We start from the raw sequence: 56,831 nt of genomic DNA, 5'->3' as shown, positions 1-56,831 counted from the left end.
CCCGGCTGGGGCGTGCCCGCGGTGAGCACCGGCGGCCAGGCCGCGGCGCAGGCCTGCGTGCAGGCGGAGACGCCGCCCTTGTCCTTGGTGAACAGGTAGACCGTCCGGCCGTCCACACCGGCCAGCACGGTGCCGAGCGAGGTGGACGCCGCGTCGAGACGCGCGGGACCGGTCGGGGTGGCCTGGACGGGAGAGGTCGGCGTCGCCGGGACTCCGGTGCTCGGCGCGACCGTCCCCGAGGGATACTCGGAGGGCTCCGCCGGGGTCGGCTCTTCGACCCGGTCGTTGGCGACACGGTTCGCCTCGGTGTCACCGGCACCGCCGCATCCGGCGGCCAGCAGGCTGAGCGCGACCGCGCCGGCATACAGCAGTTTCCTCATGTTCGGCCTCCTCGGAAGTGGGCGAGTCGGCTCCAAGGACACACGCGGCGCCAGGGCTGCCGCCGTCGGACGCCAAGATCGGGGACAGGGCTTTGCCGTTCCGTGGGTTCCTCCTCACCGATCTCCCGCCCCTTCGGGGCGGAGGACGGACGTCCGCGGATGAACCGCCGCGTCCCGGGAAGACGACCTGAAGCCGTACAGCCGCGCCGCGTCCACGGGAGGCCCTGGGAGGGCCGGCGGAGGGCGCGCCGACACGCGGAACGATCACGAGGAGGTACGCGGGCGTCCGCCCCGGGCGGTGCGAAGCTGAACCCGCGGCGGCCCGTGGGCGCGGCCGGCAGGCCGGCGACGGGGATGCCGATGACGCCCCCCGCCGGGGACACCCTGTCGCCGATGCCGCTGAAGACAAGGAGTATCCGCATGACCGAGGACACGCGACCGCCCGCCGTCGAGCCGTCCGAGGTCGGACGCCCGATCGGCCGTGCGGGAGCGTGGCCGTCCTCTCCGGACCCGGCGGGCCTGGTCTCACCGGACCCCACGGCGCCGGCCTCGCCGGAACCCAACGGGATGATCTCGCCGGACCCCACGGGTCTGGAGGCGTGGATAAGGCAGGTCCTCGGCCTGGCCGGGGCCCGGGCCTCGGCCTTCACCCTTCCGCTGCCCCGGCCCACCGCCCCCGCCGACGCCGCCCCGGCCGAAGGCGCTCAGCCCGGCACCGCGCCTGCCGACACCGCCCATGCCGACACCGCCAGGGCCGGGAACCCGGCCGCCGGGCCGGACGCGGACGGCACCGGCGGCGCCTGACACGGCGGCGCATGGACACGGCGGCGCATGGACACGGCGGCGCATGGACACGGCGGCGCATGGACACGGCGGCGCATGGACACGGCGGCGCATGGACACGGCGGCGCATGGACACGGCGGCACGGGGGTCCCGGCGAGCCGCGCCGTGCGCCTGCGCGCGGCTCCGCGAACCGTCCTCCGGGAAACGGGTCCGGCGGGTCAGGCGGCCTGGTGGCGCACCTGCTCGGCGAGGCGTTCGAGGCTCTCGTCGAGTGCCCGCTCGATCGCCTCGGCGGGCGGCGTGTGCCCCTCGTCGAAGAACGACAGATGCACCGTGACGTCACTGCTGTCGTCATCGATGCCGGCCACCTGCAGCCAGCCGGCGTACCGGTCGACGTCCCGGGTGCCCCACTCCATGCGCAGCTGGTCCCGCTCGGCCCGCAGCAGCGCGCGCTCGTCCTCCCCCGTCTGGTCCTCGTGGACGGTGACCGCGGGCGGCTCCTCCTCGCGCACGTGCAGGTCGCGCGGCATCCACAGGTCGAGACCGCCGACGTCGCTCGCCTGCCGGAAGACCTGGTCGGCCGGGGCGGGCATCCTGCGGGAACGCTCGAATTCGCTCATGGTCGGTCATTCCTCCCTGTCTAGCGCGTAACCGGCCCCTACCCCGGACGGGCCCGTCCATCCGGCCCCGGGGAACGCGGGAGAAGGCGGCGGCGTAGGGTCCGGTGCATGACCGATCATTACGATGTCGTGGTCCTCGGCGCGGGACCCGGCGGCTACACCGCCGCGGTCCGCTCGGCCCAGCTCGGGCTCAGCACGGCGGTCGTCGAGGAGCGCTACTGGGGTGGTGTCTGCCTCAACGTCGGGTGCATCCCTTCCAAGGCGCTGCTGCGCAACGCCGAGCTCGCCCACATCCTCACGAACGAGACCAAGACGTTCGGCATCCAGGCGGACGGCCCGATCACGATCGACTACGGCGCGGCCTTCCGCCGCAGCCGGCAGGTCGCGGACGGGCGGGTCAAGGGCGTCCACTACCTGATGAAGAAGAACGGCATCACCGAGTACGACGGCCGGGGCGCCTTCACCGGCCCCGACGCGATGGAGGTGCGCGGCGCGGACGGCTCGGTGCGGACGATCACCTTCGACCACTGCATCGTCGCGGCCGGGGCGACGACCCGCCTGCTGCCCGGGACGTCCCTGTCCGAGCGCGTGGTGACGTACGAGGAGCAGATCCTCAGCGAGACGCTGCCGGAGAGCGTCGTCATCGCGGGTGCCGGGGCGATCGGCGTCGAGTTCGCGTACGTGCTGCACAACTACGGCGTGAAGGTGACGATCGTCGAGTTCCTCGACCGGATGGTCCCGCTGGAGGACCAGGAGGTGTCCGCCGAGCTCGCGCGGCGCTACCGGCGGCTCGGCATCGAGGTGCTGACCTCCACCCGGGTCGAGTCGATCGACGACACCGGCGAGAAGGTGAAGGTCACGGTCTCCCGGAACGGCGAGACGTCCGTGCTGGAGGCCGACAAGGTCATGCAGGCCATCGGCTTCCAGCCGCGCGTCGAGGGATACGGCCTGGAGAAGACGGGCGTGCGGCTGACCGAGCGCGGCGCGATCGCCGTGGACGGCAGGTGCCGCACCAGCGTCCCGCACATCTTCGCCATCGGCGACGTCACGGCCAAGCTCATGCTGGCGCACGCCGCCGAGTCGATGGGGATCGTGGCCGCCGAGACGATCGCCGGCGCCGAGACCATGGAACTCGACTACGTGATGATCCCCCGCGCGACCTACTGCCAGCCGCAGATCGCGAGCTTCGGCTACACGGAGGCGCAGGCGCGTGAGCAGGGCTTCGACGTGAAGGTCGTCAAGTTCCCGTTCACGGCGAACGGCAAGGCCCACGGCCTCGCCGACCCGGCCGGGTTCGTCAAGGTGCTCAGCGACGCGAAGTACGGCGAGCTCCTCGGCGCCCACCTCATCGGGCCCGACGTCACCGAGCTGCTGCCGGAGCTGACGCTGGCCCGGCAGTGGGACCTGACCGTGCACGAGGTGGCGCGCAACGTCCACGCCCACCCCACCCTCGGCGAGGCGGTGAAGGAGGCGATCCACGGACTGGCCGGCCACATGATCAATATGTGAGCAGTGGGCTTCAGGATCCATGGAAGACGACGTCGACGGCGAGCGCGGCCATGGCGGCCTGGTCGGCTCCACTGAAGCCGGCGCGGTTGAAGTGGAAGATGAGGTGGTGGGCGAGGACGGCGCGCAGGCCGCGTTCCAGTTGGCCGTTGCGGTTGAGGTGGGCAAGGGACTGGCCGCCCGTCTCGAATGCGCTCACCCATGCCTGCTGGCTGGATAGCGGCCCGTCGCTCGCGGGGTCACACAGACCGTGGGCGTCGGTTGCCATGAGGATGCCCATCGCGTCGTGGAGTTCTCGGGCACGGTCGCGGTCGGTGGGGATGGTGGTTCTGTGCGGTCGTAAATCGGCGACTTTGGCCCACACGTCGCCTTGCTCGAACCAGTCGAGCCCGGCGGCACGCATCAGGGTGCTACCCAACAAGACCGACGTCTCCCGCTGTCCGAGCGGCCGGTCGGCTTCCAACCAGTGCAGGAGGTGGCGGCTGTCGGCATGGAAGAGGGCGCAGGCTGCGTCCATGCCCGCGGGTCCGCCGAAGGCGACAGGTTCGAACTCGCAGACGGTCGAGGTCCAGCGCATCGACTCGCCGGCGTCGGCCAGGGCGTGGAGGACGGCGTCGGCCTCGGCATGGCCGGCGGGTAGCCAGCGGAACCGCCATTGCTGTTTGCGGATGAACCACCAGGCGGAGATGAGTCCACGATCCTCGGCGTCCCGCAGGATGGGTCCGATGCGTGAGACGGCGAGGCGTTGAGCCTCGCTGCGGTCGGCGAAGGCGACGTTGGTCTGCCGCCAGCGGTTGGGCTGCACGGGGTGGACCTCCAGTGGGTTAGCGAAGCAGCAGGCAGGCATCCCACGCGCTGGTGGGCGCGTCGCAGGCGAGGGCGTGGAGAGCGAGCCCGTAGCCTGCGTGCCCGGTCAGGAACCCGGGCGGAGCGCCTGGCACGGCGGGGGCGTCCAGGAGCGACTCGGCGACGCGAGACAGCGGCAGGTCGTGAGGTGCCAATGCGTCGGCTGCGAAGGCGGTGACGGTCATGACCAGTCCCGCCGAGCCGTGGCACAGGCTGCGGTCGATGATCCGCTGGAGCTGGTGGGGGTCGTTGAGGCATCCGGTCATCGCGGATTCGGCAGTGCGGAGGCGGGCGGGGTCGCCGGTCGCGAGGGCGGCGAGCTGCTGGGCGCGGGCGATACCGGGAGTGCCGTAACACCAGGAAGGACGCAGCGGCCCGGGTTGGGCGGTCCGCCCCCACTGGACCTCGGCGAGAGTAACGGTTTCAGGCCACCACGGGTGGCCGTGGTGGCTCTGCTGCCAGAAGTCCAGCCAGTCGCAGATGCGGCCGATCGCGTCCATCTGGCCAGGCACGACCAGGCCGCGCTGGGCGGTGAGCGACAGCAACGCCAGCGGCCCGCTGATGCCGTGCGCCATCCCGTTGTTGCCGTGCCCGCCCGGCGGGGTCTGCGTCGTGCGGCCGGGCGACGACATCGACCACCAGCCGGGTAGAGCGCCCACCGGTTCGGTGAGTCGGACGAGGTAGGCCAGCACCTGCTTGAGCAGGTCGCCGTCCGGGTCGTGTCTGCGTAGATGAGCGCCGAGTCCGGTGAGTCCGCTGATCAGGTCGAACTCGGCGAGCGCGGGCCGGTCCCCCCGCCTGAGGCGCTGGGATGCGGCGTCGAGCCGGTTTCGGGTGACGGCGGCGACGCCCTCGTCCAGGGCCTGTTGCGCGGGCCGGTAGCCGGGCTGGCGTGCGGGGTGGAGGGCGAACGCGAGCGCGGGAGCCCCATGGAAGAGACAGGCGCCGGCGCCGACGGTGACATCGTCGCGGGTCGCTGCAGCCAGCCAATTATGCGCGGCCCGCCACTCGGCGATTCCGGCGGTGGCCCGCTCGATGTGCAAGAGCGCGATCCCGGCAGCGCCACCGCCGAGTGACTGGCCCGGTGCCGCGACCGGGTGAGGTGTCGTGAGGTGGCGGGCTACGGCCTCGGCGTGCAGGCGGGCGCGCTGGCGGATGTCCATGGTCGGCGTCCTCGTGTGATCAGGCTTTTCGGGTGAGCAGTGTTTGGGCGATGGCGCGGGCCAGTCGCATACAGGTCCGCTCGGATTCCGCGTCAATTCCGATCATGCGGGCATGGTGCAGATGGAGCAGGTCGGCGAGTGCGCTGTCGATGTCCAGGACGTGGAATCGGTAGGCGGCAAGCGCGTTGCGGCGGCGCTCGACCAGCACGGCCGGTCCCTGGTAGTGGCGGGCTTGGGTGAGGACGGTCCGGTCCAGGGCGGGCGCGCCGCCGGGGCTGACGTGGTCGATCAGCCAGCCCTTGGCGTCAGCGCCGAGGAAGCCGGTGGCCAGATCGAGGTAGCTGGCGGCCGTCGCGGCTTGGGGGTTGCTGCCGGACTGCAGGTGGGCGAGGGCAAGCGCGGAGTCGGCGGCGAATACCGTCTCGGCCGTGCGCAGCGCCGCGTCGTGGCCGAACCTGCCGGTTTCGGGCCGGTAGGTGGCCAGGACGAGGTCCCGCAGCAGCCCGTGGTCGTGCAGGCGGGCGGCCCACTCGGCGAGGGCGCGGGCGGCGTTGCCGTACTGGTCGGGGTGGTGGAGGCGGAGCCGGACCCGCAAGTGAGGTTCGGGCTCGTGATAGCGCAGGTACCACCAGTCGTCGGGGGGTCCGCTGGTCCAGCCGGACAGGAGGGTGGGCAGGTGGGTGGTGAGGAGGTCGTTCTGGCGGCCGGGGTGGACGAACAGCTGGACGTACAGCCAGGGTGAGGCGCCGGGCAGGTGCCCCGGGCCGGTGGCGGTGCGGCGCCGCCCGATGGGCCGCGCCGGGGCCGTGGGAGCGGTGGCGGCCTTGGCCAGAGCGAGCACGATCTCGTGCGGGCGGCCGCCGATCCAGCCGGCGTCGATGTCCGCCTCGGTCAGCGTCACCGTCCCCGCCCGGTTGAGCTGGCCGCGCAGGATGACCAGGTGCTCCGGTTCGGTGAGGTCGAGGCCGAGCACGACGTCGTCGTCACCAACCAGGATGCGGTCGGGGACGCGCCGCAGAGTCCGCTGCACATCGAACGCGCTGATCCACTCGCTGTTCGGCGCGGTAAGCGACGGTAACTGGTCGGCGGTGATGATCCAGCGGGCGGGGCTGAGGATGATGCGGCCGTGGCGCAGGCGGGGCAGGAAGGGGAAGCCTTCGGCGGGTTGGCCCCAGAGGAACGGTCGGCACGGCATCGTGTGGCCGGTGCTGATCTCGCAGAGCAGCCGTGCCATCGGCTGGGTGCCGAACCGCAGGTCGACGGCATTGAGCATGACGGGCTCGATGATCTGCCCGGTCGTGGTTGACAGGAGGTAGAGACGGTGGGCATCAGCCGTTACGGCCAGGTCCTTGAGGCGGAACGCGGCCTGCTGCGGGGTGTAGTGCTCAGCGAGCGGCAGCAGCGGGAACACCGCGGGGGTGCGGGCGAGGTTGCCGGCGCGGGCTCGCAGTGGCGGGCAGGACAGCTGGACGGTGACCGCGTCGGGGACGCTGGTCGGCAGATTCCGGTATGCCTTGATGATCCGGTCCCGGTCGGAGGGCTCCAGAAGGTACAGGAACCGGCCGACAGTCGTTGCGGCGTGCCGGGAGGCGCTGGCCACGGTCAGGGTGAAGTCGCCGGAGTCGAGGGCGGCCGGGGTAGCGGCGGACAGGCTGAACCGCAGTTCGGTGTGGGGCGCGAGGTCGCCAGGCGTGCTCCAGGACAGGTCGTTGATGAGCCGGTCGTCCAGGACCACCTCGCTACATCCCTCCAGCGCGGCCGTCTGGGCGAGGCGGGCGAGGGTGGCGTCGCGGCGGGACAGCCGCTGCGGCATCGGTGTGATTGATCCGCGGTAGTCGGCGGGGTAGCCGATCCCCCGGTCGGGGTCGACCATCTCGCGGACGGCAACGACAGCGCCGGGCCCGTACCGCTCGAGAAACGCTGCGCGGTAGGCCTGCCAGACGGGCCGCTGCGGGCCGACCCGCGACAGCAGCGACGCGGCCTGCTCAGCCACGCGCACCACGGCGGGCGGCAGCGCCACCGAGCAGTCCAGCCGCACATCCACTGCCGGCCGCTCCCCAGCTCCGGTGGGCACGGCGGCGTCGAGGTCCTGGAGGCGAGTGAGGACGTGGTGATGCGGGTCGGTGACCGTCATCGGCGGCCGTAGGGCGGTGACCAGGACGCCGAGCTTCACCAGTCCGGTCAGCATGTCCTCAATGGCCTCTGCCGGAACATCCGGGTATGCCGCGCTCATGCGCGCCAGCAACCGCGAGAACCTGATCGGGGTCGACGTCTCGGCCAAGACCCGCGAGATCGGCGGGGAGAGGGTGAGGGCAACGTCGGCGAATCGGCCCTCCTCGGCGGGCTGGCAGGGCATGATCCATTCCGCACCCCGCCGGAACCCCAGGTTGTTCGCCTGGACCAGGGTACGGCGCAGGATGTCCGGCCGCGCCTCCAAGCGGGTGATCAGGTCGGCCAGCCAGGTCGCGTCGGCGCGCTCGGCGATCACGTGCTGGCCGCCCCACCGCACGAACGCGTGGTCGGCCAGGTCGACGGGGGCGATCCCGGCGAAGTGGCCGAAGGGGGTCGGTCGGGTCGTCCAGCGCAGCAGGTACCGGACGAGTGCCTCGACCGCGCGGTGGACCTGCCGCGGCCGGGCCGGGGGGAGGCCGTCATGCAGGTGGGTGAGGGTGCGGGCCAGGTCGGGGCTGGCGACCGTGACGGCGCGGGCGACGCCTTCCAGCGGCCACACCTGGCGCAGCCAGACCAGCAGCGCGGCAGTGTCGTCGCCGGTCAGGTCGGGCAAGGGCGGCAGGATCAGACTGTCGGGGTAGGCGGCAACCCGGATGAGCGCCGCGTCAACGGCATCGAATGATGATGACGCCATGTCGGTCCAGCCTCCGAGGGGACGAGAGGGGGCGCTCCCGACCCCCTGAGAGGGGTCGGGAGCGCTGGAACGGGGTCAGCAGTTGGCGATGCCCGCGCTGCCCGGGGTGGAACCGCAGGTGTCGCTGGTGCAGTCCTCGGTGTCCGCCCTGGTGATCGCGGGTCCGGTGGCCACGAGACGGACGTTGAGGTGGAAGTCCTCCTGCATCACAAATCCTTTCGTTGGGAAGTGGTGGTGCTACCTGGCCGTCGGCCAGGAGATCACGAGACGCGAATGCCGTTTGTCCAGCACGTAACCATCCGGCAGGTCGGCGTCTGATGTGCCTGCGGGATAGACCCGCAGACAGGGGGCGGGCCGTCCGGCGGCGTCCCAGGCCGTGATCTGTCCGGCAAGGAACGCGGCCACCTGTTCAGCGTCGGGCCCGTGGGCATAAGTGACGAACTCGCGCACACCGTCCCGGCCATCGACCGGAACCGGCATGCCTCGGTATGCCAGGGTGTTCCCGTTGACGCAGGCGGGGCTGCCGTATGGCCAGGACAGCCGGACGACATCGGTGTCGATCGCCGTCTGGTCGGCGACCAGGAGACAGAAGCCGGGCACGGTCGCGGCCAGCCACACGTCCTGGTCATCACTCGGCTGCGCCTCACCGATCGTGACGCCCGAGCGGGCCTGGACGCGCGGTAGGTCCAGGACCCCGGTCAGATCCCCGACCCCGTCGATGCCCTTCCCCTCGCCCAGCCACAGGTTGGCCGACGGGTCCTCGCGCAGCGGGATGCTGAGGCCCGGCCGTGCACCCGCGCCGCGCAGCGGCACGAACCCGCACATCAGGTGGCCGCTGCTGACCAGCGCCGGGCCGTCGCGGTGCAGCACCCACGAGCGGGTCAAACCGAGGGTGCGGAGCGGGATGACCAGCCGACCGTTGTCGGCGAGTTGGGTCCACAGCGCTGGGGAGATGTCGGGCACCCCGACGGTCACGATGATGACATCGAAGGTTCGCCGGCCCGGGTCGATCTCGAACTCGGCGTCCGCGCACATCACCTCGACATCGCCGTACCCGGCCTCAGCCAGGCAGCGCCGGGCCCGGTCGGTGACCGTCTCGTCGATGTCGACGGTGGTCACTGATCCTGTCGGGCCGACCAGTTCCCGGATGAGGGCGGCGTTGTAGCCGCCCGAGCCCACTTCAAGAACCCGATCACCGGGCTTCAGGGCCGCCTGGCCGAGCATCATCGCCTGGAGCCACGCCGCTGACACCGAGCTGAGGTGCAGGCCGTCCTCGCCGCGTACGGTGATGATCGAACCGTCGCCGTAGGCACCCTCCAGCGGGACGTCCCCGGTGAACAGATGGCGGGGGACCGTCCGCAGTGCCCGCTCAATCTCGGGCGGCAGTACCAGCCCCAGCGCCTGGTGCCGGACCGCGATCCGTTCGACCATCGCGTTTCGGAGTTCATCGGCGCTCATCGTGTCCAAAGGTCTGCCTTCTCTCTTGTGGGGCTGGTGATCGGCCCCAAATGGTGACGGCCTGGCGGCTGGAAGGCGTCCCACTCGGCGGCGGTGAACCTCAGCGCAGGGCCGTCAGGGTCCTTGCTGTCGCGTACGGCGATGTCGCCGCCGTCCAGCAGGCCTACCTCCACGCAGGCGCCGTTGTTTGAGCTGTACGGGCTTTTCACCCACACAACACCTGCTAAGCCAGGCGTGATCATCGGGCTCCTTCCGTAACGGTGACAGGAACTTCGCGGCCCCCTCACGGAGGCGACCCCCTCGGGTGGGTCGCTCCTCCCTCGCCCTGAGGAGGGCCACCCCGGCGGCGCAGGAGATGGGGTGCCCGCCCTCCACGCGGCTGGAGGGCGGCTCGACCACGCCGCCGGGTGCTTCATCAGGAGGTGGTCTTCTGTCCTTCGGCGCCGCGGGACCGGCCCGGGGCGTTCCGTGCCGGTACGCCGCTGGGCCGGTGCTCATCAGGGGGTGGGCTGCGGACAGGTCACCGTCTCTCCTTCGCTGTGGTGGAAAGGAACCCGGACGGGGCGTTCCGAGCCGTTCCCGTCCGGGGTGTGACCCCGGCGGCGCACCGCCCTCCACCGGCTGGAGGGCGGCTCGACCGCGCCGCCGGGTGCTCTTAGGGGGTGGCGGGCTCCTTGCCGGCGTACCGCCACCCGGCGTCGAGGAGCTCCGCGCAGCGCCGGGCGAACCAGGCGTCGGGCGAGGTCCCGGTCAGGCGCGTGCCCGACCGGCTCATCTCCTGGTCGGCAGCCGTCCAGATTTCGGTGGCCTCCAGCCGCCCGAGGGTGACGCGCCACTCCTGCGGTGCGCCCTCAAGATCCTCACGAACGAACAGGTGAACGGCGGGCGGCGCGGGCGCCCGCAGTCCCAGCTTGGTCAGCGCGACGGCGAACAGCATCATCATCGCGGCAGGCAGAACCCGTAGGCGGGGGCGCCGAGATCGGCCCACCGCTCGGCGGTGGCCTTCACGACCTCGTCCAGCTCGGCGACGGGCTTGACGACCTCCCGCCCGCGCCTGCGCCCCTGGTCGTCCGGCCGCAGGTCCCGCCAGTGGAACTCGCCGTCGGTGTACCAGACGTACACGTCGTCGAGGACCAGGACGCCCGCGTCCGGCTTGTAGTCGTTAATCGTGACCCGGGCGCGCGGCATGGCGTGGTGTCTGGTCAGGGCGTCGCGCAGGTGCCCCAGTACGTCGGCGGCCCCGCGGGTGCGGGTGGGCGGTGAGGGTGCGAGCGTCTGCATGGGAGTCGTCTCCGAGGCGAATATCCGGCGGTAAGCACCCATTCCCGATTGTGACTGTGCGCGTTGGGACGAGTGCGAAAAGTGGGCTGCTGTGCAATAGTCGCCACAGAACGCGGGGGAGCCAAGGTGATCACTGTGGCCAAAGCAAATGGCCACAGCAGGCCACACCATGGGGAGCACACATGCCCGACCCGATCCCGCCCGCCTGTGGGCCGTGGGAGACGCTGGGAGCTGTCTTACGCATATGGCGGACGAATGCGGGCCTGGGCCTGCGCCCCGCCGCCACCCAGGCGTTCCTCGACCACTCCCACCTGGCGAAATGGGAGCGCGGGGAACGCCGCCCACCCGGGGAGGCCGTCGCCGCGCTCGACGCCATCTACGGCGCTGACGGCGTGCTGAGGAGCCTGCACGCGATGGCCGAGGCCGCCGACGCCCAGCCACAGCGGTCTGGACTACCGCGCCTGGAGGTGGATGCTGATGACATGCACATGGAACGTCGGCAGATCCTGCGGTCCTTCGCAGTGATCGCGGCTGCGGGAGCCGTCCCGATCGACGCCGTCGAACGGGTCCGCCTCGCCATGAACGAAACCACGGGCAGCGACCGCGTCGGCGACTGGGAGGAAACCGCGTGGGAGTACGGGCACATTCTGTGGCGCGACCCCCCGGCCGACGTTCTGCCTGACCTGGTCCTGGACGCCTACGCGCTGCACAGGGTCATGCGGGGCGGCCCCCCGGGCGACGCCGCAGCGTGGGCACGGGCGTACGCGCGCATGGCGTACCTCACCGCTCAGTGCCTGGGCTTCATGGAGGAGACGCGCGAGGCCCGCCACTGGTGGCGCGCAGCCCGCCGTGCGGCGCAGCAGGCCGCCGACCCCGAGGCGGAAGCAGCCGTCCTCGGCTTCGAGGCCGGGCAGGCCCAATACTCCAACCGGCCCGCCAAGGTCGTGATAGAGCGGGCCCGCTCGGCGATCACCGTCGCCGCCGGGCGGCCCTGCGCCGGCGCCGCCGAGGCGCACAGCGTCCTGGCCCAGGCGGCGGCCCTGGCCGGTGACGAACCGGCCGCGCTGAACGCGCTGCACGCGCTGGAGGAGCTGCACGACCGGCTCCCGGCGTTCACCACCGACGACACCACCACAGCCTTCGGATGGCCGCCCGCGCGGCTGCTGCACACCCGGTCGCTGGTGCTGTCCAGGACAGCGCCAGCGCCCGTGGCCGAGGCCGCCATCAACGAGGCCGTCGCCTCCTACCCCGCCTGGAGACAACGGCAGATCACCCAGGTGGAGATGCACCGGTCGGTGGTCGCCCTGCGCACCCACGGCGACGTGACCGGGGGCATCAGCCACGCGGCCACCGCACTCGACCACCTGGACACGCGCCACCACACCATGTTCGTCCGCAGGGCCGCCCAGTGGGTCCTGACGGCCGTGCCCGCCGTCGCGGCGGGCAGCACCCCCGTGGCCGACTACCGTGAAAGGCTGTCCCTTCCGCCCGCCCGCCGCCCCCAGGAGGCCTGACATGGGTGACGTCGAATTCGTCCGCTACCACGGCGAGGAAGCCGCCAAGGCGCTGTCCGACGAGTACGCCGGCGCCTACAGCGTCATCTACTCCGAGCCGCCCTACCACGGGGGACCGCTGTTCTCCCGCGACCGCTTCCTCGAGCGGACCCGCGCCCAGGTGGAACAAGCCGGGTTCGAGCTGCTGGCCGCGCTCGACGCCGGCACCGGGGCACTGGCGGGGTTCAGCTTCGGTCTGACGTTCGGCGAAGACCGCTGGTGGGGCGGGGAGGTGTCGGAAGCACCCGCTGAGGTCAAGGCGGTGCCGGACGTCGCGGTGATCGAGCTGGTACTGCTGCCGGCCTATCGGGGGCACGGGCACGGCAAGCGGCTGCTGGCGGAGTTCGTCGCGCCGCGCCCCGAGCCGTACGCGACACTGCTGTCTCACCCGGACGCTCCGGCGCACGCGATGTACGAGCACTGGGGGTGGCAGGTGGTGGGGACCTGCCGCCCCGCACCCGACGCCCCCGTCATGGACGTGATGGTGCTCGATCGCCGCTGACGTACGACGAAGGGGCCCGCCGGATATGTAGGCCCCCTTTCGCGGTGTTCCTCGCGCCGGTCGAGCGCTAATGCACCCCTGTGCATGTCACGCGTATGGAGCAGGCCCAGCGCGTACATCTCCTCGCCGCTCTTGGTGGGACCTCCGCCCCCCTACTCCTCCGTGACCCCGGGCCCCGGCGCGCGGCGGGTGTCCGGCCTCCCGGGGACGCCTGGCGCGTGACGCTTTCCCCCGTCGCCGCACGGTCGCTACCCTGATCGGAAGGCCGAAGCGCGACGACGCGGGTGGGGACGTCCCCAGGGGCGACCCCGTACGGCCCGCGCGTGGCGCGGCGGCCCGGTACGGGCGGACGACGCGAGGGCGGCCCGATGGCGAGGGACGACGCGAACGGCACGGGCACCCCGCTGCCGCCGGGCCATGCCGACGCGCCGGCCCTGCTGGCCGTCATGCGTGAGCTGGTCTTCCCGCCGTACCTGATCGAACGGTCCTCCGTCGTGCCGCAGCACGTGACCCGGCGCGAGAACGACGCGGAGCACTCCTTCGCCCTGGGCCTGGCCGCCGTCTGCCTCGCGCCGCTGGTCGACCCGGCGCTGGACCTCGGCAGGATCGCCAGGTACGCGCTGGTCCACGACCTGCCGGAGGTCCACGCGGGGGACGTCTCCGTCTACGCCGGCCCGGCGGAACGGGAGAAGAAGGCCGTACGCGAGGAGGAGGCGCGGGAGATCATCGCCCGCGACTTCGGCGGGACGTTCCCCTGGCTCGTCGAGGACCTCGACGGTTACCGGGCGCAGCGCGACGCGGAGAGCAGGTTCGTCTACGCGCTGGACAAGCTGCTCCCCCACGTCAACGTGCTCCTCGCCGACCATCACCCGCTGCGGCCGACCTGGGCGGCGTACCGGCGCACCGAGATCACGGCCAGGCGGAAGATCGCGGCGAGCTGCCCGGCACTGCTGCCTCTCTTCGAGGAGCTGTGCCGGGAGTTCGCCCGGCGGCCCCACCTCTTCTCCGGCGGGGAGTCACTTCAGGGGTCGTCACCTCCCGCCGCGGGAGATGACGATGGTCGCCAGGGCGAGCAGGACCGCCCCGGTGACGGCGGACAGCATCCGCAGGTGCAACGGGAACGACGGCCCGAGCACGGCGGGCAGGGCGACGAGGAAGGCGCCGGCCGCGTTCGCGGACACCCGGAGGAAGAGCCGCGACCGCGACCGGTGCACGACCACGGGAAAGCCCACCTTCGTCGTCAGTGAGCCCGGCGCCTGCTCCGCCTGCCCGTCCGCCGCCAGCCTGATCGTCACCCGCGCGAGCGCGTCGAAGGCGAGCGCCTCGGGCTGGAGCCAGAACTCCACCGTGTCGTAGCGGAGCGACAGGTCGTACGACCAGTCGGAGGAGATCTTGAGGTAGGTGCCGTCGGTCGCGCAGGCGAGCTGCCGCATCGGCTCGCAGTAGCCGTCCGCGTAGAACGTGACCCGCACCTTCACCGAGTCGCTGTCGCTGAGGCTCAGCCGGCCCGCCGCGTCGAGCCCGGCCCTCCTGTCGTCGCCCAGCACGGGTTCCTCCACCCGTACGAAGTAGGAGGACCTGAAGGTGGGATGCTGCGCCAGCCGCCGGGCCACGCCGAGCCACAGGTGCGGGTCGTCGGCACGGGTCCGCGGCGGCGGGAGCGGGTCGGGGAACCGGGCGGTGGCCGGGTAGAAGCGGGCGCCGTTGACCGCTTCGAGCCCGGCGACGAACGACGCGCCCCTTTCCCTGATCTCCGCCTCGGTGAGGGGGAAGTCGTCCAGGTTCGCGTAGTCGTCAACCCGCAGGCGGAACACGAACATGTCGGCGACCCGGACGGCGGCGACGATCACGGCGAGGCGCACCGGCACCACGAACGGCGGCGGCGCCGGGGACCGCGACACCGGACCCTGCGCCGTCGGGGACTGCGCCGCCGGGAACAGGGGCGCCGGGGCCTGGGCGTCGGCCACGAAACCGAGCAGGCACCGCCGCCCGACGACCGAGCGGTCCGCGACCGCCCGCTGGAGGGCCCGCGCGACGTAACCGGCCTTGTACCGGAACTGGATGACCGCCCCTCGGGGCAGGGCCAGCGCCGTCAGGACGTCCTCGGCGTATCTCCGCCGCAGGTCGGACGAGAGCAGGAGCACCGAGGGCCGGGCGTCCGCTGGGCCCGCCGCCCTCGTCCGGAGGAGACCCGGGGCCCTCATCGCCGGGCCTCCGATCGCCCGTCGAGCGGATGGCCGTCGAGCAGGTGGTCGTCGAGCGCGAGGAACCGGGGCCACACCCGGTCCTTCGGCAGTTCGTCGAGGCCGAGCCTCGTCGTGGGCTCGTACCGCAGGCCCCGGTCGGCCAGCGCCCGGTGCTCGCCGAGGACGATCGGCTCCGGCACGCTCCTCGACTGGTCTCCGGTGAGATCGACGACGAGCCGCCGGGGGTCGTGGGACGGGCCGATCTCGACCCAGCAGTGGTGGCTCACGTCCTCGTCGTCGCGGCGGCCGACCCGCAGGCGGCCGTAGCAGTACGCGGGTTCGAGCAGCAGGCCGGCCCGCAACTCGCGGGCGAGCCAGACCGACGTCACGCCGCACTGCCCGCGCGGGTCTCCGTCGCCCGCCCGCTCCTCCTGGTAGCGCGGGTGGACCGTCCGGTCCGACCAGCAGGCCTCCAGCATCCGCCGGTAGCCGAGGAGCCGGGCCCGCCACTCGGGCGAGGCGAGGTCCGCCTGCCGGGGTCTCACGTGCTCACCGCCCGAGTGCGTGCGCCGCGGCACCGTGATCAGGCCGTCGAGCGCCCGGACGGTCCGCTTCGCCGCCGTGGTGACGCCGAGGATCATGAGGACGTTGCGCGGCGTGTCCAGAAGCTGCGGCACCGACCTCCCCGGCATCCGCCGCGTCTGGAAGAGCCCCGTCTCGTCGTACCGGTACGCCACGGGAGACAGCGCGACGGGGACGAACCCCGACGCCAGGAACGCGGCGCCGTCGAAGCCGAGCATCGGGTTGCAGGCGGTGACGACGTAGTCGCCGGCGTCCGCGAGCCTTATCTCCCTGACGGCGCGGGCGACGGTCAGGCTCATGAGGTTGGCCGGGATCCCGGCCAGTCCGTGCATCCTCGTCAGGACCAGCACCCGGCCGGGCTCCACCCGCAGCCCGTGCCCCGCCAGCGCCTCCATGACGTACTGCCGGTCGCACCGCGAGAAGGCCACGTACGTGAGCGGCATCGTCGCGCCCGGCAGGAACAGCCCGAACTGGAGGAGGGTGTCGGCCCGCTCGCTGTGCAGGTAGTGCAGGCGGGACTGGACGAGATGACCGACGCTGGGCCTGACCTTCCCGAAGCGCAGCCGGGTCCGGTACCCGTCGGTGAACGAGAGACTCAGGTCGCGGCGCACCTTCTCGACGTTCAGCAGGACGGAGGCGTGCGCCTGGTGCGCCGCGTCCTGCGCCGACTGCTCCACCTGCGCCGCCCGTACGACGGCCGGCAGCCGGATCTCCTCGTAGACCTTGTCCGGCGACCATCCGACGATCGCCGTTCTGCTCAGCCGCGGCAGGTGCAACCTCACCTGGATCTCCAGGGCCCGGAGATCCACCCCTGTCGTCTCGGCGTCGGCGCGGATGCGCGCCCGCATCACCTCCATGAAAGACTCGACATCCCGATCACGAAGCCCCTCTCCCCACGAAATCTCGCTTCGCGCTTTCTCCCTTCGCGGCGTACACGTGGTCTTGGGCACGTTTTCTCCCGCAATCCGCGAGAAGTTCTGTCAAGGACGCCGTCAAGGATAGAACCCGAATGGCCCCCTGTCAGGGCCGCGACCGATTCGGCATCACCTTTTAACGCACTCGCCGCAATTGCCGGGAACCGGTGCCGTGAATTCGTCATGGGACGATTTCCCGATAGGGCGGCCCGCCGCCCGGAGCAGCGACCGAGGGCCGCCGCCCGCGCCCGGGTTGTGTCGGTTCGAGTGCGTACGATCGGTGCCGGTCCGCCGGACGGTGGGCCGCACCGACAGAAGGGGGCCGCCGGTGAGCGGGGCGGGGTTCCAGACGCGCAGGATCGGGCTCCTCGTCACCGGCAACCTGCTCGGCGGCATCGGGGTCGCGGGTGGATTCGCGGTCGGCGGACTGCTGGTCGAACGGCTGGGCGGCACCTCGTTCGCGGGGCTCGGTCAGGGCGCGAGCGTGCTCGGCTCGGCGGTCGCGGCGGTCCCGCTGGCCGCTCTGGCGGCCAGGTACGGACGGCGCAGGTCACTCGCGGTGGGATACGCGCTGGCGATGGCCGGCGCCGTGCTGATCATCACCGCGGCGGTGGTCGCGCAGGTCCTCGTCCTGCTGGCCGGGCTCGCCCTCTTCGGCGTCGCCCAGGCGGTGAACCTGCAGACCCGGTACGCCGCGGCGGACGGCGCGCCCGCCGCCACCAGGGCGCGGCTGATGTCGCTGGTGATCTGGGCGACCACGATCGGCTCGGTGGCGGGGCCCAACCTGAGCGAGCCGGGCGAGCGCACCGGCCGCCTGCTGGGCCTGCCCGCCCTGACCGGGCCGTACCTGTTCGCGGTCCTGTCCTTCGCGCTGGCGGCCGTGGCCGCGCTGTTCCTGCCGCGCGCGGCCCGCGCCCCCGTCCCGGCGGCCGGCACAGCGGCCGGCACAGCGACCGGCACAGCGGCCAGCACCGCGCCGGCCGGAGCGGGTGATCCCACGGACGCGGACGGTGCATCCCCCGGCGCGTCTCCCGGCGGATCCCCGGGCACGTCTCCCGGCGCTTCTCCCGGTGCTTCTCCGGGCACGTCTCCGGGCGGGGCGCGCGCCGCGCTGGGCTGGGCCCTGCGGCATCCGGCGGCCCGGCTCGGCGTGGTGCTGATCGCGGTGGCGCACGCGGTGATGGTCATGGTCATGGTCATGACCCCGCTGCACATGCAGCACCACGGCATGTCGCTGCGGCTGGTGGGCGTGGTGATCTCCCTGCACGTGCTGGGGATGTACGCGCTCAGCCCGCTCTTCGGATGGCTGGCCGACCGGTTCGGCCCGGTCCGCGTCGCCCTCGCCGGTCTCGCGATGCTGGCGGTGTCCGTGGTCCTCGGTTTCTCGGCCGCCGCCCTGCAGGCCGGGAGCGTGCTCACCGCGACCGCGCTCACCGTGCTCGGCCTGGGCTGGTCGGCGTCGATGCTCTCCGCGTCGGTCCTGCTGGCGAACGCCGCACCGGACCGGTTGCGGATCCCGTTGCAGGGCGCCACCGACGCCGGCATGAGCTACGCGGGGGCGGTGGCGGCCGCGCTGGCGGGCCCGATCCTCGCCGCCGGTGGGTTCCAGGCGGTCAACATCGCCGCCGCGGTCATCATGCTGCCGGCCGTGGCCGCCGCGGCGGCCGTCCTGCGGGCCCGCCGAGAGGGAGGGCACGGCGAGGGAGGACTCGGGGTGACCGGCCCACGGGACGCCGCGCCCGCCGCCGAGCGGGGCTGAACGAATCACGGCCGTGCCCGGCGCCGGCCCCCGCCGACCGCCGCCGACCGCGGCCGAGCGGAGCTGAACGAATCACGGCCGTGCCCGCCGCCGGCCCCCCGCCGACCGCGGCCGAGCGGGGCTGAACGAATCATGGCCGTGACCGGCGCCGGACACCGCTGATCGGCGCTGATCGGCGCCGGCCCCGGGGACGGCGCCGGACGGGCGGGCGCCGGGCTTGACTAAACGATCACAGCGCTCGATCGTCGGAGCCTGGTGACACTGAAAGCACCCCTCCCCGCATACCGGAGTACTACATGCGAAGAGCCCTGGCCGTTCCGCTCGCCGCGCTCGTGGCCGCGCCCCTGCTCGCCGCCGCGGCCCCCGCCCAGAGCTCTCCGCCGCCGCCCGCCCCACCGGTGCGGGGCGACGCCGTCACGGTCACGGTCAACGCGAACGCCGGGCTCGGCGCCGTCCACGAGGCGGCGTACGGCGCCAACGCCGCCATCTGGGACGCGCACATGAACGACCCGGAGGTGGCGCGGCTGTACCGGCGGGCGGGCATCGCCGCGGTGCGCTACCCGGGCGGCTCGTACGGCGACCTCTATCACTGGAAGACCCACACGGCGCCGGGCGGGACCGTGGCGCCCGGCACGGACTTCGACGCGTTCATGCGCACGGTCAGGGCCGCCGGCGCCCAGCCGGTGGTGATCGCCAACTACGGGACCGGGACCCCGGAGGAGGCGGCCGGCTGGGTCCGGTACGCCAACGTCACCAAGAAGTACGGCGTGAAGTACTGGGAGATCGGCAACGAGCTCTACGGCAACGGCCACTACGGCGCCACCTGGGAGTCCGACGACCACCCGGACAAGAGCCCCGCCGCGTACGCCCGCAACGCGCTCGACTACGTCCGCGCGATGAAGGCCGTCGATCCCGCCATAAAGGTCGGGGCGGTGCTCACCATCCCCGGAAGCTGGCCGGACGGCGTGGTGGCCGCGGGCGACTCGGCGAACTGGAACCACACCGTCATCCCGGTGCTGGCCCCTGAGGTCGACTTCTTCACCGTGCACTGGTACCCGGGCACGAGCATCCCGGACACGACCGGCGACGTCACCACGTTGCTGGCCTCCCCGCCGAGGCTCGCCGAGATGCTGGCCCAGGTGCGGGCCGACGTCGCCGCCCTGGGCGGCCGCGACGTGCCGCTCGCGCTGACCGAGGTCGCCTCCAACATCGGGCGCAACGTGCACGCGGCCGGGCTGTTCGCCGCCGACGCCTACCTGACCGCGCTGGAGAACGGCGTCTTCACCGTGGACTGGTTCGACACCCACAACACGGTCGAGAAGGTCAGCACGATCGACGGCGAGACCGACTTCCAGGACATCGGCTTCCTGTCGCTCGGCCAGTGCGCCGACGGCGTCTGCGAGCCCCCCGTCAACACGCCGTTCCCCTCCTACCACGGCATCGAGATCCTCGGCACCGCCGCCCGCCCCGGCGACGACCTGATCAGGGCGGCCTCCGACCAGCCGAAGGTGGCCGTGCACGCCGTACGGCGGGCCGGCGGCGACCTGTCCGTCGTGCTGATCAACAAGGATCCGGCCACCGCCTATCCCGTGCGGTTCCGGTACGACGGGTTCACCCCCTCGGGGCGGACCCCCGTGACGTACGCCTTCACTCGCGGGGCCGACTCGATCGTCCGGGCGGAGCAGGGCGGCCCGTACACGACGACGCTGCCGCCGTACTCGGTGACGACGATGACGCTGAGCGCGGCGAAGGGCCCGAAGCCCGCGCCGGCCCCGGGGACGCCTGCGGCGCGCGGCACCGCGGACGGCGTCACCGTGAGCTGGCCCGCCGCCGGGGGACCGCGGGCGGACCGGTACGAGGTGTACCGCCAGGTGGGCACGGAGACCACGCTGCTGGGCACGGCCCGGGACACCTCGCTGACGCTGCGCGGTCTTGAGCCCGGCGCCGCCTACACGGTCAACGTGCTGGCCCGGGACCGGGCCGGACGGCTGTCGCGGCCCTCCGCCCCGGTGACCTTCACCGCTCCCACGCCTCCGGACAGCGCCTGCGCGGTCCGTTACCGGGTGACCCAGGGCTGGGGCCGCGGCTTCGTCGCCACGGTCACCGTCACCAACCGCGGCGCGGCCGACGTGTCCGGCTGGACGCTGGCGTTCCGCTTCCCGGTGGCCGGGGAACGCGTCAGCAGCGGGTCGGGCGGCACGTGGACGTCGGAGGGTCAGGACGTGCGGGTCGTCCCCGGTGAACAGAACGGGACGATCCCCGCGGGCGGCTCGGTCTCCGTCGGCTTCGTCGGCGCGAACGAGGGGGCGTATCCGTCCCCCACGGTCTTCCGCCTGAACGGCGCCGTCTGCACGACGCTGTAGTCGTCCCCACTGTTGGCGTCCCACTGAGGGCGTCCCCACTGGACTCGTCAGGGGGACGCCCTCAGTGGGTCACGCGCAGCTTGGACTGCTTGTGCCGGGACCGCTCCCAGTCGTCCATGAACCTGGCCTTCAGGCCGTACCGCTCGGCGAGCCGCACCAGCGTCTCGGTGCGGTAGTAGAAGTCCTCGCGCAGCACGTGGTGCTCGGCCTTCTCCGTACGGTCGAAGGTGAAGTCGAAGAAGCCGTCGGGGTGCAGGACGCGCCCGACGTGCCGCAGGCACTCGTCGATCACCTCGATCGGACTGTGGGAGAAGACGCTGTGCGCGTGGACCACGGTGAAGTGCGCGTCGGGGAGGAAGCCGAAGGTCAGGTCGTTCACCAGGGTCAGGTGCGGCAGCCGCGACTGCAGCCCGCGCTGCGCGACCGTGTCCGCGGCGGCCAGCAGGATCTCCGGCGAGATGTCGATGCCGTGGTAGTGGCCCGGCTCCAGGTGGTCGATCAGCCGCCACCCCAGGCGCAGGTTGCCGCAGCCGATGTCGAGCACGCGGTCGCGCGGCGTCAGCCCGTGCCGGACCAGGTAGTCGAACTGCAGCTTTCCGATCCGCAACCAGCTCTCCCTGCCGTGACTGCCGATCGCGGCGTCCGCGTTCATCTCCGCGATGTCGGCCCGCATCACCTCCCGGTAGTACGAGACGTGGTCGGCGGTCGTCAGCCGCAGCCGCGTGTCGCGGGTCACCCGCCGCAGATGCGGCCAGACCTTTCCGGGATGACGCAGAGCGTAGGCCACCTGGTAGCTGAGACGTGACCGCGGCCTTTTCACGTATGGCTGTCGCTGCATGCCCCAACGGTAGGCGCGCGGCAGGCGAGGTCATTCGGTTTCACGTACGGCATCAAGGAAATTTTGCCCGGAAGAATTTCGCGGCCGCGGCGGGATTCCCGGACATCTCGAATGACGGCGCGCCGCATTTTGGGCGAAACGCGGCGAATTCTTGCCCTCGATGCCGCTGAGGGTTGAATTCCGCCGTGAGAGGCTTTCTCACAAGCGCCCGCCTCGCCGGGCGCGACCCCGCGGCCCATCGCCAACAAAGCCGCCCGGTGTTGTGATGGCGAAAAACCGCATGAAGCCCGCCCTCCTCGTTCTTCGCGACGAGGAGGGCGGTGCCGCGTACGGACGGTTCCGGGAAGTTCCGGGGTTCAGCCGGCGGCGACCAGCGGCGAACCCGGCTGTGACGCACCTGACGGCGACGGCCCGGCGGGCTTGGGCCTCGTGTACCCCGCGGGCCGCAGCGCTCCGGGGTCGTCGTGCGTCACCGGCAGCAACGGCATCACCTGGGTGCCGAACCGGTAGGTCTCCTCCAGCAGCGGGTTGCCCGAGACGATGAACGAGTCGATCCCCAGGGCGTGGTACTCGCGGATCCGGGCGGCGACCGACTCGGGGCTGCCGACCAGCGCCAGCCCGGGACCTCCCCGGATCAGGCCGAAGCCGGACCAGACGTTCGGGTAGACCTCCAGGTCCCTCGCGAAGCGGGGTTTGACGCCCTTGTGGAACGACAGTTGACGCGCCTGCCCGACCGACTCCTGCCGCCCGGACTCCGCCTGCACCCGCGCGACGACGTCGTCGTCCAGGTGGTCGAGCATGTCCTGCGCGGCGGCCCACGCCTCCTCGTCGGTGTCCCGGACGATGAGGTTGAGGCGGATGCCGAAGCGGAGGCTCCGGCCGTGCCGCGCCGCGCGGGCGCGGACGTCCGCGATCAGTTCGGCGGTCTCGGCGGGCGGCTCGCCCCAGGTCAGGTAGTTGTCGATGTGCTTGGCGGCGACGTCGCGGGCGATCGGCGAGGCGCCGCCGAACCACAGCGGCGGGTACGGCTGCTGGAGGGACAGGAACGCCGCCTCGGCTCCGCGGATCTTGAGGTGCTTACCGTCGAAGTCGACCCGTTCCCCGCGCATGAGCGCCCGGTAGACGGTGAGGAACTCGTCGGTGTGCTCGTACCGCTCCTCGTGCTTGAGGTGCACGCCGGCGGCCTCCAGCCCGGTGTGGCCGCTGACGACGTTCAGGACGACCCGGCCGCCGGAGTTCTGGTCGAGTGTCGTCGCGAGTTTGACCAGCGACGTCGGCGTGTAGACCGAGGGGTGTACGGCGATGACGAACTTCATCCGCCGGGTGGTCGGGACCAGCGAGGCCGCCGTGATCCAGGGGTCCATGCCGCTCGTCGGCTGGGTGGCCAGCAGCGCCCCGTAGAAGCCGTTGACGTCGATCGACTTCGCCCACGCCTGGACGTACTCGAAGTCGACTCTGCGCCTCCAGGCCGGGTCCCAGGGATAGCGGCCGTCGCCCGCGATCAGGTACCAGAGGATCTCCAGGCGGCGCTCGGGGAGCGGCGGGAGGGAGCCGGGGTCGGTCATGAGTTCGCTCCTGCTGTCGTGCTCCGGCTCATCGTGTTCCGGCTCATCGGACGATCGGCTTCGAGCCGCCCAGGGGTGCGGCGAGGATCTCCAGGGCCGCCGCCTCCTCGATCGTGGCGACCAGCCGCGCCGTGCTCAGCGGGCCGTCGTCGAAGGCGAGCAGCCCGTGGTTGGCCAGCAGCACGGCCCTGGTGTCCGGGTGTTGTTCCAGGAGCGCGGTGATCGAGGCGCCGAGATCTCCGTTGTTGCGCGCGCGGTACGGCGCGCAGGGGATCTCCACCGTCTGCCCGCGGTTGACCAGCGGCTCGTAGTTCGGCGGAATGGGCCGGTGCGCCAGGGCGAACGCGGTGGCGTGGAGCGAGTGCGTGTGGATGACCGCGTGCACGCCGGGACGGGCGTAGGCCAGGGTGTGCATCTGGAGGACCTGCCGCACGCCGGGGCCGAGCCTCCCGGCGACCAGGTCGCCGTCCAGCGTCACCACGCCGAAATCCTGCTCGGAGATGTCGGCGGGCAGCCCCTTGGCGTTGATCAGCACATGTCCCGGGGAGCCCGGGAGCCGGACGCTGGCGTTGGCCGAGTAGGGGTTCCGCAGCGCGCCCAGCTGGTGCAGCAGGTGCACGGCCTTGATGAGGTCGGCGCGCACGGCCGCGTCGGCGCCGGTCAGCACGACCTCTCCGGCGGTGAGCCAGCCGTCCTCCCGGACGGGGCTCGTCAGTGTCGACGTCATTGGTCTTCTTTCTTTCTCGTGGATCTCAGTCCTGGGCGCGGGTGGCGCCGAAGTGCCAGTGCAGGATCCGTCTCTCGACGAACAGGAACGCGAAGTTGAGGAGGTAGCCGAGCATCGCGATCGTCACCGCGCCGACGATCAGGTCGGTCACCAGGAAGCTCTGCTGCTGGATCATCAGAAGGTGGCCGAGCCCGTCGTTTCCGGCGATCATCCCGACCACCACCGAGATGACCAGCGACGCGGCGAGGGCCGAACGGAGGCCGACGAAGATGGCCGGCGCGGCGGCCGGGATCACGACCTCGGCCATGGTCTGCCGCCAGGTCAGCCCGAAGGTGCGGGCGGTGTCCATCATCGTGCGCGGGGTGGAGCCCGCCCCCGAGTACGCGTTCAGCAGGATGTGGAAGAACGCGGCCAGCGCGACCACGCTGATCTTCATCGCGTCGTCGATGCCGAGGTAGAGGATGAGCAGCGGGATCACCGCCGAGATCGGCATCGGCCGCAGCAGTTCGAGCGGGGGTTCGACCAGCACGTAGACGAACCGCACGCGGGCCATGAGCACGCCGACGGCCACCGCCAGGACGGCGGCGACGGCGTACCCGATCAGCATCGTGCGCAGCGTCTGCAGGATCGCGGCCGGCAGCGGCCCGCCGAGGATCTCGCTCCACCATTTGGCGGCGACGTCGGTCACGGTGGCGTACCTGGGCGACGGATGGGTGGAGGCGTAGCGCTGCCAGGCGAGCAGGACGCCGGCGAAGACGAGCCAGCCGAAGAACCTGCTGCGCAGCGCGCGCGGCAGGCGACCCGCCCGCCGGGGCGTCGTCACGGTGGAGTCTGTGGCCATCGGCCGCGTCCTTTCAGTCCAGCACCAGGTTCAGCAGGTCGCGCCGGTGCCGGAGGAAGTCCGGCAGCTCCCGGGTGGTCACCTGCTCGCGCGGGCGGGGCAGGTCCGTGCGCACGTCCGCGAGCACGCCGTGGCCCTCCGGGTGCAGCACCACGACCCGGTCGGCGAGGTAGACGGCCTCGTCGATGTCGTGGGTGACGAACAGCACGGTCACCCCGGCCTCGGCCCAGGCACGCAGGATCACGTCCTGCAGCGTGGCCCGGCTCAGCGCGTCCACGCCGCTGAACGCCTCGTCCATCAGCAGCAGCCGGGGCCCGGCGGCCAGCGCCCGGGCGATGGCCGCCCGCTGCTGCATCCCGCCGGACAGCTCCCAGGGGTAGCGGTCGGCCGCGTGACCGAGGCCGACCAGGTCGAGGTAGTGCGCCACCAGCGCGTCGTGGTCCCCCGCCGGGGCCGCGTACGCGTGCCGCAGGCCGAACCGGACGTTGCCCGCCACGGTCTTCCACGGCAGCAGGGACTGCGCGTAGTCCTGGAAGACGCAGCGGGCCTGCCGCGGCGGCCCGTCGATCGGCTGCCCCGCCACCCGGATCTCCCCCGCCGACGCGGGGAGCAGCCCGCTGAGGAGCCGCAGCAGCGTGGACTTGCCGCAGCCGGAACGGCCGACCACGGCGACGAACTCCCCCGTGCCGACGCGCAGGGACAGGTCGCGCAGTGCGGTGACCTCGCGCCGCCGGCCGCGGTAGGTCATCCGGACGTCCTCGGCCTCCAGCAGGGGCGCGGGACGTCCGGCGCCGCCGGCCGGGGACGCGACCGATGCCGCCGATGCCGAGGATGTCACCGATGTCGTCGAAATCGCCATCCGAAGAGCTCCCAGCGTTCGTCGTGAGGTCAGGGATTGGCGGCCGTGGCGGTGGGCCACAGGTAGGGCGTGAGGTCGATCGCCTGCTTCAGCGCGCCGTACCGCGCGCCGATCTCGATCCACTTGTTCTCCGCCGCCACGTCGAACGGGCCGCGCAACTCGCCGCTGGTCGCCGCCGAGGCCTTCTGCAGGGCGCCCGGATACTTGGACTCCAGCTTGCCGACGTCGGCGCCGCCGTACTTCACCAGCAGGGTGTTCTGCTCCAGCGGGGCGACCGACTGGAACGCGGTCACCCCCTGCCGGACGGCCCGCACGAAACGCTTGATCAGGTCGGGGTGGGCCTCGGCGTACGCGCGCTTGGCGCCGTAGCCGGAGGTCGCCGCGCCGTCCGGGACGCCGGAGTCGAACGCGCCGGCCACCGTCAGGCCGTACTGCGCCTGCCAGGCGGTGACGTACGCCCCGCTGGTGGCCGCCGCGTCGAGCGTGCCCTGGGCGACCAGCCCGCCGGAGGTGGTGCGGTCCTGCACCGTCGTGTACTTCGGCCCGTTCGGGTCGAGCCCCTGGTCCTCCAGCCACTTCTTTATCTGTACGGTGGTCAGCGCCTGCGCCGGGACGCCGAGCTTCCGGCCGGCCAGGTCCTTCGCGGAGGTGATGCCGCTGCCCGGCTTGGCCACGATGACGTTGACCGGCTGACCGGGCTTCAGTGCGTTGGCCGGATTGATGATCGTCAGCTTGAACCCCTGCTGGATGGCGGAGGTCCAGGCGAAGATGTCGGCCCAGGCGATGTCGATGGACCCGCCCTCGGTGGCCGCCACCAGAGCGGGACCGCCGCTGAGGGTCACGAGCTCGACCTTGATGCGCTCCTTGGCGAAGAACCCGTTCTCGATCGCGGAGTACACGCCGGGGGGCGATCCGGCGATGACGCCGACGCGTACTGTGTCGACTCCCTGTCCGGAGCCCTGCCCGGAGCCCTGCCCGGTCTCGGACGACGCCGCGGGACCGCCGCAGGCGGCCAGCAGCGCGCCGAGGGCGGCGACCGCCACCGGGAACAGGAGGCGGCGGACGGATGCACGTCCGGCGGGGCGGGCCGCGGAGCCGGGGCCGCCGGGCGTGGGTGTGCTGATCACTGCATGGCCTTTCGGGTCAGTCCCGCCGGGAGACGCGCTCGTACGCGAGCCGCAGCGGGTCGGGGTCGATCCAGGAGTCGAGGTCGAAGTCGGCGCTCAGGAAGCCGTGGCGCTGGAGGAACGCCTTCTGTGTCCGCAGCAGGTCGACGCGCTCGTCGTCCAGCGTGGGGTGCAGGGTGCGGTGGAACCCGTCGCGGTAGGCGAGGAGCACCCCGTCGGCGCCGGAGCCGGTCTCGGCGGCCAGCACCTGGCGAACGCCCTCCAGGTCGCCCGCCGCCCAGTCGGCCGCGCGCAGCGACTGGACCAGGAACTCGACCACGAGCTCGGGCCGCGACCGCAGCAGGTCCTCGTGCACGGTGATCGGCCGCGGGGTGCCGTTGTTCACCCTGGAGCGCCGCGCCGGCAGCGCGTCCAGGTCGATGCCGACCACGGCGCCGCGGAGGCGGGCCTCCTCCAGCGCCGCGGCGCCCTTGGCGTACACCGCGTCGACGCGGCCGGCGGCGAGCGCGTCCAGCTCGGGGAAGCGCGGCGCGGCCCGCTCGGCGCGGACACGCCCGGGAGGCACCACCGGGTCGAGCGGCAGCTCGACGAACTCGACGTCGTCGAGCGACAGGCCCGCGAGGCCGAGCGCGCCCTTGAACCCGTGCAGGGCCATGGCGCGGGCCATGCTGGTGTCCCTGGTCGCGGCCCAGCCGGGGACCGCGACCCGGGCGCCGCGCAGGGCGGCCGGCGAGTCGATCGCGGAGTCCCCGCGGACCACGATCGACTGTCCCTCGTCGATCCAGGTCAGCCCGATCAGGCGGGTCCTGGCGCCCTCGGCGCGGGCCGCGATGGCGGGGACGTTCCCCCCTTCGCGGATCAGGCCGACGAGGTCGTGGTCGTAGTGGTGCCTGGCGATCTCCAGGGGCGCGTCCTGCAGGACCCCGATGTCGACGCCCAGGTCCGCGTAGCGGCCGGCCAGCCAGCCGAGCGCGTGGGCGAGTCCGCTCGCCGTCGGGACCGGACAGCGGGTGAACCAGAGGGTGTCCACGGACTGGGCCGTGGACGGCAGGGTCGCGGGCGTGGTCGTGGGCATGGTGCGCCCCTTCCCGCACTGCGCGCCTCAGGGGCGGCAGGCATTTCCTAGTAACTCTGCCGGAATACTAGGTTGGAAGGGACGATCTAGGCAAGTCACCGCAAACAAGACACTGGAACGGGTGCGGCGGCGCGGCCGGGCGTTACGGCCGGGCGGCCGGACCGGTCACGAGAGCGGCACCGAGGTGGACTCCCGCACCACGAGCCGGCACGGGTGGGCGTGGCGGCCCGGGGAGGGGGAGCCGTTGATGGCCGCCAGCAGCATCTCGGCCGCCGAACGGCCGAGCCCTTCGAGGTTCAGGTCGATGCTGGTCAGCGGCGGCTGGCTGGCCTCGGTCATGACATCCCAGTTGTCGAAGCCGATGAGGGCGACGTCCTGGGGAACCCGGCGCCCGGCGGCCCGCAGCGCGTCGCAGACGCCCCGGGCGATCTGGTCGTTGCCGCAGAAGACGGCGTCGAACTCGGCCCGGCCGGCCAGGAGGATGCCGACGGCCTGACGTCCCCACACCTCGCTCCACCCGCCGAACAGCGGTGGAGCGACCAGGGACAGCCCGGCCTCGGTGAGCCGCTCCGTCGCCGCGGCCGCGCGCACCCGGGCGGAGTCGTGGTGCTCGGGTCCGGTGATGTGGGCGATCCGGGTGCGCCCGACGGCCAGGAGATGCTCGATCGCCTTGCGCGCGCCGCCCGCCTCGTCCGGGACCACCGAGCAGTCCTGGGGGTCGGAGGAGCTGATGAAGGCGTAGACCACGGGCACCGGCAGGTTGGCGCCGATGGGCGCCCGCGCCTCGGTGCGCCGGCCGGTCACGATCATGCCGTCGACCCGGCGGCTGAGGAGGGTCTTGACGTAGTACTGCTCGCGAATGGGGTCGTCGCGCCCGTCGCAGAGGAAGACCGACATCTCCCCGGCGCCCAACGCGTCCTCCGCGCCCATCAGCACGGGGATGCTGAACCGCCCGATCGTGTCGGTGGTGATCATGCCGACCGTGTAGGTGCGTCCCGAGTGCAGGCTCCGCGCACCCGCGTTGGCCTCGAACGCCAACTGCCTGGCCGCCTCGCGCACCCGCATCCGGGTCTCCTCGCGCAACGACCCGCGACCGTTGAGGGCCTTGGAGACCGTGCCGACCGACACCCCGGCGAGCGCCGCGACGTCGGCGATCGTGGCATGACGCTCCGACTTCCCCACGTTTCCCCCACTTTCCTTGCCGGTTGCCTAGGCCTCACTTTATAGGCCTCGCAATCGCCCGCAAGCTCACTGTAACAGCATGGAAACAGGCTATTGACGGTCCTGATCCAGGTTGGATACCGTGACGGCAATCGTTTTCCTTCTTTCCTAATTTTTTCCTGCTGCATGTTCCTCGCCGTAACCGGGACAGGTCCTCGGCGGCGTGACGGACGTCCCTGTCGCACGAAAGATTGAGGCATGACTCAGCAGAAGCTGTCAGACACACCCGCCGCTCCCGGCGTCCGCCCGATCCAGGCGCCGGCCCCCTCCGCACCCGACGGCGCCACGGGGCCGGTCGCTCCGGGGCCCGGGGCGGTCACCGCGCTGTGGCCGCTGGGTCCGGACCAGGTCCGTCTCGATCCGGACGGCCTGCTGGGGCGGTGGCAGCGGCGCAACGCCGCGGTCACGCTCCCGCACTGCGTGGACAACCTGCACGGCGCCGGGAACATCGGCAACCTTCGCGCCGCCGCGGGGGAGGCGGATGAGGCGTTCGCGGGCATGTGGTTCGCCGACTCCGACGTCCACAAGACCCTGGAGGCCGCCGCCTGGGAGCTCGGGCGCTCACCCGGCGACGCCGGGCTGCGGTCGTTCGTGGACGACACGGCCGCGTTGCTCGCCCGCGCCCAGCAGCCGGACGGCTACCTCAACTCCTACTTCACCGTCGCCGCGCCCGAGGACCGGTGGCGCAAGCCGGAGTGGAGCCACGAGCTGTACTGCGCCGGCCATCTCATCCAGGCCGCCGTGGCCGCCGCCAGGACCGGCGTGAGCCCCGGCCTGGTGGCCGTCGCCCGCCGTTTCGCCGACCTGCTGGTGGAGCGCTTCGGGCCGGGCGGCGCCGACGAGGTCTGCGGGCACCCGGAGATCGAGACAGCCCTGGCCGAGCTGTACCGGCTGACCGGGCACCGGCCCTACCTGGACCTGGCCCGCCGGTTCCTCGACCTGCGCGGACGGGGGCTGCTCGGGCCCGGCCGGTTCGGCCCCGTCTACTACCAGGACCACGTGCCCGTACGCGAGGCCACGGAGGTCGCCGGGCACTCCGTACGCCAGCTCTACCTCCTGGCCGGGATGGTCGACGTCGGCGTGGAGACCGGCGACCGCACACTGCTCGACGCCGCCGAGCGACTGTGGGAGGACGCCGTGCGCCGCCGCACCTACGTGACCGGGGCGCACGGGTCGCGCCACCGCGACGAGGCGTACGGCGATCCGTACGAACTGCCGCCGGACCGGGCGTACGCCGAGACCTGCGCGGCCATCGCGAGCTTCCAGTGGAACTGGCGGCTGCTGCTGGCGACCGGCCGCGCGCGGTACGCCGACGAGATGGAACGGGCGCTGTACAACGCGGTCGCCGTCGCCGTGTCCCACGACGGCAGGCACTTCTTCTACTCCAACCCCCTGCAGCTGCGCACGGGGCACACGGGCGCCGGAGAGGAGTCGGCGGCACGGCGGCTGCCCTGGTACACCTGCGCCTGCTGCCCGCCCAACATCGCCCGGCTGATGGCCTCCCTGCACGGCTACCTGGCCACCGCCCACGAGGACGGCCTGCAGATCCACCTGTACGCCTCGGGCAGCGTGGACACCGAGGTCGCGGGCTCCGCCGTACGGGTGGACATGCGCACCGAGTATCCCTGGCGGGGCCGGATCGAGCTGACCCTGGACGGCGCCGCGGCCGTCCCCTGGACCCTCGCGCTGCGCGTGCCGGAATGGTGCGAAGCGCACACCGTACGCATCGACGGCGGCCCGGTGATAGCCCCCGTCCGGGACGGCTACGTACGGCTCACCCGGGCCTGGGCGCCGGGCACGACCGTCGTCCTCGATCTGGAGATGCCGGTCCGGCAGGTGAGCGCGCATCCACGGGTGGACGCCGTACGCGGCTGCGTGGCGCTGGCCCGCGGGCCGCTCGTGTACTGCCTGGAGCAGGCCGACCTGCCGCCCGGCGCGGTCATGGAGGACGTGCGGCTGGACCCCGCGGCACCGGCCGTCGCGGACCGCCGGGAGGACCTGCCGGAGTTCCCGGTCGTCCTCACCGCCGGCGGCACGCTCGCCGACACCGGCGACGCGCTCTACACCGCCACGAGCGGACGGGGGCGACGTGGCACCCCCTTCACGCTCACGGCGGTGCCGTACTTCCTGTGGGGCAACCGGAGCGAGGGCCCGATGCGGGTCTGGATTCCGATCGCCGCCACGGGATGACCGCGCGGGCCGCGCCTGGCACGCGGCCCGCGAAAGCCGATGGGAACCGCCCGTGGCGCGCCTCGCCGGACTCGGGGCGGGTGGCCCCGCTTCACCTCCTGCTCTACCCCCCCCAGCGCAGAATGGGCGGCCGGACGCCGGCCGTCGAAAGGAAGAACGATATGGAAAGCCTCGACAGGGGCCGGCGCGCCACCGGCCTGGGCCTGGCGGCTCTCGCCCTCGCGGGCGGACTGACCGCGTGCTCCGGGTCGTCCGGTGGCGGTGACGGAGACACCTCCTCGGCGGGCGCGAGCCAGGCGGCCGCCGGGGGCGGGACCTACACGATCTGGGACCCGTACCCGCAGTTCGACGACTCCTCCGACTGGGTGAAGCTGCTCACCCAGTGCGGCACCCAGGCCGGCGTGACCGTCAAGCGGACCGGCTACGACACCACCGACCTGACCAACAAGGCGCTGCTCGCGGCGCAGCAGGGCAACTCGCCCGACGTGCTCATCGTGGACAACCCGGTCGTCTCGACGCTGGCCGAGGCGGGGGTGCTGACCTCGACGGACGAGACGAAGATCGACACCTCGGCCGTGTCGCCGAACCTGCTGGCGGCGGGCCAGCTCGGCGGCAAGACGTACGGCATCCCGATCGGGGCCAACACCCTCGCGCTGTACTACAACAAGGAGGTGCTGAAGAAGGCCGGGGTGGAGGCCGACGGCATCAAGGACTGGGCGTCGCTGACGGCGGCGCTGGAGAAGGTGAAGGCGGCCGGCAAGAAGGGGATCACGTTCTCGGCGATCGGCACCGAGGAGGGCAGCTTCCAGTTCCTGCCGTGGTTCTGGGGCTCGGGCGCGAACCTCACCAAGCTCGACTCCCCCCAGGGCGTGGCGGCGCTGTCGCTGTGGGCCGACTGGGTGAAGAAGGGGTACGCCCCCAACTCCGTCATCAACAACACCCAGACCACGAGCTGGCAGGAGTTCGCGACCGGCGACTTCGCCTTCGCCGAGAACGGCACCTGGCAGCTCGCCAACGCCAAGAAGGCCGGCTTCGACTACGGCATCATCCCGATCCCCGCCAAGGACGGCGGCACCGCCCCCGCGCCGACCGGCGGCGAGTTCGTCACGATCCCCGCGCAGAAGGACGCGGCCCGTTACGCGACGACGCAGCAGCTCGTGACCTGCCTGGCCAGCACGGACAACTCCCTCAACACCACGACCACGCTGTCGTACATCGCCCCGACGGAGGCGGTGCAGGCCAAGCAGGTCGAGCAGAACCCGGAGCTCAAGGTGTGGGTGGAGGCGGTCAAGGCCGCCAAGGGCCGCACCAGCGACAATCTCGGCACGAAGTACCCCAAGATCTCCGAGCCCATGTGGAAGGCGATGCAGGCCGCGCTGAGCGGATCGCAGCCGCCGCAGGAGGCGCTGACGGCCGCCCAGGGCACGGCGGCGAGCGCCACCCAGTAGGCACGCACTCAGCAGGCACGCAGTCAGCAGGCGCGCAGCAAGCAGGCACGGTGCGCGCGGGCCCCAGGAGCATCCACCCGCGCGCACGTCGCCGTCCCGCGGACGTCAGACGAAGGAAAGCATGAGACACGCGACAGAGACGCCGGCCGCGCCCACGGCGGACGACGGGCGGGAACCGGCGCCGGCCGGGGCGGCCGGGGGCGCCCTCCGCCGGATCGTACGGCGGCCGGGCAAGAGCGAGCCGGGCAAGAGCGCGCCAGGAAAGAGCGCGCCAGGAAAGAGCGCAGGGCAGTGGACGGCGTGGGCGTTCCTCGCGCCGGTGGTGATCTATCTGCTCGCGTTCTACGCCTATCCGCTGTACCGGAACGTCGACCTGAGCCTGCGCAACTACACCGTACGGTCGTTCGTGCAGGGGGACGCGCCGTTCACCGGGCTCGCGAACTACGCGAAGGCCGTGGGCGACGCCACCTTCGGACCGGCGCTGTGGCACACGGTGGTGTTCACCCTGGTGTCGCTGGCCTTCCAGTTCACCATCGGGCTCGCCCTGGCGGTGTTCTTCACCCGGCACTTCCGGCTGTCGGCCACGCTGCGCGCGCTGTTCCTGGTGCCGTGGCTGCTGCCGCTGATCGTGTCGTCCTCGACCTGGTCGTGGATGCTCAACAGCGACTCCGGTGTGGTCAACGCCGTCCTGCACGCGTTCGGGCTCGGACCGGTCAACTGGCTGACCTCACCCGACTGGTCGCTGTGGTCGGTGACCATCGCCAACATCTGGATCGGTATCCCGTTCAACCTCGTGGTGCTGTACAGCGGTCTGCAGGCGATCCCGTCCCACATCCACGAGGCGGCGGCCCTGGACGGCGCGAGCGGCTGGCAGCGGTTCTGGCGGGTGACCTTCCCGCTGCTGCGTCCGGTCTCGGCGATCACGCTGCTGCTCGGGCTGGTCTACACGCTGAAGGTGTTCGACATCATCTGGATCATGACGAAGGGCGGGCCGAGCGACGCGTCCACGACGCTGGCCACCTGGTCGTACCGGCTGGGCTTCGGCAACCTGCTGCCCTCCTTCGGCCCCGGCGCGGCGGTCGGCAACCTGCTGATCGTGATCGCGCTGGTCTCCGGCCTCGTCTACATCCGCGTACAGCGAAGGCAGGCACTGGCATGACGGCGAACCGGCGCACCTGGTGGCACACCGGCCTGGGCGTGGTGTTCACCGCGCTCATGCTGTTCCCGGTCTACTGGATGATCAACGTGTCGTTCACCCGCGACCAGGACATGCGCAAGTCGCCGCCGGACTGGTTCCCCGTGAACGGGACGCTGGAGGGCTACCGGGCCGTGCTGGAGCAGCAGGGGCCCTACCTCGCCACCAGCCTCGTGGTGGGGCTCGGCACGGTGGCGCTGACCCTGGTGATCTCCGCCCCGGCCGCCTTCTCGCTGGCCAGGCTGCGCCCGCGCGGCGGCGGCGTGCTGAGCTTCCTGCTGCTGGTCGCGCAGATGATCCCCGGAGTGATCATGGCGATGGGGTTCTACGCGATCTACCTGAGCACCGGGGTTCTGAACACCGTGCCGGGGCTGATCCTGGCCGACTCCACCCTGGCGGTGCCGTTCGCGGTGCTGATCTTCACGACGTTCATGTCCGGGATCCCAGAGGAACTGTTGCAGGCCGCCCGGGTGGACGGCGCGGGGGCGCTGCGGACGTTCTGGTCGGTCGTGCTGCCGGTAAGCCGCAACGCGGTCATCACGGTCTCGCTGTTCGCGTTCCTGTGGGCCTGGTCGGACTTCGTCTTCGCCAGCACCCTCGACCAGGGCGGCGACCACCAGCCCATCACGCTCGGCATCTACCACTACATCGGCAACAACAACCAGCAGTGGAACGCCATCATGGCCACCGCCGTGATCGCCTCGATCCCCGCCACCGTGCTCCTCGTCCTCGCGCAGCGCTACGTCGCCGCGGGAGTCACCGCCGGCGCCGTCAAGGACTGAGGAGTCCCCTCCGCCCGGCCACCTCGCAAGCCATCCTCGACGATCCCCTGCTTCCCGCGGGCCGAACGGTCCCCGGAGCCACGCGCCCTCTTGGAGGACGTGCCGCGTCACGCGTGCCGATGTTAGCGATAACATCGCCCGGCTGATACGGCCCTGCCCTTCCGAGACGACGCGTGACGCAAGTGTGAACGACTCCCTCGTTCACGAACGCAAAGGAGTAGTACGCATGTCTCGAGCGGCATCCCCCCCGGAAAGGGCATCGGCCCCGCGCCTTCGCCCGAACCGGCGCCAGGGCACGTCCCACCAGGCAGCGGTTCTGGTGGCCGCGCTCACCATCGCGGCCGCGGGGGCCGCCCTTCCCGCCTCGCCCGCGTCGGCCGACCCGGCCCCCGCGGCCACGCTCGTGGTGCAGGCCGACCAGCCCTTCCGCCCGGTCACCCATGTCGCGACGGGGTCCTTGTACGGCCTCGCCGACGACACGACGCCCTCCGACACCCTGGTCAAGGCCATCAAGCCGAACACGTTCGTCCAGATGGCCGTGGGCGGCAGGCAGCAGGCGAAGGGCGACGTGCTGGTGGTCGCCGACAAGGCGGCCAGAGCGGGCGCGAAGGTCGTGAACCGCCTGTCCGACTACTACGCGGGCTGGCCGTACCAGTTCAGCTGGAGCACGTGGCCGACGGTCGTCGAGCAGCAGGTCAAGGCCGTCCAGGCGTCCGGCGCGACGAACATGGCGGCGTGGGAGCTGTGGAACGAGTCGGACAACACCTGGCTCGCGTCCAACGGCACCTACGAGGACTTCTGGACGAAGACCTTCCGCCAGGTGCGGTCGCTCGACCCGACCACGCCGATCCAGGGCCCGAGCTTCTCCGACAACATCAACGACATGGAGAAGTTCCTCAGGAACGCGGTCGCGACCGACACGGTCCCCGACATCCTCGCCTGGCACGAACTGATCAACTCCGGCAAGATCGTGAGTGACCTCGCCAAGGTCAACGCCATCATGAAGGACCTCGGCATCAGCCCGCGCCCGATCTCCATCGAGGAGTACGCGGCGCCCTCCGAGGTGGGCATCCCGGGCTCCCTGGTGGGGTACATCGCGAAGTTCGAGCGATACGGCATCCACGACGCCGAGCTCGCGTTCTGGAACGGCTACGGCGCGCTCGGCGACCTGCTGACCGGCACCGGCGGAAGCCCGAACGGCGCCTACTGGCTCTACAAGTGGTACGCCGACATGAGCGGGGACATGGTCACCACCACCCCGCCCAACGCCACGACCGGCCTCGACGGCGCCGCCGCCGTACCCGCCGACAAGAAGCAGGTCAGCGTGGTCTTCGGCGGCGGCAGCGGCGCCACCGCCGTCAAGGTCGACGGGCTGGACAAGCTCGACCTGGGCGGAACGGTCCACGCCACGCTCGAGTACACCCCGTCGTACGGGCGCACCAACCCCGTCGCCGGCCCGATCACCATCTCCGACACCGTCTACAAGGTGACCGACGGGTCCATCACCGTGCCGGTGGCGATGAGCTCCGCCGACGCCTACCACCTGGTGATCAGCGGCGCCGGTACGGCGACCGACCTCGAGAACACGTACCGGATCACCAACCTCAACAGCGGGCTCGCGCTCGACACCCACGACGCGGGGACCTCGGCCGGGACCCTGGTGAACCAGGCCACCGCCGCGGGCGGCGCCACGCAGAGGTGGAAGCTCGTCTCCACCGGCTCCGGCCTGTACAAGGTGGTCAACGCGGCCGGCGGCCTGGTGCTCGGGGTGAAGGACGCCTCGTCCGGCAACGGCGCGTCCGCCGTCGTGGAGACCGACACCGGCGGCAACACCCAGCTCTGGCAGGTCGTCCCCGACGGGAAGGGCCACAACCAGCTCGTCAACTACGGCACGGGTCTGGTGCTCGCCGTCGACGGCATGAGCAAGGACCCGGGCGCCCAGGTCGTGCAGTGGAACGACACCACCGTCACGTCCTCCGGCGTCGGCGGCACCCGGGTGGCCGGCAAACTCGGCAAGGCCGTCGCGCTGTCCGGGACCAACCAGTACGTCAACGTGCCGCGGGGCGCGGTGAGCGGCGTCACGGGCGACTTCACGGTCTCCACGTGGGTCAACCCGGCCAAGAACTCGACCTGGTCGCGGGTGTTCGACTTCGGCACCGGCACGTCGGCCTACATGTTCCTGACGCTCAACAAGAACACCGGGCTCCGGTTCGCCATCACGACGAGCGGCGCCGGCGGAGAGCAGCAGATCAGCTCCACCACGACGCTCCCGCTCAACACCTGGTCGCTGGTGACGGTCACCGTGTCCGGCACCACCGGCACCCTCTACGTCAACGACCAGGTGGTGGGCACCAACCCCGGCGTCACCAGGCGCCCCGCCAACCTCGGCGCCACCACCCAGAACTGGATCGGCCGCTCGCAGTACGGAGGGGATCCCTACCTGGCCGCCGCGGTGGACGACTTCAACGTCTACGGCCGCGCGCTGACCGCGTCGGAGGTGGCCGCCCTCGCGGCCGGGCAGGCCGGCACGGGCGACGTGCTGCGCTACACGTTCGACGAGAACGGAGGAACGGCCGTCGCGGACTCGTCCGGCAACGGACGCAACGCGACCCTCGTCGCCAGCCCCGCGCCCGCGACGAGTGACGCCGGCGTCCCGGACCACTTCTGGACCCTCGCGCCCTACCTGACGATCAAGCACGTCTCGGTGGCGGACGGCGCCTCCGTCTCCGGCACGCCGACCTTCACCGTCGACCTCGGCGGCGAGGCGTCCGACGTGGCCCACACCACCATCGCGCTCGTCCGCGACGGCGTCGCGCTGACCGACAACACCAAGGCCCCCGGCAGCCACGACGACGGGCTCCACCCCGACCTCGTCGTCGACACCACCGGCTATCCGAACGGCACCTACCAGCTCAGGATCGACGCGGTCGGCACGAACGGGCTGACCACCGAGCAGACCGTCTCCATCGTGATCGACAACCCGCCGGCCTGGGCCGCGAGCACGATCTACCACACCGGCGACCAGGTGACCTACCAGGGCACCGTCTGGCTCAACTCGTGGTACTCCAGGAACCAGATCCCCGGCAACCCGTACGGGGCCTGGCAGCAGATCGTGTCCACGGCGGACGGCACCCCCGTGTGGACCCCGTCACGGATCTTCCTCACCGGAGACCGGGCGGAATACCAGGGCGTCGTCTACCAGGCGAAGTGGTACAGCCGCAACCAGGCGCCCGGCGACCCGAACGGCCCGTGGAAGCGGGTCTGACGAGGCCGACCGGCTGATGTCGCGGGCCGGGCGTCCTCCGGGCGCCCGGCCCTTCCGCGGCCGGCTCACCCCGGCCGGGGTGAGTCGGCCGCGGCCCGGGTGCGGCACCGCCGGCACAAGGTGTGATCATCGTGACGTGAGCCACGGTGGTCCGCCCCCGGGCCCCCGCGCGGCTCCGGTACGGAGAAGGAGCGGCAACTGCGATGCGGTTCGAGACCGGCGTCGACATCGACGCATCTCAGGAACGGGTCTGGCGGATCCTGGCGGACGTCGTCAGGTGGCCGGAGTTCCTCCCCACCATGACCCGGGTCGCGTACACCGGCGACGGCCCGCTGGGGCCCGGCGTCCGCGTACGGATCAAGCAGCCCGCGCTTCCCCCGATGGTCTGGGAGGTGACGGAGTTCACCGACGGCACGTCCTTCACGTGGCGGGCGGCGAGCGGGGGCGTCGTCACGGTCGCGGGCCACGTGCTCACGCCCCGGCCGGGCGGCGGGGTGTCGGTCCTTCTCACGATCGCCCAGTCCGGCCCGCTGGCGCCGCTGGTGGGCCTGCTCACCGGCGGGCGCACCCGCAGGTACGTCCGCACCGAGGCGGAGAGCCTCAAGCGCCGCTGCGAGGCGGGCTCCGCCGGCCGCTAAGCCGGCACCGGGACGAACGCCGCCCGGCCGGCGGCGCTCGACGGCGGCCGGTGGCGGTGCTCAGTCGCCGAGGACGGTGAGGTCGAGCCCGGCCAGGCGTTCGGGGTCGGACAGCACGTCGATGGCGGCGATCCTCCCGCCGGTGACGGTGAAGGCCATGACGGACAGCGGCCGGCCGTTCGCCACGACGACGACTCCGGCGGCCCCGTTGACCAGGGCCGGCCGCGCGTACGGCGAGAGCGAGCCGAAGACGGCCGCCTGCGCCGCCACCTCCCGCGCCCCCGTGACGACGGTGCTGTGACGGGCCCGCGCGACGCCGCCGTCGGACCGCAGCACGACGCCGGGGGCGAGCACGGCGACGAGCCCGTCGAAGTCGCCGTCACGGGCGGCGGCCAGGAACGCCTCGACGACCGCACGCTGCCGGGCGAGGTCGGGATCGGGGGCGGGCGCCTGTCCCCGTACGCGCCGCCGGGCGCGGCTCGCCAGTTGCCGCGCCGCGGCCGGGGAACGGTCGATCATCGTCGCGATGTCCTCGAAGGGGACGGCGAACATGTCGTGGAGCACGAACGCGAGCCGCTCGGCCGGAGAGAGCGTTTCGAGCACCACCAGCAGCGCGAGCCCGACCGAGTCGGCGAGCACCGCCTCGTGCTCGGGGTCGGCCCCCGACTCGGGATCGATGACCGGGTCGGGCACGCGCACCCCCAGATGCTCCTCGCGCCGGTGTTCACGGGAGCGCAGCACGTTGAGGCACACCCGCGCCACCACCGTCGTGAGCCACGCGCCGAGGTTCTCCACGCCGCCCGCGCCGGCGCGGCTGACCCGCAGCCAGGCGTCCTGTACGGCGTCGTCGGCCTCGCTCATCGAGCCGAGCATCCGGTAGGCCACCGCCCGCAGCCGGGTGCGGTGCTCCTCGAAACGCTCCGTCAGCCACTCCCGCTCGTCCACCGCGTCACATTCCTCTCCGCCCCGGTGTCCCTCATTGGTAGACCCAGAGGGCCCGGCCGATGTGACCGGGGCCCCCGGACCCGAGGAGTTGACCATCATGACCTCGCTCACCCTGGTCACCGGCGGCACCGGCACGCTCGGGCGGCTCGTCGTACCGCTGCTGCGGGACGCGGGCCACCGCGTGCGCGTGCTCAGCAGGAGCGCCCGCGATCACCGGGACGGCGTGGAGTTCGTGACCGGTGACGTGTCGACCGGCGACGGGCTCGACGCCGCGGTGAAGGGCGCCGGCACCATCGTGCACTGCGCGGGCAGCGCCAAGGGCGACGAGGTCAAGGCCTGCAACCTGGTGAGTGCGGCGTCCCGGGCGGACGGGCCGCACCTCGTGTTCGTCTCGGTCGTCGGCGCCGATCGCGTCCCCGTCGTCAGCGGCGTCGACCGGGCGATGTTCGGCTACTTCGCCGCCAAGCGGGAGGCCGAACGGATCGTCGAGGGCAGCGGACTGCCGTGGACCACCCTGCGCGCCACCCAGTTCCACGAGTTCGTCTGGACGACGCTGAGCCGGCTGAGCGCGCTGCCGCCGGTGCTGCCGACCTGGGCCGGGGTACGGTTCCAGCCGGTCGACGCGGGCGAGGTGGCGGCCCGGCTCGCCGGGCTGGCCCTCGGCGCGCCGGCCGGTCTGGTGCCCGACGTCGCCGGGCCGCACGTGTATCCGATGGAGGATCTCGCCCGCGACTACCTGAAGGCCGTCGGCAGGCGCCGGCTCGTCATGCCGATGCCCGCTCCGGGCCGGGCCGCCCGCGCGTTCCGCAACGGCGCGAACCTGCCCCTGGACGGCGCCGGCGCGGGCGGGCGGACCTGGGAGGAGTTCCTGGCCGGGCGGGCGAGGTGACGCGGCGCCCGGGTCTCGTCACGTGTCGGCCGGTGAACCGAGCGGCCGGGCGAGCTGGAAGTCGGCCGCCTGGCGGGTGAACAGGCGGGCGTACTCGCCGCCGAGCGCCATCAGCTCGTCGTGGGTGCCCTGCTCGGCCACCCGGCCCTCGGCGAGGACGACGATGTGGTCCGCGCCGCGCACGGTGTTGAGGCGGTGCGAGATGAGCAGGCTCGTACGGCCGGCGCGGAGGTCGCGCAGCCGCCGGTGGACCGCGTACTCGGCGTCGGGGTCGAGCCCGGAGCTGGGCTCGTCGAGGATGAGCAGGTCGGCGGTGTCCGCGCGGAGGAGGGCGCGGGCGAGGGCGACGCGCTGCCACTGCCCGCCGGACAGGAGCACGCCCTGGCCGGGGTCCTCGTCCGGGTCGGCGGCGAAGAACCGGGACAGGATCGTGTCGTAGCCGCGGGGCAGACCGGCGAGCCTGTCGTGGATGCCCGCCCGGCGGGCCGCCTCGTGGAGGCGTTCCGGCCGGTCGAGGGAGCCGACGTCGCCGACGGCGACGTTCTCCGCCGCGGTGAGGTCGTAGGCCATGTAGTCCTGGAACACGGCCCCGATCCGGCGGCGCAGGTCGTCGATCCGCAGGTCCCGTACGTCGGCGTCGTCCCAGCGGACGCTGCCGCGCTCGGGGTCGTACAGGCGGCACAGCAGCTTGACGACGGTGCTCTTGCCCGCGCCGTTCAGGCCGACCAGGGCCACGCTGCGGCCGTACGGGATGGTCAGGTTCAGGCCGCGTAGCACGTACGGATGGTCGGGGTCGTACCGGAACCACACGTCACGGAGCTCGATGCCGCGCCGCAGCGGCGTGACGCCGCCACCGGTGGCGGGCTCCGGCAGGTCGGGCCCGATGGTGACGACATGGGTGTAATGACCGGCGAGGACGAGCGCCTCGTTCAGGTGGGCCAGCTGGATCACCATGCCGGAGAGGGACGACTGGGTGCCCGCCAGGGCGGCGGTGAGCACGGCCAGGTCGCCGATGCCGGCCTGCCCCGCCGCTATGCGGGAGACCATGACGATCAGCGCCGCGCCCGCGATGACTGTGCTGAGGGCGGTGAGCGCTCCGTTGTAACGGACGGCCGCGAGGTCCACCCGGCGTTCGGCCCGCTGCTGGGCGGCCAGCTCGGTCAGCATGCGTCCGCGCAGGAAACCGCCGATCCCGAACAGCCGGATCTCCTTGGCGGCCTGATGGTCGAGCAGCAACGCCTGGTAGAACATCCGGCGGCGCTCGGCGGGGGCCACCTCCCAGCGCAGGTGCGCGCGGCGGCGGCTGAGCCGCAACTGCATCACCAGTTCGGGTCCGGCCGCCGCGGCCACGACGGCGGCCAGCGGCGTGCTGAGCGTGGCGAGCGCGCCGAGGAGCCCGGCGATGGTGACACCGCCGCGCAGCACGCCGAGCGCCGACTCGGTGATGAGCTGCGGCGCGGTCTGCGCGGACTGCTGGGCCATCTGGAGCCGGTCGTGGAACCCGGGGTTCTCCAGCCTGCTCAGGCCCTGCATGCGGCACACGGCGGTGAACAGTTCGTCGCTGGTGCGCCAGGCGATACGGCGCCGCTGTTCCTGCTGGACGTACCCGGACAGGTGGGGAAGCAGCGCGGTCACCGCCCCGAGTGCGGCCATCGCGGCGGCCAGCGGGGCCGTCGCCGGGCCCGTGCCGGTGGTCAGGCGGTCGATCAGGAGCTTGGTGAGCCAGGTGATGGCGACGGGAGAGGCACCGCCCAGGACCGCCATGGCGAGATGGGTGAGGGCGAGCCCGGGCCCGGCCCGCCAGACGAGCGCCAGGGTGGGTCGCAGCGGCCCGAGCCGCGCCCTCACATCGGCCATGTCAGGTCAGGGACGGCGCGGCGAGCAGCGACTCCGGCTCGTGGCCGCTGGCGGCGATGGTCGCGTCCGGCCCGACCAGGAAGAACGACGGGAACCCCGCGACCGCGAACGCGTCCGTGAGCGCGCCGCCTTCGTTCTCCACGACGACGGTGACGGCGTCGCCGAGCGCGTCGAGCAGGCCCGCGGGCTCCTCCTCCCCCGCGACGACCACCGCCAGGTTGCGTACGCCGTCCGCCGCGGCGTCGCGGGCGGTGGCGGCGAAGCCGGGCGCGTTGGGCAGGCAGTGCCGGCAGTCGGTGCTGAAGAAGCCGACGAGGGTGCGCCCGCCCGCGAGGTCGTCGGTGGTGACCTTCGTGTCCGCGACCGTGAGCGCGGAGAAGGCCGGGACCTCGGCGCCCACCGGGAGCCCGAAGCCGTCCCGCGCCCTCCCGGCGGGGAGCTCCTTGGTGATCTTCCGGAGTTTCCTGATGACGGCGGCGGTCAGGAGGAGGTTGACCAGGACGAGCCCGCCGAGCACGATGACGGCGGCGACCAGGACGGCCATGGGCGTTCCCTTCGACAGCGGAGAGGGCTTCGGTGGTCAGCGGAGGAGGTCGAGCAGGTCGTCGAGGAGCACGACGGCGCCGACGGCGACCGAGGCCCCGAGCAGGCACAGCGCGGCGGCGGCCGGCGAGACGGCCGCGCCGGTCCCCGCGGACGCGCCCGCCCCGGCTGAGGTCATGACCACCCCGGCGGCCGCGCACGCGACGAGCACGCCGTTGCGCGCCACGTCACGGAGACCGATCGGCTCGTCCGACCCGCCGAAGCATCGGCAGGGCCCGGTCGCGCCCCGCCGCAGGGCGCTCGCCAGGATGACGGCGAAGCCGAGGAGCAGGGCCCCCGCGAGGACGAGGCCGGCGGTGGCGTCTCCGTCGAGGCCGGGCGCCGCCAGCAGGACGACGGTTCCGGCCTCGGCGGCGACGACGACCACGGCGGCCGGCGCGACGAGGGGCGTGGGAAGGCCGCCGAGTCGCCGTACCGCCGTGGTGAACTCGCCGAAAGCCCGCCGCGTGCGCAGCTTCGTGAGGACGGAGACCAGGAAGACCCCCGCCAGCACGAGCCGGACGGTCAGCACGGCGTAGACCATGACGGCGTGGATCACGAACCTGTCAGCCGGCCTCAGCAGTACCCGATGTTCTGCCAGGCGCCGCTGCAGCTGCTGCGGAAGTACGTGATGCACAGGAAGCCGGTGGGGTTGGGGTAGCAGTCCTTGTAGCGGTTGCAGCCGCCCGTCGGCCAGTACTCGACACACCGGTCCGCCTTGGCCTCGGCGGCGGGAAGGAGCCGCTCGAGCATCCGGTCTCCCAGACGGTTCAGCGTCCGCATCATGTGTGTTGCTCCCTTCGGAGGGGGTTCGCGGGCGTGGTAGGCCGCCCGCCCTGTGAGGATGCGCGGTGCGACCTGCGCCGCGGTCGCGGCCGGCCGGGGCCGAGGCGCAGGTGCCGCGCAGGCGCGGCGCAACCGGCGCGCAACCGGATCCGGGCAGAGTCGGCGCCGTGCCGGATCCGCGGGCGTGCGGGGCCGGCCGTACGGGATCCGGCCCGGCCGGGGGGCCGGGACCGGCTGACGGGGTCCGGAGGGTGGCCATGCGACATCTCGTTACTCCGCTGCCGGCCTCGGCAGCGGTCGCCGGGCCGCTGGTCGCCGGGCTGCTGGTCGCCGGGGTCGTGGCCGGCTTGTTCGCCCGGCGTCGCTTCGTCGTCGTCCGGGTGTCCGGGACGAGCATGGTCCCGGCCTACCGGCCGGGAGACCGGGTGCTCGTACGGCGCGGCGGGCGCACGGCCCTGCGGCGCGGCCAGGTCGTGGTCTTCCGGCACGGCTCCCGCGACGGCACAGGCCCAGGCACGCCCGAAGGCACGATCCCGGGCACGCCCGGTGGGTCGGACCCAGGCACGCCCGGCGGCACGAACGCCGGCCCGCACGGCGGGCGCTCGCCGTACGGCGGGGCGACGGAGGTGGCGCGGCTGGGCGGGACGTCGTGGCTGATCAAGCGGATCGCTGCGGTGCCGGGTGACAGGGTGCCCGACCAGGTGATGGCGGGGGTGCGTGCCGCGCCCGGAGACCTCGTCCCGGCCGGACGACTGGTGGTCCTCGGCGACGGCCCCGCCAGCATGGACTCCCGGCGCTGGGGTTACCTGCGGACCGACGAGGTGCTCGGTGTGGTCATCCGCAGCCTGTCCCGCTGATCGGGCCGCCCGGGACGGCGGAGGCCACGTGTTCCGGCAGGCCGCGTTCCGCCGCCTCGGCCACGGCGAGCAACGCGCCGAGGACACGGGCGATCACCTCCTCCCGTTCGCCGCCGGTCTCCTCAAGTTCGGCGCGTTCCCGGGCGTAGGCCCGCACGAAGTCGTGGAAGCGGTAGCGGAACCGGCCGCCGGCGTCGTCGGCCGCGCAGCTCAGCAACTGGGCGTCGACGAGCAGGTCGGCGTACGCCTCGGCCTCGCGCACCGGGACGTCGAGGGCCGCCGCGAGCACCCACGCGGCGAACTCGGGGACGTCGAGCAGGCCGAGCATCCGCAGCGCCCGCCTGGCGGGCGCGGCGAGCACGCGGTAGTCGGCGTCGAGTCTCGCGCGCACCGACAGGTCGCCCGCGACGAGTTCGTCCAGGCGCCGCCGCTCATCCCGCAGGCGGTCGGCCAGGTGTTCGGGAGTCCAGTGCTCGCGCTGCGCGAGCCGTTCCCCGGCGATCCGCACCGCCAGGGGCAGGTGACCGCAGAGGCGGACGATCTCGGCCACGACCCCGGGCCGGGCCGCGACCCGCTCCGGTCCGGCGATCCGCCCGAGCAGCGCCGCCGCGGACGCCGGGCCGAGCGCGTCGACGCGTACGGCGCGGGCGCTCAGCCCGGCCGGCCTGCGCCTGCTGGTCACCAGCACGGCGCAGCCCGGGCCGCCCGGCAGGAGCGGCCTGACCTGCTCCTCGCTCGCGGCGTCGTCCAGCACCACCAGTACGCGGCGGTCGGCCAGGACGGCGCGGAACAGCCGCCCGCGCTCCTCCACCCCGTCCGGCAACGCCCGCGCGGCCACGCCGAGGGCGGTCAGGAGACGCGCCAGCGCATCGGCCGGGTCGGCCGGCCGCGGACGGGTCCCGTGCAGGTCGACGTAGAGCCGGCCGTGGGCGAACACCTCCCCCAGGCTGTGGGCGACGTGGACGGCCAGCGTCGTCTTGCCGGCGCCCGCCCTGCCGTACAGCGCCACGACCGGTGTCACGGGCGGGTCCTGCGCACCGGTGAGACACACCCGCAGCGAATCGGCCAGCTCGTGACGTCCGGTGAAGTCCCCGATGTCCGGGGGCAGCTGGCACGGCGCGGCCACCACGGGCCCGGCGTCCTCCGCACCGGCCTGGTCCGCCGTGTCTGTGCGGAGGGCGTACGGGAACCCCGCGCTCTCCCCGTACGGCTCCTCCTCGGGCCCGAGGAGCAGTGCGGCGACCGAGCCGGGCGCACCGTCGTGATCACCGCAGTGATGACTACGGTGATCGCGGCCGTCATCGCCGGTGTCGCCCCGCAGGACCGCCTCGTGCACCCGCCGCAGCGTGTGGCCGGGTTCCACGCCGAGTTCCTCCCCGAGCATGGTGCGCACCCGCTGGTAGACCCGTAACGCCTCGGCCTGCCGCCCGGCGTGGCAGAGGGCCAGCATGAGGCAGGCGTGCAGCCGTTCCCGGTACGGATGCAGCGCGGCCATCTCGGTCAGGCCGGTGACCAGTTCCGCGTGGCGGCCGCACGCCAGGTCGGCCACGGCCAGTTCCTCGCAGGTCAGCAGCCGCTCCTCCTCCAGCCGCCGCGCCTCGTCCGCCACGAGCGCCCCGTCTCCGGCGTCGGCGAAGGCGGGGCCCCGCCACAGGCCGAGCGCCCGCCGGAACAACGCGCCTGCCTTCGCCGGGTCCCCGTTCCTCCTGGCGGCCCGTCCGGCCGCCGTCAGCTCCCGGAACCGCAGCGCGTCGAGTTCGGACTCCGAGACGGCGGCGGCGTAACCACCGGGGCCGTGGACGACGCGGTCGCGATCGCCCATCGCCTGCCGGAGCCGCAGCACATAGATCTGCAGCGTCTTGTGCGCGCTGCGCGGCGGATCATCGTCCCAGAGCGCCTCGACCAGCGCCGGCACCGCCACCGGCCTGCCCGGCGTGCACAGCAGGGTCGCGAGCAGGCGGCGCAGCATGGCCGCGCCCAGCCGCACGGGAACTCCGTCACGGCTCACCCGCAGCGGCCCGAGAACGTCGAACTCGAACACCATCACCCCCGTGATTTCGGCCGTCGCGATGGGCGAGGCCCCCGGCGTGCTCCTCCCGTCCCTCCCGCCCTCCCCGGCGCCTCCGGAGCCCCCGGCGGCTCCAGACCCCGGTGGCTGTCAGCGCTGCCCCCGTCGCGAGCGCCGACCCGGTGCGTCTCCGCGCCCTGTCAGGACCGGTGAGGCCCCTCCAGCCAACCAGCGGCGGCGGTACGGGGGGCAGGCGCTCGACCGGCGGTTGACCGGCGGTTAGGCTGCCGTCCGCGCGAACGTGATCGAATACCGTGGGCCGACGGAAGGGAATCGATGTTCGGCGACATGCTGCGTGACCTGCGGATCCGGGCCATGCTCACGCAGGAGGAGCTGGCCGCGCTGTCCGGCGTCAGCGAGCGGCAGATCCGGGAGATCGAGTCGGGCCGGGTGCCGGTGCCCCGCGCCGGCACCGTCCGGATGCTCGCCGGCGCGCTGAACCTGTCCCCGGACGACCGGGCCGCCTTCCAGCACGCCGCACAGGGGGACGCCGGGCGGCCTCCGGCGCCGGAACAGCTGCCCGCCGACGTCGACGGCTTCACCGGCCGGGCCGAGGCGCTGCGCGCGCTGGACGCGGCCGCGTCCGCGGTGGTCGCCGTCTCCGGTCCCGCCGGGGTGGGCAAGACCTCCCTCGCCGTGCACTGGTCCCATCTGGCCGCGCCGCGCTTCCCGGACGGCCGGCTGTACGTGGACCTCCGCGGCTTCTCCCGCCACGACGCCATGGAGCCGGCGGAGGTGGTCCGCGGGTTCCTCGACGCGCTCGGGGTGCCGCTCGACCGCGTTCCGCCCGGCCTCACGGCACAGGTGGCGCTCTACCGCAGCCACACGGCCGGGCGCGCCCTGCTCGTCGTGCTCGACAACGCCCGCGACGCCGAGCAGGTCCTGCCCCTGCTGCCGGCCGGACCCGCCGCCCGTACGATCGTCACCAGCCGCCGGCGGCTCACCGCCCTGGTGGCGGGGACCGGCGCCACGGCGCTGACGCTCGACGTCCCGGACCTGCCGGAGGCGGTCGAACTGCTCGGCCGCCGCCTCGGCCCGGGCACGACACGGACCCGGCGTGGCGACGCGGTGGCCGCGATCGCGGCCGCGTGCGGACGGCTCCCGCTGGCGCTGGCCCTGGTCGGCGCGCGGGCGCAGCTGACCGGGTTCCCGCCCGATGCGATCGCCACGGAGCTGCGCAATCCCCATGGACGGATCGCGGCGCTGGAGATCGACGTCGTCTTCTCCTGGTCCTACGACGCGCTCAGCCGGGACGCCGCACGGCTGTTCCGGCTGCTCGGGCTCGTCGCGGGCGCCGACATCGCGCTCGCGTCCGCCGCCGCGCTGGCCGGCCGGGCGCTGCCCGAGGTCCGGCGCACGCTGGCCGAGCTGACCGACGCCAGCATGGTCGTGGAGCACGCGCCCGGCCGCTACCGGATGCACGACCTGCTGCACGCGTACGCCGCCGAACGCGTCCGGGCCGAGGAGTCCGAGGCCGCGCGGCAGGAGGCGCTGACCCGGCTGCTCGACCATTACACGCACACCGCGTACCACGCCGAACTCGTGCTGAACCCGGTGCGCGCGCCCATTCCGATGGCCCTCGGCGCGCCCGTGGACGGCGCCGAGCCGAAGCCGGTGCTCGACCTCGCGGCCGCCGTGCGGTGGTTGAAGGCCGAGTACGCCGTGCTGCTGACCACGCTGCGGCAGGCCGAGGAGGAGGGGATGCACCGGCACGCCTGGCAGCTGAGCTGGGCGCTGGACACGTTCCTGAACGACGAGCGGCGCTGGCACGACGAGGGGGCGGCGTGGGCGGTGGCGCTGCGCGCGGCCACCGCCATGACCGACCGGCCGGCGGCGGCGCACGCGCACCGCTTCCTGAGCGCCGTGCACGGCAGGCTCGACCGGTTCGAGGAGGCGCACGCCCACATGCGGGAGGCGCTCCGGCTGAGCCTCGCCGCCGGAGACCGGGCGGGCGAGGCCGAGAACCGCTTCGTGCTGTCCTACGTCTACTGGCTGCAGGGCGACGGCGAGCACGCGCTCGACCAGGCCGGGCGGTCGTTGTCGCTCTTCACCGAGATCGACGACCCCTACTGGGCAGGCAAGGCCGCCCTCGCCGTGGGCTGGTACCTGTCGGAGCTCGGCTCCCTCCAGGAGGCCCTGCCCTACCACCTGCAGGCGCTGGAGCTGCAGCGACGGGCCGGTGACCGGCCGAACGAGCTGGTCACCCTCGACACGCTGGGCCTGCTCCACCAGCGGCTCGGCGACCCGATGAGCGCGATCCCGCACTTCCGGCGCGGCCTGCTGCTGGCCGGCCCGACGGACCACCAGGCCCTGCGGGCCCAGCTGCTCGGACACCTCGGTGACGCGAGCGAGGCCGTCGGCGACCCGGAGACGGCCCGCGAGCACTGGCGGGAGGCGTACGAGATCTTCCGTGGTCTCGGCCACCCCCACGCCGCCGACCTGCGCCGCAAGCTCCAGGCGTAGGCACTCGCGCCCCGCTCCCGGCCGCCGCGTCGTCCTTCCGTCGTCCCACCCCACGCGAGGGCCGGGAGCGCCTGACCGGGGTCAGGCCTCGCGCTTGGGGATGATCCGCTTGACCGCCACCGCGGCCGACACCAGCGTGAACAGGCCCAGGGCGATCCAGAGCGCGTTCCAGCCCATGAACGGGGCGGTCAGCGCCGCACCGCCGAAGCCCGCCGCCACGCCCCCGATGGGTGGGTTGTTGTACATGTTCACCATTTCCTTTCCCGACGCCACGCGGCGTCCCAGAAGGCTTTCGCCTGTGCGATCTGCAGAAACACATCGAAGATCATCTCGACGAACAGCAGGCCGGCGACGGCCATCTGCCCGCCGCCCCTGCTCCGGACGGTGACGATCCGCTCGATCATGAAGACGCCCGTCACCGCCACCCAGAGCGGATGGAAGTCGAGCGTGCCCGTGACGGCGATCGACCAGGCCGTGGCGCCGAGGTACGCGAAGATCACGACGATCCCGACCAGCGACAGGAGCTGGCGGCCCCAGTAGGGCAACGTGACCCGCGTCCAGCCGTAGTCGGTGAGGTTCTCCAGCGCGCCCCGCTTCCATCGAAGGCGCTGTTTGAACAGGTCCTTCCAGGTCTCCATGACCTCGGTGGTGAGCGTGCACTCGGCGGGGCACAGGATGCGGAACCGCAGGTGCAGCAGCGCCAGGGTGAGCTCGTTGTCCTCGGTGAGGACGCGCACGTCGTACACCTGGTCGCGACCGGGGAGGCGTCCGGCGCGGCGGGCCCTGACGACCTCCTTGAGGGCGAGCGCACGGAAGAGCGTCGCCGTCCCGGTGAGCACCAGCGCCTTTCCGTGCAGCCTCCGCACGTCCCGGGCGTAGCGCGCGTACTCGTTGCGCTGGAACATGCCCACCAGCCCGCCGCCCGGCTTGCCGGTGAAGGTGCCGCCCACCGCGGCCAGCCTGCCGGTGGCCAGCCGGAGCACGGCGTGGTGGACGAAACCGGGATCGAGCGCCGAGTCCGCGTCCATGACCAGCACGGCGTCCCGCGACCCCATCAGAGGAAGCAGCACTTCGAGCACCTGGTTGAGCGCGCCCGCCTTCTTGTGGCGGTTGCCGACCGTCCTGATGACTTCGGCGCCGTGCGCCCGCGCGATGTCCGCGGTCCGGTCCGTGCAGTTGTCCGCGATCACGATGATCCGGTTGGGCCTGCGCCGCTGGGCGTGCAGCGAGGTGATCGTCTCCGCGATCTGGTCCTCTTCGTCGTGGGCCGGCACCAGCACGGTGACGCGCATGCGCGCGTGGTCGACCTCCGGGAGGTCCCGCCTGCCGTCCGCGCCCTTGGCGGCCCGGTGGCGGCCCGGGCCGGCCCGCTCGCGATCGAAGATCGCGGGGACGTGATCCGGCTGCGGCGGCCTGCGCAGAGTTTCTGACTGAACCACTAAAAAACCGTCCAGATCTTTGCAAGTCGCCACATAACCGTTTACTACTCCCATGAGCGTACACGAGTGACTCAAGGGACTGGATTACGCAAAAGAGACATATGATGTGCCGGTAGCTTTCGATCAGAAGCGGTGATCAATTGGGCAGGCCCGCCGCCGCCCTCGCCGGCCTGACCGCGGCCCTCGCCGCCGTCACCGCCGTCGTGGTCGTCACCGGCCGCACCGGCGGCCGCCCGGCGGCTCCGCCCGCCCCTCCCGCCGCCGTCTCCACCCCGCCGGCGCACCCGAAGGCCACGGCACGCGCGCTCCCCGCGTCACCGCCGGTGCTGCTGGAGATCCCTGAGATCGGGGTGCGCACCACGCTGATGACGCTGGGCAAGAACCCGGACGGCACGCTGGAGGTCCCGCCTCTCTCCAGGGTCGGCGAGGCGGGCTGGTACCGCCTCGGCCCGTCGCCGGGCGCGCGTGGCCCCGCCGTCATCGCCGGTCACGTCGACTCGGCGAAGGGGCCCGGGGTCTTCTTCCGCCTGGGGGAGCTGCGCCCGGGCGACACGGTGAAGATCTCCAGGAAGGACGGCAGCCGGGTGACCTTCGAGGTGGACTCCCTGGAGAGGGTGCCGAAGGACCGCTTCCCCACCCGCAAGGTCTACGGGATGGTGAGGTTCCCCGGCCTGCGCCTCATCACCTGCGGCGGAACCTTCGACTCCGCCACCGGGCACTACCGCGACAACGTCATCGTCTACGCCCACCTCGTCACGGCCGCCGGCTCCTCCGTCAGCTCCTCCGCCGCCTAGTCCAGCCAGATCACGTTGCCGGTGAGGCCGGTGAGCACGGCGGCGACACCGGCCCGGACGGCACGCCCCGCGCGCTCGGGAGTGAAGCTGGCCGAGTCGTACGTCGAGGACATGCCGAGTCCCTCGCCGCGGAACGACGCACCGGCCCAGTCGGCGGCGGTGACGTTCGCCGTGGGCTCGGCCAGCTCGGCGCCGACCACCAGGAACTGCTGGTCGAGGTGGTTGGGCGTGACGAGGGCCAGGGGATCGACGAGGTCGTCGCCGGCGCTGACGACGAGGTCGGGCTTCAGCTCGATCGCCCTGCTGATGCTCGGGACGAAGTCGGCCGGTTTCGTGGCCGTGATGGTCCTCAGGCTGACCCGCTCCTCCTCGGCCCACTCCGTCACGGCGTTCACCAGCGTCCGGGTCCGGCGGTCCGCTCCCGCGGTGAGCAGCACCACGCGGTAGCCGTCCGACGGCCGGACCCCGTTCCACGAGCCGGGCCGGGGCGTGATCGTCGCCTCCGGCGCGGGCGAGGAGGCGGGAAGGAACCCCGGGCCCGGGGTGCCGACGGCGGTGGCCTTCGCGTGCGGCCGGGACCAGTCGTCACCGGAGCCGCATCCACCGGCCAGCAGGGCGGTCGCGACCGCCGCGGCCAGTGTGCCGGCAGGCAGAAGCCGAGAGCGCATGGGGATCGTCCTCCGGAGGCGCGGGAAGTGCGCCTACTTCCTATCTCATCGCCTGCGCCCTTTCCGACCTCAAGCGTCCTTCACCGGGATTGGTTCGCCATCGATTCATTCACGAGATATCGGTCGTTCATCCGGATCGGCCAGATTTCGTACGCCAAGCCCGAAAAGGAGTAATATGTCCACCGCCGCGCGGTGTCGCGTCTGTTCCGTCATCGCCGCCGTAGCCGTGGCCGTCCTGTCCAGTGTCCTGCCCGCTGTGCTCGGATCCGTCCCCGCTCTCGCCCACGGGTTCACCTCGACGGCCTACGTCCACCTCTCCTCGCCCCGGACCGGGCATGTCCGCGCCGAGCTCCAACTGGAGTACGACCTGCTCGTCGTCTCCGCCGCCGACTCCGGGAAGGACGACCCCCTCTTCAGGGAGGGCACCGCCGCGTTCGAGGGCGGTGACGCGGCCGAGCAGGCCGCAGCGCTCGACGGGCACGCCGGCTCGGTCGTCGCGTACGTGACCGAGCGCTTCGGCGTCACGGCCGGGGGCACGGCGTGCGCCCCGGCCCGGGACGGCGGCTTCACGATCGGGCGACGCGAGGGCGTCCCGTACGCGCGGCTGGTCCTCGACTACCGGTGCCCGGAGTCCGCCGGAGCGCACGAGGTGCGCAGCGGGCTGTTCCCGGGCTCCGAGGGCTACGTGCGCGACAGCAAGACGATCGTCACCTACGACCTCGACCTGAGGTCCGGAAGCACGGCTCTCGACTCCCGGCACCGGTCGTTCTCCACGGAACAGTCCTGGGCCGAGCGGTTCTGGCAGTTCTTCCGGCTCGGAGCCGAGCACCTGCTCGGCGGAGTCGACCACATCCTCTTCCTGCTGGCGCTCATCGCGGGATCGCGCCGCCTGCGCGAGATCGTGCTCGCGGCGACGACCTTCACGCTGGCCCACTCGGTGACCTTCGTCCTCGCGGCCCTCGGCCTCGTAAGGGTGCCCGCGTCGTTCGTCGAGCCCGTCATCGCCCTGTCGATCGCGGTCGTCGCCGGGTGGCACCTGTGGCGCGTCCGGCGGCGCCGATCGCACGCCACGGATCTTGAAACTGCGGGGCACGGTCGCCTCGGCCTGGACCGCGCGGGCCTGGCGCGGCTCGCGGTGGTCTTCTGCTTCGGCCTCGTGCACGGGCTGGGCTTCGCCGCGGCGCTGGGGATCGACCAGGCCTGGTCGTGGACGCTCCTGTGGTCGCTGCTCGTCTTCAACGCGGGCATCGAGGCCGTCCAGCTGGCGATCATCGTCGCCGTCTTCCCGCTGCTCGCCCTGCTGCGGCACCACCGGCCGGTCGCGGGGCTGTGGACGACCGGGGTGATCGCGGCGGGGGTGTCCGCGATGGGCCTGGTGTGGTTCGCGCAACGCGTGCTCGGAGTCTGAGCCGGAATCCGAGATCGCATCACAACTTCCGGCAGGCGCAACGGCCCGCCCGCCCGATGTTCACTTTCGCGACACCAAACCCCGAAAGCGTGCAAATCGCTCCAATTCCCCATAAATGGATGGAAAGTAATGAAGTTCGACAACGGGACCAAGGGCCCCGGCCAGGTGCTGCGGCGGATCGCCGTCAGCGCCGGTGCGGCGGCTCTCAGCGCCACCGCCGTGTTCGGCGGCGGCCTGACGACCGCCGCCCACGCCGACAGCGCGACGCTCACCGGCGTCGTCCTCGGCGTCGGCGCCGACGAGACGCAGCGCGTCGTGTCGTGGTACTCCTCGACCGGCACCCCGCAGGTGGTCCAGGTCGCGCCGACGTCCAAGCTCGTCAAGGGCCAGTTCCCCGCGAACGCCGTGACCTTCTCCGCCACCGTCACCGCGAACAGCGTCAACGGCGGCTACAACGCGCACGCCACGATCGACAGCCTGAAGCAGAACACCGAGTACTCCTACCGGGTCGGCGCCGAGGGAAGCTGGTCCCCGGCGTACTCCTTCACCACGCAGGACTTCAACGGCAACAACCTCGACTTCCTGTTCTTCGGCGACCCGCAGATCGGCTCGTCCGGCAACGTGGCGAAGGACGGCGCCGGCTGGGCGGACACCCTGGACGTCGCCCTCGCCGCCAACCCGAAGGCCGAACTGCTGGTCTCCGGCGGCGACCAGGTCGAGACCGCCAACACCGAGACGCAGTGGAACGCGTTCCTCGCGTCCGACAAGCTGCGGCAGTACCCCTGGGCCGCCACCATCGGCAACCACGACGTCGGCGGCAAGGCGTACGAGCAGCACTTCTGGACCCCGAACACCGACCGGTCCGCGCCGTACTACAACGGCAGCGCGACGACCAGGTCGGGCGGCGACTACTGGTTCAAGTACAAGAACATCCTGTTCATCGACATCAACAGCAACGCGTACGCCAGCGGCTCCGACGCCGCGCACATCGCCTACATCACCGATGTCGTCGACAAGCACGGCGCCGGCGTCAAGCACACGGTGCTCGTCTACCACCACGCGATCTACTCGCCGGCCAGCCACGCGAACGACGGCGACAACAAGGTGCGCCGCCAGGACTTCCCGACGGCCTTCTCGAAGCTCGGCGTCGACCTGGTCCTGCAGGGTCACGACCACAGCTACTCCCGCAGCTACGTGATCAAGAACGGGCAGAAGGCGAACAAGGACGAGCAGCCCGGCGCCGCCCAGGTGTCCAAGGGCCCGGGCGGCGTCATCTACGTGACGGCCAACTCGGCGTCGGGTTCGAAGTACTACGACCTCACCGCTCCGGACACCACCAAGGACCCGAACTACGGTCCCGACCCGCTGAACCCCAAGAGCCACTGGGCCAACTCGGTCGAGAACCAGGAGCACGTCCGCACCTACGTGCGGGTCCAGGTGCGTGGGAACAAGCTCGTCGTCGAGAACATCCGCAGCGGCACCTGCGCCGCCCCCAACGCCGCGGTGGAGCTGGGCCAGGAGTCCTGGTGCGGCCCGGACAGCGGCGCCACCGCCGCTCAGCCGGTCGGCTCCACCGTCGACAAGGTCGTGATCCACACGAACGAGGGCAAGGCCACGGAGGACGCGCCGGCGGCGGCCGAGTCCGGCTGGCTGCAGTAGCCGACCGGCGGTGACGCGCGGCCGGTCACCACGAGCTGATCCGGCCCGCTCGGCCCGGTGGGGCGGGCGCCGTCCGGCGCCCGCCCCACCGCACGTCCTCCCTCCCTCCGCTCCCGACCCACCCGAGGACCATTCGCATGTACTCCCCCGGACCGCGTACGACCACGGCGGCCGACACCCTCGCCCGCGCCGCCCTCGCCCGGGCCGTCGTCGTGGCGCTGCTCGCCGCGATCGGTCTCCTCGCGGCGGGGGCGGGACCCGCCGCGGCGGCGGACGGCGAGGTCTCCTGGACGGTGCGGACGGCTTCCAACGACTTCGGGTCCGACCGGCGCAACTACGCCTACACCCTCGACCCCGGAGGGCGGATCGAGGACGGTCTCGTGGTCGTCAACCACGGCACGACGCCGCTCCACCTCGCCGTGTACGCCGCGGACGCGTTCACCACCGGACAGGGCGGGCTCGACCTCGCCGGCGAGGACGCGACGCCCGCCGGGGTGGGCGCGTGGGTCCACCCCGCCCGGCCCGACGTGACGGTCCCGCCCGGAGAGTCGGCCGAGGTGCCGTTCACGGTCACCCTGCCGGACGACGCCGCACCCGGCGAGTACATGGGCGGCGTCGTGACCGGCCCACCCCGGTCCGGCGAGGCGGACGGGCGGCGTCTCGGCATCCGGATCCGCCTCCGGGTGGGCGGGGAGCTCAGGCCGAGCCTGTCGGTGGAGGGTCTGCACGTCGGCTACTCCGGCACGCCCGATCCGTTCGGGAAGGGCGACGCCACCGTCACGTACACGATCCGCAACACCGGCAACGCCATCCTCACCGCGCGGCAGGAGGTGTCCACCTCCGGCCCCTTCGGGCGTTTCGGCGTCCGCCCGGGGCGGATCGCCGACTCGCCCCCGCTGCTGCCGGGCGAGACCTGGAAGGTCTCGGTGCCGGTGCGCGGAGTGACTCCCGCGCTGAGGCTGACGGGGACGGTCACCCTCGTCCCGCTGCTCGCCGACGCGTCGGGCTCGGTCGCCCCGCTCGCCGCCGTCGAGAGCACCACGAACGCCTGGACCATCCCCTGGGCCGCGCTGCTCGTCCTCGTCGTCCTCGGCGGGCTCGTCGTCACTGCTCTGACCGTTCCGGCCGCCGGGCGGCGGGTCACTCGTCGGGCAGCAGATATCGCCAGGAGAGCACGAACACCTTCCCCGAAGCGGTCTTGAAGATCGGCCGGCCGTGGTCCTGCCCGGCGGGAACGGCCTTGGCGAGCGCGCTCGCCGCCTCGCCGTCCAGGTCCTTCCGCCAGACCGGGTCGGCCGGGCCGTCGGGCTCGGGGACCTTCGCGGGCCACCGTGCCGGCTTGCCCTCCGCCGAATCGACCCCTTCGGCGACCATCCGTACGCGCGGGGCGGTGTAGGCGGTGCCCTCCGTGCCGGCGCGGGCCGCCAGGCCCTCCATCAGCTTCTTCGCGTCCATGAGCTCCCTGGGGTAGAACTCCGCGACCTGTTCCAGGGCCTCGGCCCGGACCTCCCGCATCTTCCCGTCCTTCCCCCGTACGGCGAGGACGGTGGCCGGCACGTCCGCCACCGACGGCGCGCCCGGGCTCGGCCGGGCCGTCGGCGGCTGCCCGGTCAGATACCTCTCCATCGCCGCGACCGTCCCGACGGTCTCGGCGTCGGTGAGCCTCAGTTGCCTGCTCGCGTCCGCGACCACCAGGCCGTCGCCGTACAGCACCACCCGGGGCGGACGCAGCACGTTCACGGTCGGGGTCACGAACCCGCCTTCGGCGCCCCACAGGGCGACCGGCGTGGCCGGCCCGTCGCCGGCGGGGGCCGCCGTTGTGGCCGACGTCGCCTCTCCACACGCCGCTGCCAGCGACAACACGGCCACGAGCAGGATCGTT

Annotated in this window: 49 protein-coding genes (2 of these 49 cut by a window edge); 20 read left to right on the top strand and 29 right to left on the bottom strand. The window is 72.5% G+C overall.

The features are described from left to right. On the bottom strand, window positions 1-380 hold the 5' portion of the coding sequence (locus HHX37_RS28335) for a hypothetical protein (protein ID WP_182887421.1). It extends 193 nt beyond the left edge of the window; only the first 380 of its 573 coding nucleotides appear in the window; its start codon is at window positions 378-380; its stop codon lies off the left edge, out of view. 420 nt (window positions 381-800) lie between these two features. Here HHX37_RS28335 and HHX37_RS28330 point away from each other — a divergent pair, with 420 nt between their 5' ends. Next, window positions 801-1,184 carry a hypothetical protein gene (locus HHX37_RS28330; RefSeq protein WP_182887420.1) on the top strand — a complete coding sequence of 128 codons (384 nt, stop codon included), beginning with the start codon at window positions 801-803 and terminating at the stop codon, window positions 1,182-1,184. A 198-nt stretch (window positions 1,185-1,382) separates the two neighbouring features. Here the strand turns inward: HHX37_RS28330 and HHX37_RS28325 are convergent, their stop codons facing one another. Then, window positions 1,383-1,784 (bottom strand): SRPBCC family protein, encoded by a 402-nt coding sequence (locus HHX37_RS28325; RefSeq protein WP_182887419.1) that lies wholly within the window; start codon window positions 1,782-1,784, stop codon window positions 1,383-1,385. A gap of 108 nt (window positions 1,785-1,892) precedes the next feature. Here HHX37_RS28325 and lpdA point away from each other — a divergent pair, with 108 nt between their 5' ends. After that, complete coding sequence (gene lpdA, locus HHX37_RS28320) at window positions 1,893-3,293, top strand: dihydrolipoyl dehydrogenase (RefSeq protein WP_182887418.1); 1,401 nt, start codon at window positions 1,893-1,895, stop codon at window positions 3,291-3,293. 10 nt (window positions 3,294-3,303) lie between these two features. On the opposite strand, the gene HHX37_RS28315 is transcribed toward lpdA, so the two are convergent. The 8 genes from HHX37_RS28315 to HHX37_RS28285 all read right to left on the bottom strand — a co-directional run bounded on the left by HHX37_RS28315 (window position 3,304) and on the right by HHX37_RS28285 (window position 10,904). Beyond that, the gene (locus tag HHX37_RS28315) at window positions 3,304-4,095 is read right to left on the bottom strand and encodes a thiopeptide-type bacteriocin biosynthesis protein (RefSeq protein WP_182887417.1); all 792 of its coding nucleotides are present in this window, start codon (window positions 4,093-4,095) and stop codon (window positions 3,304-3,306) included. Between the two features lie 19 nt (window positions 4,096-4,114). Then, on the bottom strand, window positions 4,115-5,299 hold the full coding sequence (locus HHX37_RS28310) for a lanthionine synthetase C family protein (RefSeq protein WP_182887416.1): 1,185 nt from the start codon (window positions 5,297-5,299) through the stop codon (window positions 4,115-4,117). A gap of 19 nt (window positions 5,300-5,318) precedes the next feature. Further along, complete coding sequence (locus tag HHX37_RS28305; protein ID WP_182887415.1) at window positions 5,319-8,084, bottom strand: lantibiotic dehydratase; 2,766 nt, start codon at window positions 8,082-8,084, stop codon at window positions 5,319-5,321. Between the two features lie 156 nt (window positions 8,085-8,240). Further along, window positions 8,241-8,372, bottom strand: coding sequence for a hypothetical protein (locus tag HHX37_RS37245; protein WP_259402447.1), 132 nt, complete (start codon window positions 8,370-8,372; stop codon window positions 8,241-8,243). Window positions 8,373-8,402: 30 nt separating this feature from the next. Further along, a complete protein-coding gene (fxlM, locus tag HHX37_RS28300) occupies window positions 8,403-9,623 on the bottom strand; it encodes a methyltransferase, FxLD system (RefSeq protein WP_182887414.1) in 1,221 nt (406 codons plus the stop codon). Further along, a complete protein-coding gene (locus HHX37_RS28295; RefSeq protein WP_182887413.1) occupies window positions 9,620-9,865 on the bottom strand; it encodes a DUF397 domain-containing protein in 246 nt (81 codons plus the stop codon). Before HHX37_RS28295 ends, fxlM begins: the two co-directional genes overlap by 4 nt. Window positions 9,866-10,278: 413 nt before the next feature. Next, entirely contained in the window at window positions 10,279-10,566 is a 288-nt protein-coding gene (locus HHX37_RS28290) for a hypothetical protein (RefSeq protein ID WP_182874948.1), read from the bottom strand. Continuing rightward, window positions 10,563-10,904, bottom strand: a complete 342-nt coding sequence (locus HHX37_RS28285) for a hypothetical protein (protein ID WP_182887412.1) — start codon at window positions 10,902-10,904, stop codon at window positions 10,563-10,565. The genes HHX37_RS28290 and HHX37_RS28285 overlap by 4 nt, the downstream gene beginning before the upstream one ends. Window positions 10,905-11,086: 182 nt before the next feature. On the opposite strand from HHX37_RS28285, the gene HHX37_RS28280 reads away from it, so the two are divergent. From HHX37_RS28280 to HHX37_RS28270, 3 genes are all read left to right on the top strand, one after another. Further along, window positions 11,087-12,418, top strand: coding sequence for a helix-turn-helix domain-containing protein (locus tag HHX37_RS28280; protein WP_182887411.1), 1,332 nt, complete (start codon window positions 11,087-11,089; stop codon window positions 12,416-12,418). 1 nt (window position 12,419) lies between these two features. After that, window positions 12,420-12,959 carry a GNAT family N-acetyltransferase gene (locus HHX37_RS28275; protein WP_182887410.1) on the top strand — a complete coding sequence of 180 codons (540 nt, stop codon included), beginning with the start codon at window positions 12,420-12,422 and terminating at the stop codon, window positions 12,957-12,959. Between the two features lie 368 nt (window positions 12,960-13,327). Beyond that, window positions 13,328-14,206, top strand: coding sequence for an HD domain-containing protein (locus HHX37_RS28270; RefSeq protein WP_182887409.1), 879 nt, complete (start codon window positions 13,328-13,330; stop codon window positions 14,204-14,206). A gap of 953 nt (window positions 14,207-15,159) precedes the next feature. On the opposite strand, the gene HHX37_RS28265 is transcribed toward HHX37_RS28270, so the two are convergent. Further along, window positions 15,160-16,575 carry a hypothetical protein gene (locus tag HHX37_RS28265; protein WP_182874953.1) on the bottom strand — a complete coding sequence of 472 codons (1,416 nt, stop codon included), beginning with the start codon at window positions 16,573-16,575 and terminating at the stop codon, window positions 15,160-15,162. Between the two features lie 394 nt (window positions 16,576-16,969). Between HHX37_RS28265 and HHX37_RS28260 the strand changes: the two genes are divergently transcribed. Both HHX37_RS28260 and HHX37_RS37965 read left to right on the top strand, forming a co-directional pair. After that, window positions 16,970-18,400: an MFS transporter gene (locus HHX37_RS28260; RefSeq protein ID WP_220503221.1), complete on the top strand. Its 1,431-nt coding sequence runs from the start codon at window positions 16,970-16,972 to the stop codon at window positions 18,398-18,400. A 296-nt stretch (window positions 18,401-18,696) separates the two neighbouring features. After that, window positions 18,697-20,763 (top strand): cellulose binding domain-containing protein, encoded by a 2,067-nt coding sequence (locus HHX37_RS37965; protein ID WP_182887408.1) that lies wholly within the window; start codon window positions 18,697-18,699, stop codon window positions 20,761-20,763. 61 nt (window positions 20,764-20,824) lie between these two features. Here HHX37_RS37965 and HHX37_RS28250 read toward each other — a convergent pair whose 3' ends face one another. The 8 genes from HHX37_RS28250 to HHX37_RS28215 form a co-directional block, all read right to left on the bottom strand. Beyond that, window positions 20,825-21,601 (bottom strand): class I SAM-dependent methyltransferase, encoded by a 777-nt coding sequence (locus tag HHX37_RS28250; protein WP_182883719.1) that lies wholly within the window; start codon window positions 21,599-21,601, stop codon window positions 20,825-20,827. Window positions 21,602-21,957: 356 nt separating this feature from the next. Continuing rightward, entirely contained in the window at window positions 21,958-23,166 is a 1,209-nt protein-coding gene (locus HHX37_RS28245; protein WP_182883718.1) for an LLM class flavin-dependent oxidoreductase, read from the bottom strand. Window positions 23,167-23,209: 43 nt separating this feature from the next. Further along, window positions 23,210-23,893 (bottom strand): class II aldolase/adducin family protein, encoded by a 684-nt coding sequence (locus HHX37_RS28240; protein WP_138461714.1) that lies wholly within the window; start codon window positions 23,891-23,893, stop codon window positions 23,210-23,212. Between the two features lie 25 nt (window positions 23,894-23,918). Further along, window positions 23,919-24,734, bottom strand: a complete 816-nt coding sequence (locus tag HHX37_RS28235; protein ID WP_182883716.1) for an ABC transporter permease — start codon at window positions 24,732-24,734, stop codon at window positions 23,919-23,921. A gap of 13 nt (window positions 24,735-24,747) precedes the next feature. Continuing rightward, a complete protein-coding gene (locus HHX37_RS28230; RefSeq protein WP_259406823.1) occupies window positions 24,748-25,593 on the bottom strand; it encodes an ABC transporter ATP-binding protein in 846 nt (281 codons plus the stop codon). A gap of 29 nt (window positions 25,594-25,622) precedes the next feature. Next, entirely contained in the window at window positions 25,623-26,720 is a 1,098-nt protein-coding gene (locus tag HHX37_RS28225; protein WP_182887407.1) for an ABC transporter substrate-binding protein, read from the bottom strand. Between the two features lie 16 nt (window positions 26,721-26,736). Continuing rightward, window positions 26,737-27,795 (bottom strand): ABC transporter substrate-binding protein, encoded by a 1,059-nt coding sequence (locus HHX37_RS28220; protein WP_182883714.1) that lies wholly within the window; start codon window positions 27,793-27,795, stop codon window positions 26,737-26,739. 165 nt (window positions 27,796-27,960) lie between these two features. Further along, window positions 27,961-28,977 carry a LacI family DNA-binding transcriptional regulator gene (locus tag HHX37_RS28215; RefSeq protein WP_182887406.1) on the bottom strand — a complete coding sequence of 339 codons (1,017 nt, stop codon included), beginning with the start codon at window positions 28,975-28,977 and terminating at the stop codon, window positions 27,961-27,963. Window positions 28,978-29,214: 237 nt separating this feature from the next. On the opposite strand from HHX37_RS28215, the gene HHX37_RS28210 reads away from it, so the two are divergent. The 6 genes from HHX37_RS28210 to HHX37_RS28185 all read left to right on the top strand — a co-directional run bounded on the left by HHX37_RS28210 (window position 29,215) and on the right by HHX37_RS28185 (window position 38,534). Continuing rightward, window positions 29,215-31,206, top strand: coding sequence for a glycoside hydrolase family 127 protein (locus tag HHX37_RS28210; protein WP_182887405.1), 1,992 nt, complete (start codon window positions 29,215-29,217; stop codon window positions 31,204-31,206). 161 nt (window positions 31,207-31,367) lie between these two features. After that, window positions 31,368-32,654: a sugar ABC transporter substrate-binding protein gene (locus tag HHX37_RS28205; RefSeq protein WP_182887404.1), complete on the top strand. Its 1,287-nt coding sequence runs from the start codon at window positions 31,368-31,370 to the stop codon at window positions 32,652-32,654. Between the two features lie 121 nt (window positions 32,655-32,775). Continuing rightward, entirely contained in the window at window positions 32,776-33,813 is a 1,038-nt protein-coding gene (locus tag HHX37_RS28200; protein WP_182887403.1) for a carbohydrate ABC transporter permease, read from the top strand. Continuing rightward, on the top strand, window positions 33,810-34,631 hold the full coding sequence (locus HHX37_RS28195; RefSeq protein ID WP_182887402.1) for a carbohydrate ABC transporter permease: 822 nt from the start codon (window positions 33,810-33,812) through the stop codon (window positions 34,629-34,631). The genes HHX37_RS28200 and HHX37_RS28195 overlap by 4 nt, the downstream gene beginning before the upstream one ends. 319 nt (window positions 34,632-34,950) lie before the next feature. Continuing rightward, the gene (locus HHX37_RS37960) at window positions 34,951-37,896 is read left to right on the top strand and encodes a LamG-like jellyroll fold domain-containing protein (protein ID WP_220503220.1); all 2,946 of its coding nucleotides are present in this window, start codon (window positions 34,951-34,953) and stop codon (window positions 37,894-37,896) included. Window positions 37,897-38,099: 203 nt separating this feature from the next. Beyond that, a complete protein-coding gene (locus HHX37_RS28185; protein WP_182887400.1) occupies window positions 38,100-38,534 on the top strand; it encodes an SRPBCC family protein in 435 nt (144 codons plus the stop codon). 60 nt (window positions 38,535-38,594) lie between these two features. Here HHX37_RS28185 and sigJ read toward each other — a convergent pair whose 3' ends face one another. Continuing rightward, on the bottom strand, window positions 38,595-39,479 hold the full coding sequence (gene sigJ, locus HHX37_RS28180) for an RNA polymerase sigma factor SigJ (RefSeq protein WP_310740569.1): 885 nt from the start codon (window positions 39,477-39,479) through the stop codon (window positions 38,595-38,597). A 97-nt stretch (window positions 39,480-39,576) separates the two neighbouring features. On the opposite strand from sigJ, the gene HHX37_RS28175 reads away from it, so the two are divergent. After that, window positions 39,577-40,368, top strand: a complete 792-nt coding sequence (locus HHX37_RS28175; protein WP_182887399.1) for an SDR family oxidoreductase — start codon at window positions 39,577-39,579, stop codon at window positions 40,366-40,368. An 18-nt stretch (window positions 40,369-40,386) separates the two neighbouring features. Here the strand turns inward: HHX37_RS28175 and HHX37_RS28170 are convergent, their stop codons facing one another. From HHX37_RS28170 to HHX37_RS28155, 4 genes are read right to left on the bottom strand one after another with little or no spacing between them, the layout of a single operon-like run. Beyond that, entirely contained in the window at window positions 40,387-42,225 is a 1,839-nt protein-coding gene (locus HHX37_RS28170) for an ABC transporter ATP-binding protein (RefSeq protein WP_182887398.1), read from the bottom strand. A 1-nt stretch (window position 42,226) separates the two neighbouring features. Further along, window positions 42,227-42,769 (bottom strand): peroxiredoxin family protein, encoded by a 543-nt coding sequence (locus HHX37_RS28165; RefSeq protein WP_111699196.1) that lies wholly within the window; start codon window positions 42,767-42,769, stop codon window positions 42,227-42,229. 36 nt (window positions 42,770-42,805) lie between these two features. Continuing rightward, the gene (locus HHX37_RS28160) at window positions 42,806-43,366 is read right to left on the bottom strand and encodes a MauE/DoxX family redox-associated membrane protein (protein ID WP_182887397.1); all 561 of its coding nucleotides are present in this window, start codon (window positions 43,364-43,366) and stop codon (window positions 42,806-42,808) included. Window positions 43,367-43,383: 17 nt separating this feature from the next. Then, complete coding sequence (locus HHX37_RS28155; protein WP_111699192.1) at window positions 43,384-43,593, bottom strand: hypothetical protein; 210 nt, start codon at window positions 43,591-43,593, stop codon at window positions 43,384-43,386. Between the two features lie 257 nt (window positions 43,594-43,850). Between HHX37_RS28155 and HHX37_RS28150 the strand changes: the two genes are divergently transcribed. Continuing rightward, a complete protein-coding gene (locus HHX37_RS28150; RefSeq protein WP_182887396.1) occupies window positions 43,851-44,450 on the top strand; it encodes a S26 family signal peptidase in 600 nt (199 codons plus the stop codon). On the opposite strand, the gene HHX37_RS28145 is transcribed toward HHX37_RS28150, so the two are convergent. Continuing rightward, complete coding sequence (locus HHX37_RS28145) at window positions 44,428-46,494, bottom strand: AfsR/SARP family transcriptional regulator (RefSeq protein ID WP_182887395.1); 2,067 nt, start codon at window positions 46,492-46,494, stop codon at window positions 44,428-44,430. The two genes, HHX37_RS28150 and HHX37_RS28145, sit on opposite strands and share 23 nt — an antisense overlap. 312 nt (window positions 46,495-46,806) lie before the next feature. Between HHX37_RS28145 and HHX37_RS28140 the strand changes: the two genes are divergently transcribed. Next, entirely contained in the window at window positions 46,807-48,981 is a 2,175-nt protein-coding gene (locus tag HHX37_RS28140) for an ATP-binding protein (protein ID WP_182887394.1), read from the top strand. An 81-nt stretch (window positions 48,982-49,062) separates the two neighbouring features. Here the strand turns inward: HHX37_RS28140 and HHX37_RS28135 are convergent, their stop codons facing one another. Both HHX37_RS28135 and HHX37_RS28130 read right to left on the bottom strand, forming a co-directional pair. Next, window positions 49,063-49,227: a hypothetical protein gene (locus tag HHX37_RS28135; RefSeq protein WP_165900532.1), complete on the bottom strand. Its 165-nt coding sequence runs from the start codon at window positions 49,225-49,227 to the stop codon at window positions 49,063-49,065. A gap of 2 nt (window positions 49,228-49,229) precedes the next feature. Further along, entirely contained in the window at window positions 49,230-50,420 is a 1,191-nt protein-coding gene (locus HHX37_RS28130) for a glycosyltransferase family 2 protein (protein ID WP_220503219.1), read from the bottom strand. Window positions 50,421-50,560: 140 nt separating this feature from the next. Here HHX37_RS28130 and HHX37_RS28125 point away from each other — a divergent pair, with 140 nt between their 5' ends. Further along, window positions 50,561-51,214, top strand: a complete 654-nt coding sequence (locus HHX37_RS28125; protein WP_220503218.1) for a class F sortase — start codon at window positions 50,561-50,563, stop codon at window positions 51,212-51,214. Here HHX37_RS28125 and HHX37_RS28120 read toward each other — a convergent pair. Beyond that, window positions 51,211-51,882, bottom strand: a complete 672-nt coding sequence (locus HHX37_RS28120; RefSeq protein ID WP_182887393.1) for a hypothetical protein — start codon at window positions 51,880-51,882, stop codon at window positions 51,211-51,213. The genes HHX37_RS28125 and HHX37_RS28120 overlap by 4 nt on opposite strands. A gap of 175 nt (window positions 51,883-52,057) precedes the next feature. Here HHX37_RS28120 and HHX37_RS28115 point away from each other — a divergent pair, with 175 nt between their 5' ends. From HHX37_RS28115 to HHX37_RS28105, 3 genes are all read left to right on the top strand, one after another. Further along, window positions 52,058-53,290, top strand: a complete 1,233-nt coding sequence (locus HHX37_RS28115) for a HupE/UreJ family protein (RefSeq protein WP_182887392.1) — start codon at window positions 52,058-52,060, stop codon at window positions 53,288-53,290. 129 nt (window positions 53,291-53,419) lie between these two features. Further along, window positions 53,420-54,949: a purple acid phosphatase family protein gene (locus HHX37_RS28110; protein WP_182887391.1), complete on the top strand. Its 1,530-nt coding sequence runs from the start codon at window positions 53,420-53,422 to the stop codon at window positions 54,947-54,949. Window positions 54,950-55,086: 137 nt separating this feature from the next. Further along, the gene (locus tag HHX37_RS28105; protein WP_182887390.1) at window positions 55,087-56,151 is read left to right on the top strand and encodes a WxL protein peptidoglycan domain-containing protein; all 1,065 of its coding nucleotides are present in this window, start codon (window positions 55,087-55,089) and stop codon (window positions 56,149-56,151) included. Here HHX37_RS28105 and HHX37_RS28100 read toward each other — a convergent pair. After that, window positions 56,090-56,831, bottom strand: partial view of a hypothetical protein gene (locus HHX37_RS28100; protein WP_182887389.1) — the 3' portion only. Its footprint extends 11 nt past the window's final position; the window shows 742 of its 753 coding nt (coding positions 12-753); its start codon lies off the right edge, out of view — the gene reads right to left on this strand; its stop codon occupies window positions 56,090-56,092. The genes HHX37_RS28105 and HHX37_RS28100 overlap by 62 nt on opposite strands.

It is taken from the genome of Microbispora sp. H10885 (assembly GCF_014161415.1).
GTDB lineage: Bacteria > Actinomycetota > Actinomycetes > Streptosporangiales > Streptosporangiaceae > Microbispora > Microbispora triticiradicis.
The sequence above is the reverse complement of the archived record's forward strand: the minus strand, read 5'-3'. Positions and strand labels throughout refer to the sequence as shown.

Excerpts from the sequence above, each read along its gene's own strand:
- HHX37_RS28330 (WP_182887420.1), top strand. The coding sequence starts at position 801 with ATGACCGAGGACACGCGACCGCCCGCCGTCGAGCCGTCCGAGGTCGGA.
- HHX37_RS28325 (WP_182887419.1), bottom strand. The coding sequence starts at position 1,784 with ATGAGCGAATTCGAGCGTTCCCGCAGGATGCCCGCCCCGGCCGACCAG.
- lpdA (WP_182887418.1), top strand. The coding sequence starts at position 1,893 with ATGACCGATCATTACGATGTCGTGGTCCTCGGCGCGGGACCCGGCGGC.
- HHX37_RS28310 (WP_182887416.1), bottom strand. The coding sequence starts at position 5,299 with ATGGACATCCGCCAGCGCGCCCGCCTGCACGCCGAGGCCGTAGCCCGC.
- HHX37_RS37245 (WP_259402447.1), bottom strand. The coding sequence starts at position 8,372 with ATGCAGGAGGACTTCCACCTCAACGTCCGTCTCGTGGCCACCGGACCC.
- fxlM (WP_182887414.1), bottom strand. The coding sequence starts at position 9,623 with ATGAGCGCCGATGAACTCCGAAACGCGATGGTCGAACGGATCGCGGTC.
- HHX37_RS28295 (WP_182887413.1), bottom strand. The coding sequence starts at position 9,865 with ATGATCACGCCTGGCTTAGCAGGTGTTGTGTGGGTGAAAAGCCCGTAC.
- HHX37_RS28290 (WP_182874948.1), bottom strand. The coding sequence starts at position 10,566 with ATGATGATGCTGTTCGCCGTCGCGCTGACCAAGCTGGGACTGCGGGCG.
- HHX37_RS28285 (WP_182887412.1), bottom strand. The coding sequence starts at position 10,904 with ATGCAGACGCTCGCACCCTCACCGCCCACCCGCACCCGCGGGGCCGCC.
- HHX37_RS28280 (WP_182887411.1), top strand. The coding sequence starts at position 11,087 with ATGCCCGACCCGATCCCGCCCGCCTGTGGGCCGTGGGAGACGCTGGGA.
- HHX37_RS28275 (WP_182887410.1), top strand. The coding sequence starts at position 12,420 with ATGGGTGACGTCGAATTCGTCCGCTACCACGGCGAGGAAGCCGCCAAG.
- HHX37_RS28270 (WP_182887409.1), top strand. The coding sequence starts at position 13,328 with ATGGCGAGGGACGACGCGAACGGCACGGGCACCCCGCTGCCGCCGGGC.
- HHX37_RS28265 (WP_182874953.1), bottom strand. The coding sequence starts at position 16,575 with ATGCGGGCGCGCATCCGCGCCGACGCCGAGACGACAGGGGTGGATCTC.
- HHX37_RS37965 (WP_182887408.1), top strand. The coding sequence starts at position 18,697 with ATGCGAAGAGCCCTGGCCGTTCCGCTCGCCGCGCTCGTGGCCGCGCCC.
- HHX37_RS28250 (WP_182883719.1), bottom strand. The coding sequence starts at position 21,601 with ATGCAGCGACAGCCATACGTGAAAAGGCCGCGGTCACGTCTCAGCTAC.
- HHX37_RS28245 (WP_182883718.1), bottom strand. The coding sequence starts at position 23,166 with ATGACCGACCCCGGCTCCCTCCCGCCGCTCCCCGAGCGCCGCCTGGAG.
- HHX37_RS28240 (WP_138461714.1), bottom strand. The coding sequence starts at position 23,893 with ATGACGTCGACACTGACGAGCCCCGTCCGGGAGGACGGCTGGCTCACC.
- HHX37_RS28235 (WP_182883716.1), bottom strand. The coding sequence starts at position 24,734 with ATGGCCACAGACTCCACCGTGACGACGCCCCGGCGGGCGGGTCGCCTG.
- HHX37_RS28230 (WP_259406823.1), bottom strand. The coding sequence starts at position 25,593 with ATGGCGATTTCGACGACATCGGTGACATCCTCGGCATCGGCGGCATCG.
- HHX37_RS28220 (WP_182883714.1), bottom strand. The coding sequence starts at position 27,795 with ATGCCCACGACCACGCCCGCGACCCTGCCGTCCACGGCCCAGTCCGTG.
- HHX37_RS28210 (WP_182887405.1), top strand. The coding sequence starts at position 29,215 with ATGACTCAGCAGAAGCTGTCAGACACACCCGCCGCTCCCGGCGTCCGC.
- HHX37_RS28205 (WP_182887404.1), top strand. The coding sequence starts at position 31,368 with ATGGAAAGCCTCGACAGGGGCCGGCGCGCCACCGGCCTGGGCCTGGCG.
- HHX37_RS28200 (WP_182887403.1), top strand. The coding sequence starts at position 32,776 with ATGAGACACGCGACAGAGACGCCGGCCGCGCCCACGGCGGACGACGGG.
- HHX37_RS28195 (WP_182887402.1), top strand. The coding sequence starts at position 33,810 with ATGACGGCGAACCGGCGCACCTGGTGGCACACCGGCCTGGGCGTGGTG.
- HHX37_RS28185 (WP_182887400.1), top strand. The coding sequence starts at position 38,100 with ATGCGGTTCGAGACCGGCGTCGACATCGACGCATCTCAGGAACGGGTC.
- HHX37_RS28175 (WP_182887399.1), top strand. The coding sequence starts at position 39,577 with ATGACCTCGCTCACCCTGGTCACCGGCGGCACCGGCACGCTCGGGCGG.
- HHX37_RS28170 (WP_182887398.1), bottom strand. The coding sequence starts at position 42,225 with ATGGCCGATGTGAGGGCGCGGCTCGGGCCGCTGCGACCCACCCTGGCG.
- HHX37_RS28165 (WP_111699196.1), bottom strand. The coding sequence starts at position 42,769 with ATGGCCGTCCTGGTCGCCGCCGTCATCGTGCTCGGCGGGCTCGTCCTG.
- HHX37_RS28155 (WP_111699192.1), bottom strand. The coding sequence starts at position 43,593 with ATGATGCGGACGCTGAACCGTCTGGGAGACCGGATGCTCGAGCGGCTC.
- HHX37_RS28150 (WP_182887396.1), top strand. The coding sequence starts at position 43,851 with ATGCGACATCTCGTTACTCCGCTGCCGGCCTCGGCAGCGGTCGCCGGG.
- HHX37_RS28145 (WP_182887395.1), bottom strand. The coding sequence starts at position 46,494 with ATGGTGTTCGAGTTCGACGTTCTCGGGCCGCTGCGGGTGAGCCGTGAC.
- HHX37_RS28140 (WP_182887394.1), top strand. The coding sequence starts at position 46,807 with ATGCTGCGTGACCTGCGGATCCGGGCCATGCTCACGCAGGAGGAGCTG.
- HHX37_RS28135 (WP_165900532.1), bottom strand. The coding sequence starts at position 49,227 with ATGTACAACAACCCACCCATCGGGGGCGTGGCGGCGGGCTTCGGCGGT.
- HHX37_RS28120 (WP_182887393.1), bottom strand. The coding sequence starts at position 51,882 with ATGCGCTCTCGGCTTCTGCCTGCCGGCACACTGGCCGCGGCGGTCGCG.
- HHX37_RS28115 (WP_182887392.1), top strand. The coding sequence starts at position 52,058 with ATGTCCACCGCCGCGCGGTGTCGCGTCTGTTCCGTCATCGCCGCCGTA.
- HHX37_RS28110 (WP_182887391.1), top strand. The coding sequence starts at position 53,420 with ATGAAGTTCGACAACGGGACCAAGGGCCCCGGCCAGGTGCTGCGGCGG.
- HHX37_RS28105 (WP_182887390.1), top strand. The coding sequence starts at position 55,087 with ATGTACTCCCCCGGACCGCGTACGACCACGGCGGCCGACACCCTCGCC.